This window comes from Oerskovia merdavium, assembly GCF_014836755.1.
Classification (GTDB): domain Bacteria; phylum Actinomycetota; class Actinomycetes; order Actinomycetales; family Cellulomonadaceae; genus Oerskovia; species Oerskovia merdavium.
In genome coordinates, this window is record NZ_JACSQF010000004.1 from 1 (window position 1) to 54,543 (window position 54,543).

55 protein-coding genes (1 of these 55 only partly in view) are annotated in these 54,543 nt (G+C 73.7%); 27 read left to right on the forward strand and 28 right to left on the reverse strand.

All coding sequences use genetic code 11. From position 1 onward, the window contains the following. Positions 1–492: 492 nt before the first annotated feature. Positions 493–1,617 carry a helix-turn-helix transcriptional regulator gene (locus tag H9641_RS04870; RefSeq protein WP_191801553.1) on the reverse strand — a complete coding sequence of 375 codons (1,125 nt, stop codon included), beginning with the start codon at positions 1,615–1,617 and terminating at the stop codon, positions 493–495. An 85-nt stretch (positions 1,618–1,702) separates the two neighbouring features. Here H9641_RS04870 and H9641_RS04875 point away from each other — a divergent pair, with 85 nt between their 5' ends. Then, the gene (locus H9641_RS04875; protein ID WP_191801555.1) at positions 1,703–2,800 is read left to right on the forward strand and encodes an ATP-binding cassette domain-containing protein; all 1,098 of its coding nucleotides are present in this window, start codon (positions 1,703–1,705) and stop codon (positions 2,798–2,800) included. After that, entirely contained in the window at positions 2,797–3,690 is an 894-nt protein-coding gene (locus H9641_RS04880) for an ABC transporter permease (RefSeq protein WP_191801557.1), read from the forward strand. The genes H9641_RS04875 and H9641_RS04880 overlap by 4 nt, the downstream gene beginning before the upstream one ends. A gap of 112 nt (positions 3,691–3,802) precedes the next feature. Here the strand turns inward: H9641_RS04880 and H9641_RS04885 are convergent, their stop codons facing one another. Both H9641_RS04885 and H9641_RS04890 read right to left on the reverse strand, forming a co-directional pair. Further along, a complete protein-coding gene (locus H9641_RS04885) occupies positions 3,803–5,356 on the reverse strand; it encodes a restriction system modified-DNA reader domain-containing protein (RefSeq protein ID WP_191801559.1) in 1,554 nt (517 codons plus the stop codon). Between the two features lie 147 nt (positions 5,357–5,503). Beyond that, positions 5,504–5,803 carry an MTH1187 family thiamine-binding protein gene (locus H9641_RS04890; RefSeq protein WP_068627689.1) on the reverse strand — a complete coding sequence of 100 codons (300 nt, stop codon included), beginning with the start codon at positions 5,801–5,803 and terminating at the stop codon, positions 5,504–5,506. A 103-nt stretch (positions 5,804–5,906) separates the two neighbouring features. Between H9641_RS04890 and H9641_RS04895 the strand changes: the two genes are divergently transcribed. Together H9641_RS04895 and H9641_RS04900 are read left to right on the forward strand one after the other, a co-directional pair. Continuing rightward, entirely contained in the window at positions 5,907–6,521 is a 615-nt protein-coding gene (locus tag H9641_RS04895; RefSeq protein WP_191801561.1) for an SRPBCC family protein, read from the forward strand. 57 nt (positions 6,522–6,578) lie between these two features. After that, positions 6,579–7,361, forward strand: a complete 783-nt coding sequence (locus tag H9641_RS04900) for a deoxyribonuclease IV (protein WP_191801563.1) — start codon at positions 6,579–6,581, stop codon at positions 7,359–7,361. Between the two features lie 117 nt (positions 7,362–7,478). Here the strand turns inward: H9641_RS04900 and H9641_RS04905 are convergent, their stop codons facing one another. The 4 genes from H9641_RS04905 to H9641_RS20620 form a co-directional block, all read right to left on the reverse strand. Further along, positions 7,479–10,157 (reverse strand): phosphoenolpyruvate carboxylase, encoded by a 2,679-nt coding sequence (locus tag H9641_RS04905; protein ID WP_191801565.1) that lies wholly within the window; start codon positions 10,155–10,157, stop codon positions 7,479–7,481. A 221-nt stretch (positions 10,158–10,378) separates the two neighbouring features. Further along, positions 10,379–11,179: a bifunctional hydroxymethylpyrimidine kinase/phosphomethylpyrimidine kinase gene (thiD, locus tag H9641_RS04910; RefSeq protein ID WP_191801566.1), complete on the reverse strand. Its 801-nt coding sequence runs from the start codon at positions 11,177–11,179 to the stop codon at positions 10,379–10,381. Positions 11,180–11,253: 74 nt separating this feature from the next. Further along, positions 11,254–12,039, reverse strand: coding sequence for a response regulator (locus tag H9641_RS04915; RefSeq protein WP_191801567.1), 786 nt, complete (start codon positions 12,037–12,039; stop codon positions 11,254–11,256). After that, a complete protein-coding gene (locus tag H9641_RS20620; protein WP_191801568.1) occupies positions 12,036–13,220 on the reverse strand; it encodes a sensor histidine kinase in 1,185 nt (394 codons plus the stop codon). The genes H9641_RS04915 and H9641_RS20620 overlap by 4 nt, the downstream gene beginning before the upstream one ends. 297 nt (positions 13,221–13,517) lie before the next feature. On the opposite strand from H9641_RS20620, the gene H9641_RS04925 reads away from it, so the two are divergent. Continuing rightward, on the forward strand, positions 13,518–14,222 hold the full coding sequence (locus H9641_RS04925; RefSeq protein ID WP_191801569.1) for a M15 family metallopeptidase: 705 nt from the start codon (positions 13,518–13,520) through the stop codon (positions 14,220–14,222). Between the two features lie 31 nt (positions 14,223–14,253). On the opposite strand, the gene H9641_RS04930 is transcribed toward H9641_RS04925, so the two are convergent. Beyond that, on the reverse strand, positions 14,254–15,627 hold the full coding sequence (locus tag H9641_RS04930) for an ion channel protein (RefSeq protein WP_191801570.1): 1,374 nt from the start codon (positions 15,625–15,627) through the stop codon (positions 14,254–14,256). A gap of 9 nt (positions 15,628–15,636) precedes the next feature. Here H9641_RS04930 and H9641_RS04935 point away from each other — a divergent pair, with 9 nt between their 5' ends. Together H9641_RS04935 and H9641_RS04940 are read left to right on the forward strand one after the other, a co-directional pair. Further along, positions 15,637–16,107: a hypothetical protein gene (locus tag H9641_RS04935; RefSeq protein WP_191801571.1), complete on the forward strand. Its 471-nt coding sequence runs from the start codon at positions 15,637–15,639 to the stop codon at positions 16,105–16,107. Next, on the forward strand, positions 16,104–17,099 hold the full coding sequence (locus tag H9641_RS04940; RefSeq protein ID WP_191801572.1) for a hypothetical protein: 996 nt from the start codon (positions 16,104–16,106) through the stop codon (positions 17,097–17,099). Before H9641_RS04935 ends, H9641_RS04940 begins: the two co-directional genes overlap by 4 nt. A gap of 57 nt (positions 17,100–17,156) precedes the next feature. Here the strand turns inward: H9641_RS04940 and H9641_RS04945 are convergent, their stop codons facing one another. From H9641_RS04945 to H9641_RS04960, 4 genes are all read right to left on the reverse strand, one after another. After that, positions 17,157–17,663: a DoxX family membrane protein gene (locus H9641_RS04945; protein WP_191801573.1), complete on the reverse strand. Its 507-nt coding sequence runs from the start codon at positions 17,661–17,663 to the stop codon at positions 17,157–17,159. A gap of 121 nt (positions 17,664–17,784) precedes the next feature. Then, a complete protein-coding gene (locus tag H9641_RS04950) occupies positions 17,785–18,408 on the reverse strand; it encodes an FMN reductase (protein ID WP_191801574.1) in 624 nt (207 codons plus the stop codon). 166 nt (positions 18,409–18,574) lie between these two features. Beyond that, entirely contained in the window at positions 18,575–19,789 is a 1,215-nt protein-coding gene (locus tag H9641_RS04955) for an LLM class flavin-dependent oxidoreductase (protein WP_191801575.1), read from the reverse strand. Between the two features lie 101 nt (positions 19,790–19,890). Next, positions 19,891–20,226 carry a YnfA family protein gene (locus H9641_RS04960; RefSeq protein WP_191801576.1) on the reverse strand — a complete coding sequence of 112 codons (336 nt, stop codon included), beginning with the start codon at positions 20,224–20,226 and terminating at the stop codon, positions 19,891–19,893. A 524-nt stretch (positions 20,227–20,750) separates the two neighbouring features. Between H9641_RS04960 and H9641_RS04965 the strand changes: the two genes are divergently transcribed. Beyond that, positions 20,751–21,116, forward strand: coding sequence for a hypothetical protein (locus H9641_RS04965; RefSeq protein ID WP_191801577.1), 366 nt, complete (start codon positions 20,751–20,753; stop codon positions 21,114–21,116). 20 nt (positions 21,117–21,136) lie between these two features. Here the strand turns inward: H9641_RS04965 and H9641_RS04970 are convergent, their stop codons facing one another. Beyond that, a complete protein-coding gene (locus H9641_RS04970; RefSeq protein ID WP_191801579.1) occupies positions 21,137–22,324 on the reverse strand; it encodes an SLC13 family permease in 1,188 nt (395 codons plus the stop codon). Between the two features lie 141 nt (positions 22,325–22,465). Here H9641_RS04970 and H9641_RS04975 point away from each other — a divergent pair, with 141 nt between their 5' ends. From H9641_RS04975 to H9641_RS04990, 4 genes are all read left to right on the forward strand, one after another. Then, the gene (locus H9641_RS04975) at positions 22,466–23,467 is read left to right on the forward strand and encodes an NAD-dependent epimerase/dehydratase family protein (RefSeq protein WP_191801581.1); all 1,002 of its coding nucleotides are present in this window, start codon (positions 22,466–22,468) and stop codon (positions 23,465–23,467) included. Positions 23,468–23,570: 103 nt separating this feature from the next. After that, positions 23,571–24,710: an ABC transporter permease gene (locus tag H9641_RS04980; protein WP_191801583.1), complete on the forward strand. Its 1,140-nt coding sequence runs from the start codon at positions 23,571–23,573 to the stop codon at positions 24,708–24,710. Further along, positions 24,707–25,417 (forward strand): ABC transporter ATP-binding protein, encoded by a 711-nt coding sequence (locus tag H9641_RS04985; protein ID WP_191801585.1) that lies wholly within the window; start codon positions 24,707–24,709, stop codon positions 25,415–25,417. Before H9641_RS04980 ends, H9641_RS04985 begins: the two co-directional genes overlap by 4 nt. Before the next feature lie 51 nt (positions 25,418–25,468). Next, positions 25,469–26,077 (forward strand): TetR/AcrR family transcriptional regulator, encoded by a 609-nt coding sequence (locus H9641_RS04990; RefSeq protein ID WP_191801587.1) that lies wholly within the window; start codon positions 25,469–25,471, stop codon positions 26,075–26,077. Here H9641_RS04990 and H9641_RS04995 read toward each other — a convergent pair. Beyond that, on the reverse strand, positions 26,062–26,544 hold the full coding sequence (locus tag H9641_RS04995) for an Lrp/AsnC family transcriptional regulator (RefSeq protein WP_191801589.1): 483 nt from the start codon (positions 26,542–26,544) through the stop codon (positions 26,062–26,064). The genes H9641_RS04990 and H9641_RS04995 overlap by 16 nt on opposite strands. 190 nt (positions 26,545–26,734) lie before the next feature. On the opposite strand from H9641_RS04995, the gene H9641_RS20625 reads away from it, so the two are divergent. From H9641_RS20625 to H9641_RS05010, 3 genes are all read left to right on the forward strand, one after another. Continuing rightward, positions 26,735–28,024, forward strand: coding sequence for an NAD(P)/FAD-dependent oxidoreductase (locus H9641_RS20625; RefSeq protein WP_191801591.1), 1,290 nt, complete (start codon positions 26,735–26,737; stop codon positions 28,022–28,024). Beyond that, the gene (locus H9641_RS20885) at positions 28,021–28,197 is read left to right on the forward strand and encodes an FAD-dependent oxidoreductase (RefSeq protein WP_191801593.1); all 177 of its coding nucleotides are present in this window, start codon (positions 28,021–28,023) and stop codon (positions 28,195–28,197) included. Before H9641_RS20625 ends, H9641_RS20885 begins: the two co-directional genes overlap by 4 nt. A gap of 275 nt (positions 28,198–28,472) precedes the next feature. Then, positions 28,473–30,527, forward strand: coding sequence for a hypothetical protein (locus tag H9641_RS05010; protein WP_191801595.1), 2,055 nt, complete (start codon positions 28,473–28,475; stop codon positions 30,525–30,527). A gap of 49 nt (positions 30,528–30,576) precedes the next feature. Here the strand turns inward: H9641_RS05010 and H9641_RS05015 are convergent, their stop codons facing one another. After that, positions 30,577–30,984, reverse strand: coding sequence for a MerR family transcriptional regulator (locus tag H9641_RS05015; protein ID WP_191801597.1), 408 nt, complete (start codon positions 30,982–30,984; stop codon positions 30,577–30,579). 66 nt (positions 30,985–31,050) lie between these two features. Here H9641_RS05015 and H9641_RS05020 point away from each other — a divergent pair, with 66 nt between their 5' ends. Beyond that, positions 31,051–32,409, forward strand: coding sequence for an MFS transporter (locus H9641_RS05020; protein ID WP_191801599.1), 1,359 nt, complete (start codon positions 31,051–31,053; stop codon positions 32,407–32,409). A 71-nt stretch (positions 32,410–32,480) separates the two neighbouring features. Here the strand turns inward: H9641_RS05020 and H9641_RS05025 are convergent, their stop codons facing one another. Continuing rightward, a complete protein-coding gene (locus tag H9641_RS05025; protein WP_191801601.1) occupies positions 32,481–33,320 on the reverse strand; it encodes an aldo/keto reductase in 840 nt (279 codons plus the stop codon). A 34-nt stretch (positions 33,321–33,354) separates the two neighbouring features. Next, a complete protein-coding gene (locus H9641_RS05030; RefSeq protein ID WP_191801603.1) occupies positions 33,355–34,635 on the reverse strand; it encodes an MFS transporter in 1,281 nt (426 codons plus the stop codon). Between the two features lie 160 nt (positions 34,636–34,795). Between H9641_RS05030 and H9641_RS05035 the strand changes: the two genes are divergently transcribed. From H9641_RS05035 to H9641_RS05055, 5 genes are all read left to right on the forward strand, one after another. Beyond that, positions 34,796–35,278, forward strand: coding sequence for a MarR family winged helix-turn-helix transcriptional regulator (locus H9641_RS05035; protein WP_191801605.1), 483 nt, complete (start codon positions 34,796–34,798; stop codon positions 35,276–35,278). Between the two features lie 58 nt (positions 35,279–35,336). Further along, positions 35,337–36,413: an RDD family protein gene (locus H9641_RS05040; protein WP_191801606.1), complete on the forward strand. Its 1,077-nt coding sequence runs from the start codon at positions 35,337–35,339 to the stop codon at positions 36,411–36,413. A gap of 80 nt (positions 36,414–36,493) precedes the next feature. Next, positions 36,494–36,943 (forward strand): VOC family protein, encoded by a 450-nt coding sequence (locus H9641_RS05045; protein ID WP_191801607.1) that lies wholly within the window; start codon positions 36,494–36,496, stop codon positions 36,941–36,943. After that, positions 36,940–37,911 carry an FUSC family protein gene (locus tag H9641_RS05050; RefSeq protein ID WP_191801608.1) on the forward strand — a complete coding sequence of 324 codons (972 nt, stop codon included), beginning with the start codon at positions 36,940–36,942 and terminating at the stop codon, positions 37,909–37,911. Before H9641_RS05045 ends, H9641_RS05050 begins: the two co-directional genes overlap by 4 nt. A gap of 85 nt (positions 37,912–37,996) precedes the next feature. Then, positions 37,997–38,968 carry an FUSC family protein gene (locus H9641_RS05055; RefSeq protein WP_191801609.1) on the forward strand — a complete coding sequence of 324 codons (972 nt, stop codon included), beginning with the start codon at positions 37,997–37,999 and terminating at the stop codon, positions 38,966–38,968. Positions 38,969–39,019: 51 nt separating this feature from the next. On the opposite strand, the gene H9641_RS05060 is transcribed toward H9641_RS05055, so the two are convergent. Next, a complete protein-coding gene (locus tag H9641_RS05060; protein WP_318244385.1) occupies positions 39,020–39,874 on the reverse strand; it encodes a UbiA family prenyltransferase in 855 nt (284 codons plus the stop codon). A gap of 64 nt (positions 39,875–39,938) precedes the next feature. On the opposite strand from H9641_RS05060, the gene H9641_RS05065 reads away from it, so the two are divergent. The 3 genes from H9641_RS05065 to H9641_RS05075 all read left to right on the forward strand — a co-directional run bounded on the left by H9641_RS05065 (position 39,939) and on the right by H9641_RS05075 (position 43,034). After that, complete coding sequence (locus tag H9641_RS05065; RefSeq protein WP_191801610.1) at positions 39,939–41,114, forward strand: type III polyketide synthase; 1,176 nt, start codon at positions 39,939–39,941, stop codon at positions 41,112–41,114. Continuing rightward, entirely contained in the window at positions 41,114–41,662 is a 549-nt protein-coding gene (locus H9641_RS05070) for an isoprenylcysteine carboxyl methyltransferase family protein (protein ID WP_191801611.1), read from the forward strand. The genes H9641_RS05065 and H9641_RS05070 overlap by 1 nt, the downstream gene beginning before the upstream one ends. Before the next feature lie 91 nt (positions 41,663–41,753). Next, the gene (locus H9641_RS05075; RefSeq protein WP_191801612.1) at positions 41,754–43,034 is read left to right on the forward strand and encodes an FAD-dependent monooxygenase; all 1,281 of its coding nucleotides are present in this window, start codon (positions 41,754–41,756) and stop codon (positions 43,032–43,034) included. Here the strand turns inward: H9641_RS05075 and H9641_RS05080 are convergent. The 8 genes from H9641_RS05080 to H9641_RS05115 form a co-directional block, all read right to left on the reverse strand. Then, positions 43,001–43,423 (reverse strand): hypothetical protein, encoded by a 423-nt coding sequence (locus H9641_RS05080; protein WP_191801613.1) that lies wholly within the window; start codon positions 43,421–43,423, stop codon positions 43,001–43,003. The genes H9641_RS05075 and H9641_RS05080 overlap by 34 nt on opposite strands. Before the next feature lie 113 nt (positions 43,424–43,536). Further along, positions 43,537–43,854, reverse strand: a complete 318-nt coding sequence (locus tag H9641_RS05085) for a cupin domain-containing protein (RefSeq protein ID WP_191801615.1) — start codon at positions 43,852–43,854, stop codon at positions 43,537–43,539. Positions 43,855–44,008: 154 nt separating this feature from the next. After that, positions 44,009–44,257 (reverse strand): helix-turn-helix domain-containing protein, encoded by a 249-nt coding sequence (locus tag H9641_RS05090; RefSeq protein WP_191801617.1) that lies wholly within the window; start codon positions 44,255–44,257, stop codon positions 44,009–44,011. A 166-nt stretch (positions 44,258–44,423) separates the two neighbouring features. After that, a complete protein-coding gene (locus H9641_RS05095) occupies positions 44,424–45,089 on the reverse strand; it encodes a response regulator (protein ID WP_191801619.1) in 666 nt (221 codons plus the stop codon). Continuing rightward, positions 45,086–46,192: a sensor histidine kinase gene (locus H9641_RS05100; RefSeq protein ID WP_191801621.1), complete on the reverse strand. Its 1,107-nt coding sequence runs from the start codon at positions 46,190–46,192 to the stop codon at positions 45,086–45,088. Before H9641_RS05100 ends, H9641_RS05095 begins: the two co-directional genes overlap by 4 nt. Before the next feature lie 173 nt (positions 46,193–46,365). Next, on the reverse strand, positions 46,366–48,387 hold the full coding sequence (locus H9641_RS05105; RefSeq protein ID WP_191801623.1) for a hypothetical protein: 2,022 nt from the start codon (positions 48,385–48,387) through the stop codon (positions 46,366–46,368). Positions 48,388–48,542: 155 nt separating this feature from the next. After that, positions 48,543–49,742 carry an MFS transporter gene (locus H9641_RS05110; protein WP_191801625.1) on the reverse strand — a complete coding sequence of 400 codons (1,200 nt, stop codon included), beginning with the start codon at positions 49,740–49,742 and terminating at the stop codon, positions 48,543–48,545. Between the two features lie 60 nt (positions 49,743–49,802). Next, positions 49,803–50,453: a GntR family transcriptional regulator gene (locus tag H9641_RS05115; protein WP_191801627.1), complete on the reverse strand. Its 651-nt coding sequence runs from the start codon at positions 50,451–50,453 to the stop codon at positions 49,803–49,805. Between the two features lie 144 nt (positions 50,454–50,597). Here H9641_RS05115 and H9641_RS05120 point away from each other — a divergent pair, with 144 nt between their 5' ends. After that, positions 50,598–51,020, forward strand: a complete 423-nt coding sequence (locus H9641_RS05120; RefSeq protein WP_191801629.1) for a hypothetical protein — start codon at positions 50,598–50,600, stop codon at positions 51,018–51,020. A gap of 161 nt (positions 51,021–51,181) precedes the next feature. Here H9641_RS05120 and H9641_RS05125 read toward each other — a convergent pair whose 3' ends face one another. Both H9641_RS05125 and H9641_RS05130 read right to left on the reverse strand, forming a co-directional pair. Further along, positions 51,182–53,086: a cation:proton antiporter gene (locus H9641_RS05125; RefSeq protein ID WP_191801631.1), complete on the reverse strand. Its 1,905-nt coding sequence runs from the start codon at positions 53,084–53,086 to the stop codon at positions 51,182–51,184. A gap of 62 nt (positions 53,087–53,148) precedes the next feature. Beyond that, positions 53,149–53,766: a TetR/AcrR family transcriptional regulator gene (locus H9641_RS05130; RefSeq protein ID WP_191801633.1), complete on the reverse strand. Its 618-nt coding sequence runs from the start codon at positions 53,764–53,766 to the stop codon at positions 53,149–53,151. A 147-nt stretch (positions 53,767–53,913) separates the two neighbouring features. On the opposite strand from H9641_RS05130, the gene H9641_RS05135 reads away from it, so the two are divergent. Continuing rightward, a complete protein-coding gene (locus tag H9641_RS05135; protein WP_191801635.1) occupies positions 53,914–54,300 on the forward strand; it encodes a DUF1304 domain-containing protein in 387 nt (128 codons plus the stop codon). A gap of 122 nt (positions 54,301–54,422) precedes the next feature. Continuing rightward, positions 54,423–54,543 carry the 5' end (the start) of an NADP-dependent oxidoreductase gene (locus tag H9641_RS05140; protein WP_191801636.1) on the forward strand. Its footprint extends 884 nt past the window's final position, so the window shows 121 of its 1,005 coding nt (coding positions 1–121); the start codon lies at positions 54,423–54,425; the stop codon falls past the right edge of the window.

Sequence of the window (54,543 nt, forward strand, 5' to 3'; positions counted from 1 at the left end):
GCACACTGTTGAGTTCTCAAGCAACCGACACGCACCGACTCCAACCCGTTTCCAGGCCTTCACTCGGGGCAACTTCTTAAACCTACCAGACCGGCTTCTTCGTTTCAAACCCGGCCGAACCGGGTCGAAACTGGAAGATCGGCACCGTCGTCCGTCCTGGAGGCGCGAGGCGACCAGTTCAAGATCTCGGATTCCAACCCCGGGAACAGCCACTTCGCGGCGGCTCCGAGGAGCTTCGCAGTGGTGTCTGTTTCTCCCTGCCGGGCTGACTTCGAGAACATTACGGGGACGTGAACCCCCAGGTCAACCTGGCCGGAGGTGACCCCGGTCACCGCTGCTCCGGACCGTCCGCGCACCTCGCCCCGCGGACTCCTGCGCGCCCGCCACCGCCCGCCGGCACGGGCGCTGGCACCGCACGCTTCCGCACCTGCGGACTCCCGCGCACGCTCGTCCGCCCCGACGCCCCGCCGTTCCACCAGCGCCGAGCCACGCTCACCGGTTCTCGAGCGCTCCCCGGTACCGCTCTCCCAGCTCACGCACCGCGTCGCGCAGCTCCTGGGGGCCGACCACCTCGAACGGCACGTCGAACATCCCGACCCACGCCGCGAGGCCGCGCCAGGACCACGAGCCGGCGACCAGACGGGACCTGTCCGGACCGATCGCCTCGACCACGCCCTGGTCCCCGACCCACGGCGCCAGCGCGTCTGCCCGTGCGTGCAGCACCACCTCGCCCTCGACGGGCCACCGGGGGCGCGAGAAGACGTGCGCGACGTACGTGGCGACGTCGGGCTCCTTCCCTCTTCCCTGCCTGTCGCGCCCGCGCGCCCCACCTGCCTGCGCGCCCGCGCCTGGACCGTCCCCGCTCCCCCGGCCGTCCTCCTCGCCCGCCGCGCCCCGCGCGCCGCTCCGGACCGAGCCCGCACCGACCGGCACGGCCGGCAGCGCCCGGTGCGCGAACCGGGGCCCTGTCGGGCTCCTCGGCGTCATGCGGTCGACGCGGAACGTGCGCCAGTCCTCGCGCTCGAGGTCCCACGCGACGAGGTACCAGCGTCCTCCCCACGTCACGAGGTGGTGGGGCTCGGCCCGCCGCGGGGGCCGGAAGGCCGCCTCGCCCGAGCCGAGCAGGGGCGAGGACCCGCCGTCGTAGTCGAAGCGCAGCACCTCGCGCGCCCGCACCGCGCTCCCCACCGCGACCAGCACGGCCTGGTCCACGACCGGCCGCGCCTCGTCCCGCGCAGACCGGACCGCGGTCACCTCGAGCGCGTCGATGCGTCCGCGCAGCCGCGCGGGCATGACCTGGCGGATGGTCGCGAGCGCACGGCGCGCAGGTTCCTCGATCCCGCCCACGTGGGTCGTCTGGAGGGCGACCGCGACCGCGACCGCCTGCTCGTCGTCGAACAGCAGGGGCGGGAGCTCAGCGCCCGCGTCGAGGCGGTACCCGCCGTCGGGCCCCTTGGTCGCGCGTACGGGGTAGCCGAGCTCGCGCAACCGGTCGACGTCGCGCCGCACGGTGCGCGGGCTGACGCGCAAGCGGTCGGCGAGGGCCTCCCCGGGCCAGTCCCGCCGGGCCTGGAGCAGGGAGAGCAGGGCGAGGAGCCGGGCCGATGTCTCGAGCATGCTCCCAGCGTCGCACGAGGTAGCGGACAGAACCTGACCGCTACCCCCGACAGGGTGGAGTCATCACCCACTCCTGGAGGACACCGTGATCCACACCCGCTCCCTCACGAAGGACTTCGTCGTGAGCCGCCACGAGACCGTGCACGCCGTGCGCGGGATCTCGCTCGACATCGAGCCGGGCGAGCTCGTCGCCGTCCTGGGCCCCAACGGGGCCGGCAAGACCACGACCCTGCGCATGCTCACGACGCTCATCGCGCCCACCGCGGGCAGCGCGACCGTCGCGGGGTACGACGTCGTCGCGCACCCCGCGCAGGTCCGTCACCACATCGGGTACGTCGGGCAGGGCAACGCCGCGGGCCACAACCAGCGCGCCGTCGACGAGCTCGTGACGCAGGGCGTCGTCTACGGCCTCGACCGTCGGTCCGCGCGGCGCCGCGCCGACGAGCTGTTCGAGGCGCTCGACCTGACCTCGCTGCGCACGCGCAAGGTCGCGGACCTCTCGGGCGGGCAGCGTCGGCGCCTCGACGTCGCGATGGGCCTGGTCCACGCGCCCTCGCTCCTGTTCCTCGACGAGCCCTCGACCGGGCTCGACCCGCACAACCGCGCCAACCTGTGGGAGCACGTCCTGCGCATGCGCGCCGATGCGCTCGCGTCGACGGGCGAGCCCATGACGATCGTCCTGACGACGCACTACCTCGACGAGGCCGACACCATGGCCGAGCGCGTCGTGGTCGTCGACCACGGCGAGGTCATCGCGGACGACACCGCGGAAGCGCTCAAGACGGACCTCGCCGGGGACCGCGTCGTCCTCGAGACCGCCGGGCCCGACGACGGCGCTCGCCTCGCACAGCTCGTCTCCCGGGCCGACGGCGTCCGGGAGGTCGGGACCGACGAGGCCTCGACCGGCGGCACGCAGGTCACCGCGCGCGTCACGGACGGCCCCGCGCTGCTCCCCGCGCTGCTGCGCGCGGCCGACCACGCGGGCGTCCCGGTCGCCACGGCCCAGGTCCACCGCCCGACGCTCGACGACGTGTTCCTCGCCCTGACGGGACGCAGCCTGCGCGAGTCGGGCGCAGCGGACAAGGACGGCGCCTCGGGCGCCGGCGACAGCTCCGGCGCCGCTGACCACGCCACCGCACGGACCACGGAGGGCGCCGCGCTCTCCGGGAAGGACGCAGCATGAGCACCGTCGACACCACCACCTCCGCCCCCGGCCGTGGGGCGCCCACGGGCACGCGCCACGGCACCGGCCCGACGGCTGGACGTCCCGGCACCCGCCCCGGGGGCCCGGTCGCGCGCCTGGCCCGGGACACGAGCATCGTCCTGGTCCGCGAGCTGCGCCCGTTGCTCCACGACCCGTTCTCGGTCGTGTTCGGCCTGGTGCAGCCGCTCGTGTTCCTCGCGCTGTTCGGCCCCCTGCTCGTCGGCACGCTCAGCGGGCAGGACGGGGGTGCGGCCGGGACGCTGGGCGGCAACGTCTGGCAGTGGTTCGTGCCCTCGATCCTCGTGATGACCACGCTGTTCGGCACCTCGACCACGGGCGCCAACCTCCAGCAGGAGCTCAACACCGGGGCGCACGAGCGCATGCTCGTCTCCCCGTTGTCCCGCCCGTCGCTGCTCGTGGGGCGCGCGCTCAAGGAGATGGTGCCGATCGCGGCGCAGTCGGTCGTGGTCGTGCTCGTGATGCTGCCGTTCGGGTTCGAGCTCTACCCCGTCGGCGCGGTGCTCGGGCTGCTCATGCTCGCGGTCTTCGGCGTCGGCATCGGGTCGCTCAGCTACGCCCTGGCCCTCGCGGTCCGCAAGCAGGAGTGGATGTTCTGGCTCGTGCAGCAGACGCTGCTCTTCCCGCTCATGATCCTGTCCGGGATGCTGCTGCCCCTCGAGACCGGGCCGGGGTGGATGCGCGCCGCTGCCCACCTCAACCCCCTGACCTACCTGGTCGACGCCGAGCGCTCGCTGTTCGCGGGCGACCTGACCTCGTCGGCCGCCGCCTGGGGATGGGTGGCCGCGGTGGTGACCGCCGCCGTCGGGCTGGCCGTGGGGATCCGGACCATGGTGCGCAGCACGGACTGACGCCGCACCAGGTTCCCGGGACGGAGAAGGGGTGGCACGCCCGCGGGCGTGCCACCCCTTCCCGTTCGTCGGCGGCCTCAGCGGCGTCGCGCCGGCCTGCCGCGTCCAGGCGTCAGGCGTACTGCTCGCGGAACGCGTCCGTGAGCGTGGGCCCGCCGTCGCCCAGGCGCCACACGCTCCACCCGTCGGCCGTCGCGGTCCCCGACACCGCGACCGCTGCCGCGTCCGGGTGACGGAAGCGGGCGCCGTCGGTCAGCTCGATGAATCCGTCCGGGTACAGGACCGCCTCGAAGCGCTGCCCGCGGCGCGGGCGCGACCAGACGAGCGCGACCGGCGTGCCGAAGGACCGCGCGAGCGCGTGGAGGTCGGGGTCGTCGTCCGGGTCGTCGTCGAGAGCCGGCGCGGGCGGAGGCGGCGGGGAGGGCACGAGGCCCTGCCCGAGCGGGTCGATCGTGCTCAGGGCGTCGACCACGGGGACGTTCGCGGGCGGCTGGTAGGACAGCGGGTCGTACGCGGGCTCCTCGGCCTGGAAGGACTCGCGCGTCAGCACCGACTCGCGCGTCCGGATCGACTCGCGCGTCCGGATGGACTCCCGGGTCAGGATCGAGGACCGGCTGGGCGTGCGCGACGAGAGGGCGTCGTCGGGCGGGCTCGAGTACGCCGACGACGACGAGTAGCGGCCCTGCTCCGACGCCTCGTCGCCCGGAGGGCTCGCCAGCAGCGGGACGGGCGGGACGGTGGGCGGCTCGGGGAGGACGGTCGGAAGGCTCGGCACCGGGCCGGGGACGACCGGCGGGACGCTCAGCTCGAGGTCCGCAGGGACCGGAGCGGCGGGCACGGGCGCGGGGAGCACCGGGTCGAGGACGGGCTCGAGGCGCCCCGTCTCGGCCATCGACCCCGCGGACGAGCCGTAGAGAGTCTCCGCGACGTCGAGCTCGGTGCCGCGCCGACGGTCCGCGCGCGAGCGCTGCGTGACGATCGGCAGCTTGCCGGTCAGCGCGCGGCCCACCGCGACGCCCTCCGCGAAGTCGGCCGTGGCGGCCGCGGACCGGGTCCCGACCGCAGGACGCGCCGGCGCCGCCGGAACCGTCGAGCGCGACCTGCGCTCGGGGACCAGGGGCGAGACGTCGACGAACCGGCGGCCGTCCGCGCCGTGCATGACCCCGAGCTTGAGGACCGAGACAGACGACCCGGGCTGGCGCAGGAAGTCGAGGGCGTCCACGATCCCCTCCTCCGCGCTCGAGCAGATGACGATCAGGCGGGCCCCGGTGGCGCGCGACGTGGCTTGCGAGCGGGTCAGCGGGACGTTGTCGTAGAACGTCGAGACGTCCTGCTGGAAGCGCCCCGCACCCCCGGCGTAGCGGCTCGCGAGCTCGGCGCGCGTGAGCTGGCCGGCCCGGCCCGCATGGTTCATGGCCCGGGTGAGCGTCTCCTCGGTCAGCTCGGCGACGACCTCGATGACCACGGGCAGCCCGGCCGCGTCGAGTGCCAGGAGATGCGGCTCGTCGACCGACGAGCCCTGCCGCACGGGGAAGATCTGCTCACCGAGCAGGCCGTCCAGGTGACCGTCGACCACGCGCTGCGCGACCGTGCCGAACCCCCCGCCCGCCGGCTGCGACGGGCGGACGAGAACTGGACGCTCGGCGTCCACCTCGAAGAGGGGCATCGTGGTCTCCTGCGACTTGTGACACGGCTCGTAACGCAGCCTCGAACACTGCCGGGGACGGCGGCGTTGCCGCATAGCCTACGACGCCCATGGGTGCACGCCGTAAACGCCCGTTTCACCCTGTGGGATGCCGGTGGCGCACGGTGCTCAGTCGCGCGCGAGGCGCTCCTCGACGCGCTCGACCTTGCCCGTCAGCTCCCCCGTGTGACCTGGGCGGATGTCCGCCTTGAGGACGAGGGAGACCCGGTGCCCGCCCGCACCGACCGCCTCCGTCGCGCGCTTGACGACGTCCATGACTTCATCCCATTCACCCTCGATCTCGGTGAACATCGACGTCGTCCTGTTGGGCAGCCCCGAGGCACGGACGATGCGGACTGCCTCGGCGACGGAGTCCGTGACGGACTCGCCGGCACCGAGCGGGGCGACGGAGAAAGCGAAGATGGCCATGCGTCCATCATGCCGCGTCCCTGCGGATCACCGGGCGGGCCCGCGCGGCACACGCGCGCCGTCATCTTCTGCCGGGCTCCGGGGCGCGCCGTAGCGTGGTCGCATGGTCACCAGACGCAGCACGCAGACGGTCGGGGACGACGCGGTCGTGGCCGCGACGGGACAGCCCCGGGCAGCATGGTTCGAGCTCCTCGACGCGCAGGGCGCGACCGGGTGGACGCACACCCGGATCGCCACCTGGCTCGTCGAGGAGCAGGGGGTCGACGCGTGGTGGGCGCAGTCGCTCACGGTCGCGTACGAGCAGGAGCGCGGGATGCGCGAGCCGGGTCAGCGTGCCGACGGCACGTTCGACGTCTCGGTCACCAGGACCGTGGACGCGACGCCCGCTGCGGTCTACGCCCTCGTGTCCGACGACGCCGCTCGCGCCGCGTGGTTGGGTCCCGCCCTGGCGGAGGTCGGGGTCGCGGGCGACCTGGACGTCGTCGGGCGGACGATCGACCGGTCCGTCCGGCTGCGCTGGCCCACCGAGGCCGTGGGCGGGGCGACCGGCCGCGCACGCCGGGTGCTCCTGACCTTCGACGCGACGAGCCCGGGCGTGGCGGGCGGGTCCCGGACCCGGGTGGGGGTGAGCTACTCGGGGGTGCCGACGCTCGACGAGGTCGCGCCGCTCAAGGAGTTCTGGAAGCGCCGGCTCGACGCGCTCGCGGCGCTGGTCTGACGCTCCGGCACGGGCTCGCCGCGCCGGGCGTCCCGCCCTGCACGTAGCGTGGGCCCCATGCGTATCGGAGCACACGTCGACCAGGCCGACGCCGTCAACCAGGCACGAGCGATCGGCGCCGACCAGGTCCAGGTCTTCCTGGGCGACCCGCAGGGCTGGAAGGGCGCCGAGTTCACGTACCCCGGTGGCGCCGAGGCCCTGCGCACAGACGCCGCGGCCGCGGACCTCGACGTCTACGTGCACGCCCCGTACGTCATCAACGTCGCGAGCACCAACAACCGCATCCGCATCCCGAGCCGCAAGTCGCTCCAGAAGATCGTCGACGGAGCGGCAGAGATCGGCGCCAAGGGCGTGATCGTGCACGGCGGCCACGTGACCGCGGCCGACGACGTCGCGGTCGGCTACGACAACTGGCGCAAGGCGATCGACGCGCTCGACGCCAAGGTCCCTGTGCTGATCGAGAACACCGCGGGCGGGGCCAAGTCGATGGCCCGGACGATCGAGAGCATCGGGCGGCTGTGGGACGCGATCGGGGCTGCGGAGGGCGGCGACCAGGTCGGGTTCACGCTCGACACGTGCCACGCCTGGGCGGGCGGGATCGACCTGAGCACCGCCGCGGACCAGGTGCGCGCCGTGACCGGGCGGATCGACCTGGTGCACGCGAACGACAGCCGGGACACGTTCGACTCGGGGGCCGACCGCCACGCGCACTTCGGCGACGGGCTCATCCCGCCCGACGAGCTGGTCGCGGTCGTCGCCTCGGCCGGGGCGCCCGTCATCTGCGAGACGCACGGCGACATGGGCCCGGACATCGCCTGGCTGCGCTCGCGGCTGGGCTGAGAGGCCCGACGGCGCAGCTCACCGCGGGCGTCCGGGGGCGGTGGGCGTCGGCCGAGCATGCGGAGGGCGTCCGTCCTCGGGTCGAGGACGGACGACCAGCGCATGTCCGACGAGAGGTCAGCCCGTGTTCTGCAGGCCGGCCGCGACGCCGTTGACCGTGAGCAGCAGCAGGTGCTGCAGACCGTCCTTGTACTGGCCCTCGGCGCCCGAGCGCAGGCCGCGCAGCGCACGCAGCTGGAGCAGCGAGAGCGCGTCGACGTACGGGCTGCGGAGCTGGACCGCGCGGCCCAGGACACGGCGACCGGCCAACGGCCACTCGCTCCCCGAGATCTTCAGGACCCACTCGCGCGTCAGGCGCAGCTCATCGAGGATCTTCGCGGCCAGGTCGTCACGGTCGCCGAGCGCGAGGTAGCGCTCCGCGATCCGCTCGTCGGCCTTGGCGAGCGACATCTCGACGTTGTCGATGAGCGTCGCGAACAGCGGCCAGTCGCGGTGCGCCTCGCGCAGCCGCTCGAGGTCGCCGAACTCGCGGAGCGAGGTGCCCAGGCCGTACCAGCCGGCCAGGTTGATGCGGGCCTGCGACCACGAGAAGACCCACGGGATGGCGCGCAGGTCCTCGAGCGACTCGACCGACAGGCCGCGGCGGGCCGGGCGCGAGCCGATCGGCAGCAGGCCGACCTCCTCGAGCGGGGTGACCTCGGAGAACCACTGCGGGAACCCCTCGCTGCGGACGAGCGCGTGGAAGTGCTCGCGCGACGACGAGTCGAGCGCGGCGGCCACGTCGGCGAAGCGCGCGGTGGCCTCGGCGTTGCGGCGCTCGACCGACGGAGCGGAGGCGAGCAGCGTCGCGGCCGCCACCTGCTCGATGTGCCGGGCGGCGATGGTCGCGTCGCCGTAGCGGGCCGTGATGACCTCGCCCTGCTCGGTCAGCTTGAACCGGCCGTCGACCGAGCCCGGGGGCTGGGCCAGGACCGCGCGGTTCGCGGGGCCGCCGCCGCGCCCGAGCGCGCCACCACGGCCGTGGAACAGCGTCAGGTTGATCTCGTGGCGCTGCGCCCACTCGGCGATGCGGCTCTGCGCGGAGTGCAGCGCGAGCGTGGCCGAGACCGGGCCGACGTCCTTCGAGGAGTCCGAGTAGCCGAGCATGACCTCGACCTTGCGGCCGTTCTCCGCGAGCCGGCGCTGGACCTGGGGCAGCTCGAGCGAGGCCTCGAGGATCTCGACGCTCGCCTCGAGGTCGGCGAAGGTCTCGAACAGCGGGATCGCGTCGATCACGGGCGCGTCGTCGGCGCCCTCGAACGCGTGCTCGGCGAGCTGGTAGACCGCGGCCAGGTGCTCGGGCTTCTGCGTGAACGAGACGATGTAGCGGCGCGCGGCACGGATGCCGTAGCGCTGCTGGATCGAGCCGATCGCGCGGTAGGTGTCGAGGACCTCGCGCGTGCGGTCGGACAGCTGGCCGTGCACGCCGTGCTCCGCGATCTCCGCGAGGGCGGCCTCGTGGACCTGCGAGTGCTGACGGACCTCGAGCTCGGCCAGGTGGAACCCGAAGGTCTGGACCTGCCACACGAGCTGCTGCAGGTCGCCGTAGGCAGCGCGGGGCGCACCTGCCGCGATGAGCGAGTCCTGGACGACCTTGAGGTCCGCCTCGAGCTGCTCGGGCGTCTGGTACGCGAGGTCCGCGTCGCGCAGGCGCGTCGCCGCGACGCGGCGGGCCACGACGAGCATGACTGCGCGGTGCGGCTCGGACGGCGACTCGGACGCCGCCTCGGCCGTGATGGCCTCGGAGAGCTGACGCTGCTTCTGCCACAGCGAGCGCAGGCCGTCGGACGCGGGCGTGCCCTGCTCGTCGAGCGTGAGCGTGCGCCCGATCCGCTGGGCCGCCTGCTCGAGGGCCCGGAGCGCGTGGTCGGCCGCGATGGCCGCGGCCTGGCGCGTGGTCTCGGCGGTCACGTTCGGGTTGCCGTCGCGGTCGCCGCCGATCCAGGTGCCCAGGCGCACGAACGGTGCGGCGAGCGGGCGGTCGTGGCCCGCCTTGTCGGCCAGGAGCCAGTCGTCGAGGCGGCGGTAGACGGTGGGGAACACCGAGAAGAGGGTCGCGTCGAACACGCTCATCGCGGTGCGGACCTCGTCGAGCGGGGTCGGCTTCGCGGCGCGGATCGGGGACGTGCGCCACAGGCCGTCGATCTCGGCGAGGAGCTTGCGCTCGTTCTCGGCGAGCGACGCGCCGCCGGCCGGCAGGCCGTCGCGCTCGGTCAGCAGCGCGGACAGGCGCCGGATCGAGGCGGACACGGCCCGACGGCGGGCCTCGGTCGGGTGGGCCGTCAGGACCGGGCGGAACTCGAGCCGCTGGAGCCGGGCGAGCGCCTCGGCGTGACCGACCTCGTCCGCGAGCTGCGTGAAGGCCTCGGGCAGCGTGTCGTCGACCACGGACGGGGCCAGCTCGGCCTCGCGGTCGTGCAGGACGCGCACCCGGTGGTGCTCCTCGGCGAGGTTCGCCAGGTGGAAGTAGACCGTGAACGCGCGGGCGACCTGCTCGGCGCGCTCGTGGCTGAAGCTCTCGACGAGGCGTTCGGCCTCCTCGAGCGCGGCGTCGGCGTGCTCGCCGTACGCGCGGATCGAGAGCTCGCGCAGGTGCTCGACGTCGTCGAGCAGCGCGGGGTCCCCCGTCTCCGTCAGGACCGTGCCGAGCAGTCGGCCGAGGAGGCGGACGTCGTCACGCAGCGGCGCCGGGACCTCGTGCCGGGCGCCCGTGCGGCCGTTGCCGTCGGTGGATTCGGGGGGAAGGTTGTCGCTCACAGGTCGGAAGCCTAAGTGCTCCGGGTCCCGGCGCGTCCATGCGTCTGCCTGGTGGTCGGTCCGGGTCGGCCCGCGAGGGGCTCCCGGACCGCGAGAGCGCGCCCCGGGGAGCGGTCGGTTCCCCGGGCAGCACGACGCCCGGGCGAGGAGACCTCGCCCGGGCGCGTGACGTCGTCGGGCCGGGCGCGACCACCCTGGCGCCGCACCCCTCCCGTGCCGTGTCAGTCCGTGTACGCGCCCTGCCACACCGTGTCGAACGGCGCGTGCGAGCTCACGCGCGCCTCGATCGCCTCGGTGACCAGCTGCTTCGCGACGCCCACCGCGCGCTCGACGTCGTTGCCCTTGGCGAGCTCCGCGGTGATCGCCGCGGCGAACGTGCAGCCCGCACCGCTCACGCGCTCCTCGCCCACCTTGGGGACGGAGAAGACCGTGATCTCCTGGCCGTCGAACAGGACGTCGACCGCGTCCGGGCCCGGCAGCTCGACGCCGCCCTTGACGACCACGAAGTCCGGGCCCAGCGCGTGGATGCGCTCGGCGGCCTCGACCAGGTCGTCGACCGACTCGATCGTGTCCATGCCCGACAGGATCTTGGCCTCGAACACGTTGGGGGTGATGACCGTGGCGAACGGCAGGATCTTCTCGCGCAGCGCGGTGTCGGTGTCGAGGGCCGCGCCCGGCTCCTGGCCCTTGCAGATCAGGACCGGGTCGAGGACCACGTGGTGCCAGCGCTGGCTCGCGAGCGACTCGGCCACGACGTCGATCGTCGCGGGCGTGCCGAGCATGCCGATCTTCACGACGTCGAGGTCGTACGTGCTGGTCGCGGCCTCGAACTGGTCCGCGATGACCTGCGGCTCGACCGGGACGAACCGGTGGCCCCAGTCGTTCTGGGGGTCGAACGACACGATGCACGTCAGGGTCCCGACGCCGTAGACGCCCAGCTCCTGGAACGTCTTGAGGTCGGCCTGGATACCGGCTCCCCCGGTGGCTTCCGATCCGGCGATGACGTACGCGAGGTTGACCATGGTGCTGCCTGTGTCCTTCGAGGAAGAGTGGTGGGACCGGGGCCGAGCCCCCGGGAAAGCCTACGCCGCGCGGCTCACCGACCCGGGCGGACCAGCTCCGCCTCGTACGCGAGGATCACGAGCTGGACGCGGTTCGTGAGCCCCACCTTGGTCAGGAGCGAGCGCACGTGGCTCTTGACGGTCGCCTCGGAGAGGAAGAGCTCGTCCCCGATCTCCTTGTTGGACAGGCCGCGCGCGACGGCCAGCAGGACCTCGCGCTCGCGCGGGGTCGCGAGCTCGAGCCCCGACCCAACGCCGGGGGCGCTCGCGACGCCCGAGCCCGCGTGCCAGTCGGAGAGCTCGACGTACCGCTCGATGATCCTGCGCGTGACACCGGGGTCGAGCAGGCTGTCGCCCGCCCGCACGCGGTGGACCGCGCTCACGAGCGACTCGGGGTCGGCGTCCTTGAGCAGGAACCCCGCAGCCCCGGCCCGCAGCGCGCCGTAGACGTACTCGTCGTCGTCGAACGTCGTCAGGACGAGCGTGCGCACGCCCGCGAGCGCCGGGTCGGCGGAGATCTGGGCCGCCGCGTCGATCCCGTTGAGGTGGGGCATGCGCACGTCCATGAGGACGACGTCGGGCAGCAGGGCGCGGGCCATGCGGACGCCCTGGACGCCGTCGGCGGCCTCGCCCACGACCGTGATGTCGGGCTCGTTGTCGAGGATCATGCGCAGGCCCAGGCGGATGGTCGCCTGGTCGTCGACCACGACGACGCGCACGGGCTCGGTGAACGGCCGGCTCTCCGCGACGACGTGCAGGGTGGCGGGGGCCGGTGGGCGCCGGTCCTCCGGGTGGGGGAACGGGACGGGACTGTGGCTCATGGGGTCTCCCGGGGCAGGACGGCCTGGACGCGCCAGCCGCCGCTCTGGTCGGGTCCTGCGGACAGCGTGCCGCCGCAGGACAGGGCTCGTTCGCGCATGTTCAGCAGGCCGTTGCCGCCGTGCAGGTCGGGGTTGTCGGGCAGGGGTGGCCCGGGGTCGCGGACCGCGACGCGCACGTACCCGGGCGTCGCGACGATCTCGAGGCGCAGGCGCGGGGCGAGCGAGTGCAGCAGCACGTTCGTCAGGCCCTCCTGGGCGATGCGCACGACGGCGAGGCTCACCTCGGGCCGCAGGTCGCCCAGGTCGTCGGGCAGGTCGAGCTCGACCTCCCGGCCGGCCTCGGTCAGGCGGGCGGCCGCGGCCCGGACGTCGTCGAGCGCGGGGGCGGGGGCGAGCTCGAGCGCCTCCCCGGTCTCGCGGCGCAGCACGTGCACGACCGACCGCATCGAGGTCAGCGCCTTCTTGCCCTCCTCGGCGATCCAGGTGACCGCCTCGGCCGGTGCCTGGGGCTGGTTGGGCGCGACGCGGTCCGCGGCCTGCGCCCGGACGACGATCGCGGACATGTGGTGCGCGACGACGTCGTGCAGCTCGCGGGCGATGCGCGTGCGCTCGGCGTGCACCGCCTGCTGGGCCAGAGCACCCTGCAGGGCCGTGAGCTCCTCGTTGCGCTCGCGCAGGGCCTCGCCCGTCACGGCGATGCGCCGGACCATCCACCCGAGCGCCACGGCCGCGAGCGCCAGGGAGACCGTGGTGAGGATTCCCGAGGGCGACGACATGCTCATGAGATCCCAGTAGCCGTACCCATGCAGGCTGCTCATGTGCAGCGACCAGCCCGACAGGACGACACCGAGCGCCGCGAGCGGAGGGGGTACCGCTCCCTCGCGGGTCGCGCCGAAGCCCGCCACGAGGAGCGGGACGAGATGGAACTGGTTGCTCAGGGCGTCGTCCTGGAACAGGGGGTAGAACGCCGCGGTGACCCAGAAGACCCCACCGGGCGCGACGCGCCTCAGGGCCAGCGTCAGGACGAGCCAGGCGCCGGTCCACCAGTACGACCGGATGTCCCGGGGCATCCAGTAGTCCCCCTGGTACATGAACCAGACTCCGCCGAACCAGACCAGCCCGACCGCGAGCGCGACGAGGAGGTCCTGGGCCCGCTCGGGCGCACGGCGGGTGGGCTGCACGCTCCCACCGTATCCAGGACCGCCCCGGGGCGAGTCCGCCCTGGGGCTGGTGTCCGACGACGTCGCGTCCGCCCCGGGGACGAACGCACCCGGGTGCGACGCGCCCTGCGGACAGGGCGAGGACGGCCCCGGGGGGCGATGCCCCGGACAGGGCCGCGCGGCGAGGGTCGAGACATGACCTTCGACGTCCCTCCTCCGCCCCCTGTCGGTTCCCTGCCGGTCGGCCCGGCCGCTGCTGCACCGTCGGGTGCAGCTCCCACGAGCGCTGTGCCGTCACCCCCTCCGCCGACGAGCCCCGTGCCCCCACCCCCGCCGCCGAGCTTCGACTCGCTCGTGCCTGGCCCGGGCGCCGCGGGCCCACGACCTGCGCGACGGGGCAGGCCGCGAGCCCGGTCCGGTCGGGCGTGGCCGTCCGGTCGCTCGTCCGCGGGCTCGGCTCGTCGACCCCGGAGCCCCGCGGACCGCGTCTACGCCGCGGTCGTCGTCGCCGCGCTCGTCGCGTGCGGGGTCTCGGCGTACCGGCTGCTGGCCCCCGACACCCCGTCGTCCGGGGCCGTCTCCGGGGCCGGCCGTGGCGCGGGAGCGGCCCCGGACGCGACCGGCTCGGCGGCCGAGGCACCCGCGACCGGGCTCGACCCCGAGCTGGTCCGCCGGTTCGAGCAGGCGCAGGCGCTCGCGGCCGAGGACGGGATCGAGCTGACGCTCGTCTCGGGGTGGCGGTCGGCCGATGAGCAGGCCCAGGTGGTCGAGGACGTGGTCCGCAAGCGCGGCTCGCTCGAGGAGGCCAAGAGGTGGGTCCTGCCGCCCGAGGCCTCGGCGCACGTGGCGGGCACGGCGATCGACGTCGGGGCGACCGACGGCTCGCTCTGGCTCGGCGAGCACGGCGCGGAGCTGGGCCTGTGCCGGACCTACGCGAACGAGATGTGGCACTTCGAGGCCGTCATCGAACCCGGCGGGACGTGCCCCGAGATGCACGAGGACTCGCGCGTGGGGTGGGAGTGAGGTCGGGGGCGCCCCCTGGGACGCGGTCCGGCTAGGGCGTCCCGGTCCGCGGTCCCGGCACGGGGCCGTCAGCTGAGGGGTGGCCCGTCGGGGTCGGGGGCTCCTCCGACGGGTCGGGAGCAGCCAGCATCTCGGGAGCGCTGCGCACCAGGAGCCACACGGGCAGGATCGCGATGCACAGCAGCGGCAGGACGCCCACGTCGCCCACGACCGCGACCGCGACGAACAGCGCGACCCACCCGTCGCGTCCCACGGCCAGCACGACCCCGAGCACCCCGCTCGCGATCGACAGTCCGAGCGGGATCCCCGGCAGCGCGGCGTTGACGGTGACGCCGGCCGCGACCCCGATGAACACCGCGGGGAAGATCCGCCCTCCCCGGAAGCCTGCGGCCGCGGCGACCACGAGCGCGACGAGCTTGATCGCGAAGATGAGCACGAGGTTCCACGTCGAGAAGTCGGCACGCTGCTGGACGAGCTCGAACGACTGCTCCGACCCCTTGAACAGCGTGAGCGGCCCGCCGATCGCCCCCAGGACGCCCAGCACCACGCCGCCGAGCGTCACGTAGAGCACGGGGTTGCGCATCGAGTGGAAGAAGCGGTGCACGTGCGGGAACGCGAGGACCCCGAGCAGCGCCAGGCCCGCCGCGGCGGTCGCGATCAGGAGGGAAGTCCCCACGTCGCCGATGTCCGGGATGCCGAGGTCGGGCAGGTCCATCGCGGCGAACGGGCGGCCGATCGCGTCCATGGTGATGGCGCCCGCACCGGCCGAGACGAGCGGCAGGAACAACCGGTCGAACAGCGGGCCCCCGCTGCGGAAGCCCGCGACGACCCCCGTGAACACGAGCGCGGCCGCGACCGGGGTGCCGAACAGCGCGCCGATCGTCGCGGACGCCGCGAGCATCACGACGAGGTCCGTGGGGACCTTGGGCCACAGCCGCGCGACGACGGCCACGAGCAGCGCGGTGTTGATCGCGATGATCGGGTTCTCCGGGCCCAGGCTCACGCCGCCGGCCAGCCCCAGGACCGTGACGATCACGAGGCTCGGCAGGACGTGCAGCGGCAGCGGGGGCGCGATGAGCTCGGTCGTCGCCGAGTCCCGGCCCCCGTGCCCCGGCACGAGCCACACGACCAGGCCCACGAGCAGCCCCGCGCCGGTCAGCATCGCGAAGATCCACCAGCGCGCGTCGGGGTCCACGCCCAGCGCGCCCGGCAGGTCCGTCCACAGGACGTCCTCGACCGCTGCGGACGCCTGGTCGAGCGCCCACAGCACGACCGCCGCGACGATCCCGATCAGCACGGCCGGGAGCGAGAGCTCGAGCAGCGTGCGCAGCGCGGGGGCGTCCGGCGGGCTGGGGGCGGGCGTCGGTGGAGGCGTGGCTGACGCGTCGTCGTGCCGGTCGGGCATGCGCCCAGCGTGGCACGCAGGGCGCGAGCGCGCCCGGGGAGGGCAGCCGCGCCCGCCTCCCCGTCGACCGGCCAGCGCCGCGCACGCCTCGTGACCTACGGGCTCGTCCTCGCTCTCCTGCTCACCGCCGCCGTCGAGGCCGAGCTGTGGCCGTTCACGGCGTACCGGCTCTTCAGCGAGGTGCGCACGGGCACGACGGTGAGCCTCGACCTCGTGGCCGCGACCACCGAGGGGGACGTGGTCGTGCGGCCGGCCGACCGCGACGCCCCCCTCGCCACCACGACCCGCCAGTACCAGGACCTTGCGGGCGCCGCGCCCGACCGGCGTCAGGAGATGGTGACGGCCTGGCTGGGGCTGGCCGGGATCGACCCCCGGACCGTGCGCTCGGTGCGGCTCGAGCGCACCGTGCGGACCCTGCCCGCGGGGGCCGACCAGTGGGTCGAGCGGTCCCGCGAGACGGTCCTGGACGTCACACCGTGAGCGGTGCCGCCGGGTCGTCGCTGCGCCGGACCGCGCTCGCCGTCGACCGGGCGCTGCTCGCCCCCGGCCCGGCGCACCGGCTGCTCGAGGTCCGCACGCTGCTCGCGCTCGTGATCGGTCTGCGTCTGGCCACGCGCGACTGGACCGCGATCGCCCGCCGCCCCGCGGCGCTCACCGACCACGGCAACGTCATGGGCTGGCTGGCCCTGACCCCGCCCGCGTGGCTGCTCGTCGCGGTCCAGGTCGCGGGGCTCACGGGCGTCGCGCTCGTCGTCGCGCACCGCAGGGGGCGTGCCGGGTTCGTGCTCGCGTGGTGCACCTACACCGCGCTCACCGCCCTGTGGGGCAGCTCGGGCAAGGTGCTGCACAACGACGTCCTGACCGTCACGGTCGCGGTCGCGCTGCTGCTCGCCGCCGATCCACCACGCCCCGCGCGCACCGCGCTGCGTGGCTCGGCCTGGGGATGGCCGCCGCGGGCTGCCCTCGCGACCCTCGCCACGGTGTACTTCCTGACCGGAGCGCAGAAGCTGCGGCACAGCGGCCCCGAGTGGGTCTTCAGCGACAACATGTCCTGGGTGCTGCGCCAGGGAGCGGGCGGGTCCCCGTTCGGCGCCCGGTGGGTCCAGACCATCGCGGACCAGCCCGTGCTCACGCAGGCCCTCGCGGGCGGGGCGCTCGCGCTCGAGCTCACGGCTCCCCTGTGGCTCGCGATCCGGGTCACGCGGATCCCGTTCGTGCTCGCGGTCGCCGCGATGCACGGCAGCATCTGGGTGTTCCTCGGGCTGGACTACTCGGCGTGGGTCCTGACGGCGGCCGCGGTCGCGGTTCCCCTCGCGCTGCGGCCCGACCAGCGGCTGCTCGGTGGTGTGCTCAGCCCTGGCAGGGGCACGGGTCGGCGCCTCGGGACGGGGGCCGGGGGTGCCGGCGCCCCCGTGCCCGACGGGGCGCCCGGCGACGAGGAGCGGCGGACGGGGGTCACGGTGGGTCAGTGACTCCCGTCCGCCGCTCCTCGTGCTGCGTCCGGTGGTGCTCGTCTGCCGGTGGGTCGCTCAGCTCGTGCGACGCAGCCGGGCGCCGAGCGCGTAGGCCCCGACGACCGTCGCGGCGGCGACCAGGACGACGTCCTTGAGCACGTACTGGCCCAGGAGCGTCATGCCCGAGCCGAACAGCTCGTCGAAGAACAGGACCGTCGGGGCGAGGATGCCCACGAACGCGCCGGCCAGGACCACGAGGCCCGCGCGGAGCAGGTACCCCGTGACGAGCGTGATCCCGATGAAGCACTCGACGACCGCCGTGCCGACCACGGCGACCGAGCCGTGGACCAGTCCGAGGGTCAGGGTGTCGATCGTGCGTTCGGCGACGACCTCGGCCGGGCTGGCCCCGGGGAAGAACTTCAGGATCCCGAACCCGAGGAAGACCAGCCCGAGCGAGACGCGCAGCGCCGGGACGGACCAGCGGGTCAGGAGGCGAGCGAGGGCGTCGACGGCGTCGCTCAGGTGGGTGGAGACGGAGCCTCGGCGGGAGATCGCCGGGCCGTCGACGGAGAGGGTGGACATGGACGTGCCTTTCTGGATGTGGTGGGTTGTCGGCGCCTCGTCGTCGGGCGCACATCCAGAAGGAGACCGCGGACCGGGTGAGTGATGCGGGTCACGCCGCGTTTTCACCCGGTCGGCGCGGCTACTGGCCGAACATCTGAGCGAACGAGGGCACGCCGTCGAACATGCCCGTCGTGGTGCGCGGGTCGCGGGCCGCGACCGTGCCCGCGAGCTCCTTGGCCGCCCTGCGGATGCGGGCCGGGAGCGGACCCGCGCCGTCCGTGCTGTCGCCCTCGGCGGCCCAGTCGTCCGTGGCCGCGAACACCGACGTCGTCGCGACGTCCGCGTGCAGGTACGTGAACAACGGGCGCATCGAGTACTCGACGGCCAGCGAGTGGCGCGACGTGCCGCCCGTCGCGCCCAGCAGCACGGGCATGCCCTGGAGCGAGTCCTTGTCGAGGATGTCGACGAAGGACTTGAAGAGCCCCGAGTAGGTGGTCGTGAACAGCGGGGTGACCAGGACGAGCGCGTCGGCGCCCGTGACCTTCTCGATCACCTCGGCGAGGTCGCCGCTCGCGAAGCCCGTGAGCATCGCGTCGGTGATGGCGTGGGCGACATCACGCAGCTCGACCGTCGTGACCTCGGCGGTCACGCCCAGGTCGCCGAGCTCGGCCACCGTGGCGGCGGACAGGCGGTCGGCGAGCAGGCGGGTCGAGGACGGCTGGCCGAGGCCGGCGGAGATCGCGACGATCTGGCGAGCGGTCATGAGGTGGTGCTCCTGGTTCGTGAGTGTTCTTCGAGTGTGCCGCACGGTGCGTGCGGCGGGCGGTGCGTGGCGCTCTCGTGGCCTGCCGGGTGGTGCTGGGGTCCGGGCCGCCCCTGGCCACAAGGGCGGCCCGGTCGCCCGGGGTCTCCCCCGGGCGGGCGTCCGGTCAGAGACCGAACGCGGAGCCCTTGCGGGCGGTGTCCGCGGTGCCCTCGACAGCCTCGGCGGCTGCGATGTCGTCTTCTGCGGTCTTGCCCGTCCAGTGGTCAGCGGCCGCGACGACCTGCTCCGCGATCTTGCCCTCGGCGCGGGCCTTCGCGACGCGCTGGGCGTGGCTCGGCGGGTCGCTCGGGACGTGGGCGGGACGCTTGGCCTCCATCTCCTTGCGGAGCACGGGGACGACCTCGCCGGCCAGCAGGTCGATCTGCTCGAGGACCGTCTTGAGCGGCAGGCCCGCGTGGTCCATGAGGAAGAGCTGGCGCTGGTAGTCGCCGACGTGCTCGCGCATGGCGCCGTAGCGGTCGATGACCTCCTGCGGGCTGCCCACGGTCAACGGGGTCTGCGCGCTGAAGTCCTCGAGCGACGGGCCGTGCCCGTAGACGGGCGCGTTGTCGAAGTAGGGCCGGAACTCGCGCACCGCGTCCTGCGAGTTCTTGCGCATGAAGACCTGGCCGCCGAGCCCGACGATCGCCTGGTCCGCCTGGCCGTGCCCGTAGTGCTCGAAGCGCTGGCGGTAGTACCGGACCATCTGCTGGGTGTGGCCGATGGGCCAGAAGATGTTGTTGTGGAAGAAGCCGTCACCGTAGTAGGCGGCCTGCTCGGCGATCTCCGGGGTGCGGATCGAGCCGTGCCACACGAAGGGCGCGACGCCGTCGAGCGGGCGCGGCGTGGCCGTGAAGCCCTGGAGCGGCGTGCGGTACTTGCCCTGCCAGTCCACGACCTCCTCCTCCCAGAGGCGGCGCAGCAGCGCGTAGTTCTCGATCGCGAGGTTGACGCCCTCGCGGATGTCCTTGCCGAACCACGGGTAGACGGGTCCGGTGTTTCCGCGGCCCATCATGAGGTCCATGCGGCCGTCCGAGATGACCTGGAGCATCGCGTAGTCCTCGGCGATCTTCACCGGGTCGTTCGTGGTGATGAGCGTCGTGGAGGTCGACAGGATGATGTTCTTCGTCTGCCCGGCGAGGTAGCCGAGCATCGTCGTGGGGGACGACGGGACGAACGGGGGGTTGTGGTGCTCACCCGTGGCGAACACGTCGAGACCTGCCTCGTCCGCGTGCTTGGCGATGGTGAGCATGGACCGCACGCGCTCGGTGTCGTTGGGCGTGCGACCGGTGACGGGGTCGGTGGTGACGTCGCCGACGGTGAAGATGCCGAACTGCATGGGGGTTGCTCCCTCGACCTACAAGTTGATGCATTTGCATGTACTTGGAGGAGAACCGGGAGGGTGCCGAGGTTATTCCCCGCGCCAGGGAGTGGCGTGGGTCACGCCGGACGCGGCGCGTACATGATGACCGCGACCCCCACGAGGCACAGCAGCGCGCCGGCCACGTCCCAGCGGTCGGGCCGGAAGCCGTCGACCGCCATGCCCCACACGAGCGACCCCGCGACGAACACTCCCCCGTACGCCGCGAGGATCCGCCCGAAGCTCGCGTCCGGCTGGAGCGTCGCGAAGAACCCGTAGAGCCCGAGCGCGACGATCCCCGCCCCGATCCACACCCACCCCTTGTGCTCGCGGACTCCCTGCCAGACCAGCCACGCACCACCGATCTCGAAGAGCGCGGCAGCGCCGAAGAGCAGGATCGAGCGCAGGACGGTCACGGGGTCTCCTCGGGGTCGCGCGGGCAGCGGGGCGAGCGGAGCTCGGCAGCGCACCACATCTTCGCGCACAGTCCCCTCACAGGCTCCGGGACCAGACTGGCGAGAGGCCACAGCCCCGAGGACCGGAGACCCGATGCCCGACGCCACGCACCCCACCGCCCAGCCGGGTGGCGCACACAGCGCGACGGAAGCGCGCCTCGCGCCGCCCGGGTCCGTCGATACGCCCGCCGGGACGCCGCACGTGACCGTCCGGCGCGCGCGCTTCGTCGACGTGCCCGGCGTCGCCCGGCTGCTCACGGCCGACCACCCCGTGGTCGACCTCGACGGCGACGGCCGTCCCGACGCTCCCGTCGACCCCGAGCAGCTCTCGTCCGCGACGCGCCTGGTCCTGAGCCACGGGATCCTCGAGCAGGGCGAGATCTGGGTCGCCGAGGACACCGACGGCCTCCGGGCCGCGACCGTGTGGCTGCCCCCCCGAGGTCCCCGCCTTCGAGGACGAGCTCCGCGAGGTCCTGGTCCGCGAGGTGGGCGTCGACCCGCTCGACGAGCCGGCCGACGACGAGCCGGTCCGTGCCGCGACCCGCCAGGCGCTGGGCGTCGCGCAGTCCGCGATCGCCGACGCGCTCGACGCCGTGCGCCCGCGCCTCGTCCTCGTCGCGGCGGCCGTGGCCCCCGACGTCGAGGGCGCGGACCGGACGGACACGCTGCGCCGCCTCGTCGACGCGCCCGCGAGCGCCCAGCACTCCCTCGACGGGCTCCCCGTGGACGGGCCCTTGTTCACGGCGATCGTCGACCCGGCGCGCGTCGAGGGGATGCGGGCGATCGGGTTCGTCGAGCACCGCAGCGTCGGGCTCGAGCACGGGACGCTGTGGATCGGCGTGCGGGCCTGAGGGCTCGCCCGCGGGTGGGCCTACGCGACCGCCGCGACCGCGAGCGCCCCGGTGACCACGGCCAGGGGCGCGAGGACCAGTCCCTGGCGCACGAGCGGCCACCAGCCGACCTCGCGGAAGCCCATCCAGTGGCGTGAGCACTGGACCCACCAGAGCACGGTCGCGACCGAGGCCCACGGCGTGATCAATGGGCCGGCGTTCACCCCGACGAGGAGCGCCGCGAGCCGCGCGGGGTCGCCCGCGGCCGCGGGCTCGAGCGCGAGGTAGGCGGGCAGGTTGTTGACCGCGTTGGCCGCGACGGCGCCCGCTCCGGCGACCTGGAGCAGGTCCCCGGTCCTGTTCCCGGTCCCCGCGAACCGGGCGAGCAGGTCGCCGAGGCCGTGGACCTGCCACGCCTCGACCGCCACGAAGAGCGACGCGACGACCAGCACGGTCCGCCACGGCACGAGCTCTCCGACGGGGGCCACGAGGTCGCGCCGTCGAGCGAGCGTCACGGCCAGCAGCAGCACGGCCCCGGCCAGCGCGACGAGCGCCACGGGCAGCCCGACGGCGAAGCACACCCCGAGCGCGACCGTCACCAGCGCGGCCAGCGGCAGGAGCACGGGGTCCCGCTCCGTGGCGGGCGCCGCCGCGTCGAACGTCCCGCGCAGGTCCCGGTGGTGGGCCACGAACAGGTAGAGGACCGTCACGGCGATCACGACCAGGGCGGGCAGCCACATGGTCGCGGTGTACGAGGTCCCGGGCTCGAGCCTCGCGAAGCGGTGGGCCGCGAGCAGGTTCGTCAGGTTGGAGACGGGCAGCAGCAGCGACGCGGTGTTGGCGAGCGCGAGGACCGTGAGCGCGAAGGGCAGAGGCCTGCTCCCCGTCCGTCGTGCGAGGGTCAGGACCACGGGCGTGACGAGCACGGCCGTGGTGTCGAGCGAGAGCACGATCGTGCACACGCACGCGAGCAGGACCACGAGGCCCCACAGGCGCAGCCGGCTCCCGCGGGCGAGCCGGACCGCCCAGGAGGCTGCGGCGTCGAACAGGCCTGCGGCCGCGCACATCTCGGCGACGACGGTGATCGCCACGAGGAACAGCAGGATCGGCCCGACCCGCTCGGCCAGCTCCCCGGCCGCGTCGAGCAGGAGCCACCCGACCGCGACGACGATCCCGGCCAGCACGACCGCGACCGACCACAGCGGCACCTTCACCCGACGACCGGCCATCCGACTCTTCCCTCCCGGCGCCCCGTCTCGTCCCGCGCACCGCTACCCGACGAGCGGCTGGGTCACTATCGCACGCGCCGCGCCGTCTGCCACGGGCGTCGCGGGCTTTCGCACCCGCCTCGCAGCGGGCAGAGTCGGGGTATGACGGACGGGACGCGGTTGCTGGTGCTGGGCGGGACGGAGTTCGTGGGTCGGGCGGTCGTCGACGACGCCCTGGCCCGCGGCTGGGACGTGACCCTGTTCCACCGGGGCACGCGCGACGCCCCGCCCGGGGTGCGGGACCTGCGCGGCGACCGCTCCGCCGTCGGGGGCCTGGACGCCCTGGCCGCGGGCGAGTGGGACGTCGCGGTCGACACGTGGTCGTGGGCGCCGAGCGCGGTGCGCGACGCTGCGCGCCTGCTCGACGACCGCGTGGGCCGGTACGTGTACGTGTCGAGCCGGTCGGTCTACACGTACCCGACGGGCGCGGGCCTCGCCGAGGACGCCCCCGTCGTGGAGGCCTCGCCCGACGACGGCGCCGACGTCGACTACGCGCGCGCCAAGCGCGGCGGCGAGCTGGCCGTCGAGGAGTCGTTCGGGCACCGCGCGATCCTCGCGCGGGCGGGCCTGATCCTGGGGCCGTGGGAGAACGTCGGGCGCCTGCCGTGGTGGTTGCAGCGCGTCGCGCGCGGCGGACCCGTGCTCGCTCCCGGGCCGCGCGAGCTGCCCCTGCAGTACGTGGACGCGCGCGACCTGGCGGCGTTCGTGCTCGACGCGACCGAGCAGGGCCTGAGCGGGCCGTTCAACGTCGTGAGCCCCAGCGGGCACGCGACCATGGGCGAGCTGCTCGACGCGTGCGTGGCTGCGACCGGCTCGGACGCCGAGCTGCGCTGGACCGCTCCCGACGTGATCGAGGCCGCGGGCATCGCGCCCTGGACCGAGCTGCCCGTCTGGCTCCCCCCGGGCGAGCTGCACGACACGCTGCACCGCGGCGACGTGTCCCGCGCGGTCGCGGCTGGCCTGCGCAACCGGCCCGTCGAGGAGACGGTCGCGGACACGTGGGCATGGTTGCAGTCCCAGCCCGACGGCGGAGCCCCCCAGCGCGCGGACCGCCCCCGGGTGGGGCTCGACCCGGACAAGGAGGCGCGGGCGCTCGCGCTCTGACGGCCCCGGGGCGAGAGGCCCGGGACGGCACAAGTTGCCGACGCGACGTTGGTATCCTTACCGACAAGGCGTCGGCAACCCGTGCCGGCCCGGAAGGAGCACCATGTTTCTCGCGTGGCGCGAGCTGTCGTTCGCGCGCTCACGATTCGCCCTGATGGGGGGTGTCGTCGCGCTCGTGTCCGTGCTCGTCGTCCTCCTGTCGGGCCTGTCCTCGGGACTCGTCAACGACGGCGTGTCCGGCCTCAAGAAGCTGCCCGTCGCGGCCTTCGCATTCGGCGCGGACACCTCCGTCGACTCCGCGTTCTCCCGCAGCACGGTCGACCGCGAGCAGGCCGAGCACTGGGCCGCCCGCGACGACGTCGCCGACGCAGCACTGTTCGGCAACCAGCTCGTCAACGCCGAGGGTCCCGGCGGCGAGGCCGTCGACCTGGCCCTCTTCGGCGTCGAGCCGGGGTCGTTCGTCGCGCCGTCCACGGCCGACGTGGCCACCGGGGAGATCCTCGGGGACCCGCACGGGATCGTCGTCAGCGAGACGGTGGCCGACCTGGGCCTCGGCATCGGGGACACCGTGACGATCGAACGGCTGGGCACCGAGCTCACGATCGTCGGCGTGCTCGACGGGCAGCACACGTTCGGGCACGTCGACGTCGCCTACGTACCGCTGACGACCTGGCAGGAGATCCACGCCGGCGCGACCGACGCCGCCGAGGTGCGTCCCGAGGCGTACGACGAGGCGACCGCCGTCGCGCTCGCCCCCGCCGACGGCACCGAGATCGACCTCGCGGGCGGCGACGCCGCCGCGGGCACCACGGCCGTCTCGCTCACCGAGTCCTTCGACGGATCGCCGGGCTACGCGGCCGAGACGCTCACGCTCAACCTCATCCAGGTCTTCCTCTACGCGATCTCGGCCCTCGTCGTCGGTGCGTTCTTCACGGTCTGGACCATCCAGCGCAAGCACGAGATCGCCGTGGCCCGCGCCATGGGCGCCTCGACGTCGTACCTCGTGCGCGACGCCCTCGGCCAGGCGGCGGTGCTCCTCGTGGTGTCCACCGCGGTGGGCATGGTCGCGGGCGTGGGCTTCGGCGCGCTGCTCACCTCGACCCCCATGCCGTTCGCCCTCGAGGCCGGGCCCCTCGCGCTCGCCGCGGTGCTGCTCGTCGGTCTGGGTCTCGCGGGCGCCGCCGCCTCGGTCGGTCGCATCGCCCACGTCGATCCCCTGACGGCTCTCGGAGGCCAACGATGACGCACCCCACCCAGCAGATCGCAGACACGTCCGCGCCGACCGGCGCCGGGCTCGTGCTCGACGACGTCTCCCTCACGCTCGGCGACGGCGACTCGACCGTCACGGCCCTCGACCACGTGCACCTCACCGTCGCACCGGGCGAGCTGCTCGCCGTGCTCGGCCCCTCGGGGGCCGGCAAGTCGAGCCTCCTCGCGGTCGCCGGGGCACTGACCCGGCCGACCTCGGGGACGGTCCGCATCGACGGCGCCGACATCTCGGCCCTGCCCTCGTCCGGCCAGGCCGCGCTACGACGCGAGCGGATCGGCTTCGTGTTCCAGTCCGGCAATCTCCTGCCCGCGCTGACCGCGCTCGACCAGCTCCGGTTCGCGCTCCACGTCTCGGGCGGGAAGGACCGGGGGCGCGACCCCCAGACCCTGCTCGAGCAGGTGGGCATGGGGCACAAGGCCGGCCGACGACCGCACGAGCTGTCCGGCGGAGAGCGACAGCGCGTGGGGATCGCCCGCGCCCTGGTCACCGCGCCCGCGCTGCTCCTCGTCGACGAGCCCACGGCGGCCCTCGACCGTGCGCGCAGCCACGAGGTGGTCCGGCTGCTCGCAGCAGAGACCCACGAGCACGGCGTCGCGACCGTCATGGTGACCCACGACCACGACGTGCTCGAGCACTGCGACCGCGTCGTCCACATGGAGGATGGGAGACTGAGCGCTTGATCCACGCTTCCCTGCCCCGGGCGGGGCAGGGAAGCCACCGTGAGGAGAGCCGTGCCCCGCATCAGCGCCCCGACCGTCGCCGAGCACCGTGCGGCGCAGATGCGCGTGCTCCTCGATGCCGCCCGGTCGCTCCTCGCCGAGACGGGCCGACCGCCGACGTTCGCGGCGCTCGCCGAACGTGCGGGTCTGGCCCGCCCCAGCCTGTACCAGTACTTCCGGTCGGCGGACGACCTGCTGCTCGCCATGGTCGAGGACGTCTTCCCCCGGTGGTCCGCCACGGTCGCACGAGCCATGGACGCGGCTCCCGACGACCGCGACCGCGTCGTCGCCTACGTCCGCGCGAACCTCGAGCTCGTCGCCCAGGGCGAGCACGCCCTCGCGACGGCCCTCGCGACCATCGGTCCGACGAACGCCGTGATGGAAGGTTCTCGCGCCATGCACGACGAGCTCGTGCGGCCGCTGGGTGACGCGCTGCAGGCGCTCGGGGCCCGGGACGCCGCCCGCTCGGCCGAGCTGGTCAACGCGGTGGTGAACTCCGCCTCACGCATGATCGAGTTCGGCACCCCCCTCGACGACGTGTGGAGCAGCGTCGAGGAGCTCGTCGCACCGTTCCTCGACCGTCTGGCCGACGAACGAGGCGACGCTCAGGGCTTGAGGTAGTCGAAGATCAGCGTCGTGCTCGTGCCCGCGACCTCGGGGCGCACGCTCAGCGTGCTCGCGACCAGGTCGCGCAGCGCGGCCGAGTCCCGCACCGCGACGTGCACCATGAAGTCGCGGTCCCCCGTCACGAAGTAGATGCCCTCGACGTTCGGCAGGCCCGCGAGGTAGTCGCGGAACGCCGTGAGCCCCGAGCGGGCGTGCGAGTGCAGGCGGATCGCGATGAGCGCCTGGAGGCTGCGCCCCATGGCCGCGGGGTCCACCTCGGTGCGGAACCCCTGGATGACCCCGCGCTCCTGGAGCGAGCGGATGCGCGTGTGGCACGTCGACGGCGCGATCCCCACGGCGTCCGCGACGGCCTTGTTCGTGGCCCGCGCGTCGGCCTCGAGGAGCGCGAGGATGCGGCGGTCGGTCTCGTCGAGGACCACGGCCTGGACGTGGGCCGCCCCGGCCCGAACGTCGTTCGGCATGCTCGCCCTTTCGTCCTGCTCGGCAGAAGGATGTTCGTGGAGCGGGCCAATTGCCGAAGATCAGGCTGCTCGCCTTGAACCCTACCGAAGATCCCTCCAACATTGGAGGTGAGGCGCAACCCGTCTCCCACGACCCGGCCTCAGCATCCTCGAGGCCGGGTCGAATTCGTCCCAGGGCAAAGGAGCCCCGATGGCCACCCCGTCTCGCACCACCCCCACCGGTTCACGCGCTCCCCGCACGGCAGTCGTCGTCGGGGCAGGCATGGTGGGTCTCGCGACCGCCTGGCACCTGCAGGAGCGCGGTGTCGAGGTCACGGTCCTCGACCGCGAGGGCGTCGCCGCAGGCTCGTCGTGGGGCAACGCCGGCTGGCTCACGCCCGGCATGGCCATGCCGCTCGCCGACCCCACGCTGTGGACCTACGCCCCCAAGGCGCTGCTCGACCCGGCAGCGCCCCTGCACGTCCCGGCACGGCTCGACCCGCGCCTGTGGTCGTTCCTCGCCCGGTTCGCGGCGCACGCGAACAGGCGCGCGTGGGACCGCGCCATGGCGGCACTCACCCCGATCGACCGGCTCGCGCTCGACGCGTTCGACGAGCTCAGCGCGCACGGCGTCGCCGCGCGCTCGACCCCCGGGCCGTTCGTCATCGGGTTCGAGGACGAGAGGCAGGCCGCGCCGTTCCTCCACGAGATCGCCCAGGTCGAGGCTGCCGGGCAGGTGGTCCCGCTGCGACGCATCGACCAGCCCGACGGCGCAGCTCACCGCTCCGGTCCGTCGCACCCGGACGCGGGTCTGGGCACCGGCGCGGGCGATGCCGTCGGGCACGCCACCCCCGCGACACGGCCAGGCGGGGGCCGAGAACCTGGGGCGAGCGGCGCCGTCGAGCACGCCTCCGCCTCGACGTCCCCGGACGCGAGCCGAGCACCCGGAGCGAGCGGCGCCGTCGGACGTCCTGCGCAGCTCACCGACCGCGTGCGCGCGGTCTACGCCCTCGAGGGCCAGCGGTTCATCGAGCCCGGGCCGTTCGTCGGCGCGCTGGGCGACGCGGTCCGTGCGCGCGGCGGGCGCATCGTGACCGGTGCGACCGTCATCGGGCTGCGCGCCCAGGAGGGGCGTGGCGTGCAGGTGCTCGTGGACGGGCAGGACCCCGTGGCCGCCGACGTCGCGGTCCTCGCGACCGGTGCCTGGCTGCCCGGGCTCGCGCGACCGCTCGGCGTGCGCACGCTCGTCCAGGCCGGGCGCGGCTACTCGTTCACGGTCAAGACCGACCTGCCCGTCGAGCAACCCATCTACCTGCCGTCCCGCCGCGTGGCGTGCACGCCGTACCAGGGGCGGTTCCGCATCGCGGGGACCATGGAGTTCCGCGGTCCGGACGAGCCGTTCCAGCCACGGCGCATCGAGGCGATCCTCGCGTCGGTGCGCGACCTGTTCCAGGGAGTCGACCTCGACGACCGGGCGAGTGGGTCGGGTCCCGGCCCGTGACCCCCGACGGGCTGCCGCTGGTCGGGGCGACCCGGGCGCCCGGCGTGTACGTCGCGGGCGGGCACGGGATGTGGGGCATCGTGCTCGGCCCCGCGACCGGGAAGCTGCTCGCCGAGCAGATCGTGACGGGGACGGTGCCGCAGGAGATCAGGGCGTTCGACCCGCTGCGGTGAGGTGGCGTGGGCGTGGACGTCCGGCCGGGGGGCCACCCGGTAACCGGGCCACCCGGCCACCCGGCCACCCGGCCACCGAGAAGTGAGTAGATGCCCCTGGATCGCCCGGATCTGGGGCATCTACTCACTTCTCGGCGAGAGCGCCGGCTAATTTCACCCGCTCGCGCGCCTGCGTCCTGCCACGTCCATGGTCCGGCCGACCTCTCTCCTCTCAGGGGCAGGGCCAGCAGGTCCGCCGGGCGACGGCTCGGCGCAACCACGACGAGGTGGCCGACATGCGCGCTCGATCAGCTCTTCCGCTCTTCTCCGCCCTCGCCCTCGCCCTCAGCACCTTGCTCCCGCTCGGCGCGAGCGCCCAGACAGCCGTCGACGAGTCGCCGCCGCCCTCGTGCCAGGAGGTGATCGAGCTGGCGACCTCCCATCGTCCGAGCGCAGCGCTCGTCGCCGCGGCCCAGGTCGAGGCCGCAGGTGAGACTGCCTGCGACGCCACGGTCCTGGCCGAGGCCGAGGGGTCGGTCGCCGAGGCCGCGGTGCTCCTGCGTCGGGCACAGGGGCTGGACACAGAGGCCGGCCGCGTCGCCACCGACACCGAGGCGGCAGCCGAGCTCCGCAGCGCGGCCGACACCTCCTACGCCCAGGCGCTCGCGCTCGACCTGGGGCTGACTGCAGCGTTCGACGGACTGACGTCGGACCCGGGCTCCGAGGCCCCACCGGCCGAGGCCGCAGTGGCCGCCGCCCGGCTCGTCGACCTGGGCCACCGCGCCGAGGCCCGTGAGCTGCTCCTCACGGCGGTCGAGGAGGGCAAGGTGGACCCGAAGAAGCTCGACCAGGCCCTGCAGGACCTGCTGGCCCCGAGCCCTCCGGAGACCGTCGTGGACTGGTGGGACGAGGACGGCAGGACGTGGCTCACGGTCGTGGCCTGGTGCCTTGCAGGGCTCGCACTGATCTACCTCGTGCTGTGGACGTGGGTCCGTCGCCCGCCCTACCGGATCGACCCCGCGACCCAGGCAGTGACCGCGGGGAAGGCCGACGACGTCGCCCAGGCATGGGCCGAGATGCTCCCGCGCCGGCTCGACGACCTTGCCGAGTCGACACCTGCCATGCGGATCTCGACGGGCCCGGACACCGACCTCACGCTCCCCGACATCGACGGGATGCCGTCGGGCTTCAAGGCCGTCGTGGAGTTCTGGACGTGGTTCCGACGTCTGCGCGTGCGGCACGTCTCGGCCCTCCTGCACGACGAGGGCGGGAAGGTCGGTGTGACGGTGTCGATCAGGAAGCGGTCCGGCAGGCTCCTCGAGACCCGGACGCTCCGCCCCCTGGACGACACCGCCCCCGTCGAGCGGGCGACGTACCTCGGCCTGCTGCCTCAGGCCGCCGTCTGGATCGCGTTCCAGACCACCGTGAAGCGCCACCGGGTCGCCGTGCTCGGGACGAGGTCCGAGGTCGCGGTCCTCCGTTTCGCCGACTCCGCCGCGCTCCTCGCCGCCGGCGACAAGGGGGCGGCCCGCCAGGCTCTGCTCCGGGCGCGCGCCGCAGATCCCCAGATGCTCGCGGCCCGGCTCAACCTCGCGGTCCTCGACCTCCGGAGGGAGGGCGACGATCCGGCCGCCGCCCCGCAGGACTGGCAGGTGCGACTCGAGGCGCTCCACGGCGTCGAGCAGGCAGCGTCGGCACGGCTCGACGAGCTCTTCGGCTATGCCCCGCACGTCCTCCCGGCCGCACGCGACCGGTGGCTGAGGGAGGCGGTCCGGTGCCGCGCGACCATCATGCGAGCCTGCTACAACCGGGCGATCAGCAGCCTCAACTGGTCGGCCGCTGGTGGTACGGGCGAGATGCGGCACGACCTGGCAGCGGCGTTGGAGTCCACGAGGAAGGCGGCCGTCGACCTGCGCGAGAGCACTCCGCGGCGGGCGCGGTGGGACGCTATCCGACGGACCGCGCACAACGTCGAGCGCCACGCGGAGCTCATGCGCCGAGGGCATCTCGACCCTGGTCCGGCCGGGTTCCTGTCCGACGCCTCGCACCAGCTCACGACGATCGAGCCCGACTGGGGGGCCGCCTACCCGGACGTCCTCCCGGGCTGGGTCGACTACGGCATCGCCTGTGTCGCGGCAGCCGTGGTGCCGCCCGACCCGGGGGCGCCGACCAGGCAGGCCGCCGTCGCGCGCGTGCAGTCGTGGTTGGACCGCGCCTTCGCCAAGCAGCCCGGGCACTACGTCTCGGCCGCTCGACGCGACCCGTTCTTCGCGCACCTCGTGCCCGTCCCACCTGAACGGGCCACCGCCGGACCGCGACCGGCGCCGAGCGGTCCGACGACGGAGGCGTGAGCGAGAAGTGAGCTGATGCCCCTGAACCGGCCGGATCAGGGGCAGCTGCTCACTTCTCGGCGAGGGCGGCCGGCCCTCGCACCACGTCCGCCGGCGCCGCATCGACCCTGATGGCCTCGAGGTAGTCCGCGATCGCGTCGCGGTTCCTCGTGAGGGTGTCGATGCGCTCGGTCATCCGGGCCAGCTCGGTCTCGAGCAGCGCGATCTTGTCCGGGAAGGCGTTCTGCAGGTGGATCTCACGGGGCTGGTTGAGGCAGGGCAGCAGCTCGGCGATGATCCGCGTCGGGAAGCCCACCTCCAGCAGGCCCCGGATCTGGAGCACCCGGTCGACGAGGTGCTCGCCGTACTCGCGGTAGCCGTTCTCCTCGCGCTGCGGGGTCAGGAGCCCCTGCTCCTCGTAGTACCGCAGCAGGCGTGTGGCCGTGCCGGTGCGGCGGGACAGCTCGCCGATGCGCATGTGATGCACCCCTCTCGCGGGTCGGGCTTGACCTTCACACCCATGTCAGACATTCATGCTAACCCTATGACCACGTGCACCACTCCGACCGAGTCGTCGACCGACGCTCCCCCGACGTCCACCGCGTCCGTCTCGCCCGGTGCGCTCGCCACGCCGGCGGGTCCCCCGACGTCCGCAGCGCCCCCTGCGCCCCGGACGACCACGCTCCCCGACCGGACCGACGCGCCCGCGGACGCTCCGCCGTCGGGCACTCGCTTCCCCCTGCTGCCCCTGCTCGCCCTGGCCGCGACCGGGTTCGTCACGCTCCTCACCGAGGTGCTGCCCGCGGGCGTGCTGCCCGCGCTGGGCGCCGACCTCGGCGTGTCCGCGAGCGCCGCCGGGCAGACCGTCACGGTCTTCGCGATCGGGGCGATCGTCGCCGCGATCCCGCTCAGCCGGGCCACGGCCCGCTGGCCCCGGCGCCGCCTGCTGCTCACGACGATCGCCGGGCCCGTGGTCGCGAACACCGTCACGGCCGTGTCGTCGAGCTATGCGCTGACGCTCGGCGCGCGCTTCGCGGCCGGGCTCGTCGCCGGGCTGACCTGGGCCCTGCTCGCCGGGTACGCACGGCGCCTCGCCGCGCCGGAGCAGGCGGGGCGGGCGCTCGCGATCGCGATGGGCGGGGCGCCGCTCGCGCTGGCCCTCGGCGTCCCGGCCGGGACCGCGCTGGGCGCGACCGTCGGGTGGCGCTGGGCGTTCGGCGCCATGACGATCCTCAGCCTCGGGCTGGCGGCGTGGGTGCGCTGGGGCGTGCGGGACTTCCCGGGCGAGCCGCGCGGGACGCAGGTGCCGATCGGGCGGGCGCTGCGGCTGCCCGGCGTCGCGCCGGTCGTGGTCGTGACGGGCCTGACGGTCCTGGCCTACAACGTGTTCTCGACCTACGTCGCGGTGTTCCTCGAGGACGTCGGGCTCGGCGCGCAGACCGGGGTGCTGCTCGCGGTGCTCGGCGCGACGTCGTTCGCGAGCCTCGTCGTGATCGGCGCCCTGATCGACACGCACCTGCGCGTCATGACGGTCCTCGCCGCGACCCTCCTGGGGGTCGCGGGCCTGACTCTCGCGGTCGCGGCGGACTCCCCCGTCGCGGTCTACGCCGCGGTCGCCGCGCTGGGCTTCGCGTTCGGCGGCAGCGGGACCCTGTTCCAGACCGCGCTCGCGCGAGCCGCAGGTCCTGCCGCGGACGTGGCGCAGTCCGCGTTCGTCACCTCGTGGAACGGGGCGCTCGCGCTGGGCGGGATCGTGGGCGGCGTGGTGCTGGGTGCGGGCGGGTCCGGTGCGCTGCCGTGGGCGACGCTCGCGCTCGCGGTGCCGGTCGTGGGGATCGTGCTGGGGGCGCGGCGGCACGCGTTCCCGGGTGGAACGGGCCCTGTGCGGCCTGCCGAGAAGTGAGTAGATGCCCCTGATCCGCGCGGATCAGGGGCATCTACTCACTTCTCGGCGGCGCGGGCGGCAGCAGCAGCTCAGCCGTTGAACGCGTCCGGGTCCGGCCCGATCCGGCCGTCGGTCCGGTCGAGCCCGTCGATCGCCGCGACCTGCTCGGCCGGCAGCTCGAAGCCCAGCACGTCGAGGTTCGCCGCGATGCGCTCGGGCGTGACCGACTTGGGGATCGCGACGGTCCCGGCCTGCAGGTGCCAGCGGAGCACGACCTGCGCGGGCGTCACGCCGTGCGCGTCGGCGATCGCCCCCAGGACCGGGTCGCCCAGCACCGTGCCCTGGCCCAGCGGGCTCCACGCCTCGGTCACGATCCCGAGCTCGCGGTGGCGCTCGCGCAGGGCGCGCTGCGCGAACGCCGGGTGCAGCTCGACCTGGTTCACGGCCGGTGTCACACCCGTGGCCGCGATGATCGCGTCGAGGTGCGCGGGCTGGAAGTTCGAGACCCCGATCTCGCCGACGAGCCCGGCCTCTTGCAGCGCGACGAGCCCCTCCCACGCCTCGACGTACCGGCCCAGGCCCGGCGCGGGCCAGTGGATCAGGTACAGGTCGAGACGGTCGAGCCCGAGCAGCTCGAGGCTCTTCTCGTACGCGGGGCGCACGGCCTCGCGCGACAGCGAGTCGATCCACAGCTTGCTCGTCACGAAGACCTCGTCACGGGGCAGGCCCGACGCCGCGATGCCCGCGCCGACGCCCGCCTCGTTGCCGTAGACCGCGGCGGTGTCGATGCTGCGGTAGCCCGCGTCCAGGGCGAGCGAGACGGCCTGGGCGGTCTCGCCGTCGGGCACCTGGAAGACGCCGAAGCCGAGCTGCGGGATGCTCGTCCCGCCGCGCAGTGCGACCGCGGGGACGGTGGTGGTGCTGGTCATGGTTTCTCCTGAGGGGTGGTGGTGGGGCAGCGGGTCAGGCCGCGGGGACGGTGGTGAGCGGGGCCGGGGCGGGCGTCACGGCCGTGCGCCGCTCCTGGAGCGTCGCGACGCCCAGCGCCACGACCGCGAGCAGCGTGAGCGCAGCGCCCGCCCACAGGGGCGAGGTGAAGCCGAGCCCGGCCGCGATGGCCAGGCCGCCGATCCACGCGCCCAGCGCGTTGCCCACGTTGAACGCGGCGATGTTGGCGCCGGACGCCATGGTCGGGGCGGCCTGCGCGTGGCCCATGATGCGCATCTGGAGGCCGGGGACGGTCGCGAACCCGAACGCCCCCATGAGGAACAGCGACACCAGGGTCATGACCTGGCTCGTCGCGGTGAGCGCGAAGACCGCGAGGATCACGGTCAGCACGGCGAGGATCACGAGGAGGCTCGTGGTCAGGTACCGGTCCGCGGCCTTGCCGCCCAGGAAGTTGCCGACGAACAGCCCCACCCCGAACAGCACGAGCAGCCAGGGCACGCTCGTGGTCGCGAACCCACCGACCTCTGTGACCGTGAAGGCGATGTAGGTGAACGCACCGAACATGCCGCCGAACCCGAGCACGGTCACGAGGATGGACCACCAGACCTGCGGGTTGCGGAAGGCTGCGAGCTCGGTCCGCAGGGACGGGGTGCCCGACGGCGTCGCTCCCGCCAGGAGGACGGGGTCGCCCTCCGCGGGGGGCGTCGAGGAGGTGCGGGCTGCCGCAGCGCCGTGCGCGCCGGACGCCCGGCGCGTGGACGGCACGAGCAGCAGGATCCCGACGAGCGCGACGACGCCGATGGCCGTGATGGCCCAGAACGTGGAGCGCCAGCCGTACTGCTGGCCCAGGAACGTGCCGAACGGCACGCCCAGGACGTTGGCGGTCGTGAGGCCCGCGAACATCATCGCGATGGCGCCCGCACGCTTGGAGGGGGCGACCATGTCGGCCGCGACGACCGCGCCGATCCCGAAGAAGGCGCCGTGGCACAGCGCCGCGAGGATGCGTCCGGCGAGCAGCAGCTCGTAGGTGGGGGCGAGGGCCGAGACCAGGTTCCCGGCGATGAACAGGATCATGAGGCTGCCGAGGACCGTCTTGCGGTCGAGACGGATCACGGCGGCCGTGAGGCCGATCGCGCCGACGGCGACCGCGAGCGCGTAGCCCGAGATGAGGTAGCCGGCGACGGCCTCGGTCACGCCGAACTCTGCCGCGACCTCCGGCAGGAGTCCCATGATGACGAACTCGGTGAGCCCGATCCCGAAGCCCCCGACGGCGAGGGCGAGAAGACCCAGCGGCATGCGCTGCTCCTTGTCTGTGTCAGGCACCGCGCGCCGCAGCGTGTGTGCAACAACCGGCGCGTGCAGTAGTTGCAGGCGCCTCCTAAATAGTTGCACGCGCCGGTAGTTCACACAAGCGGTATAGTTGAGAGCGACGTCACGACAGGCACAGGAGGCACGCATGGGCATCGGGGACGACGCGGTCGAGATCCGCTCGCAGGGCTGGCGCACGCTCGCCGCGCTGCACGGCATCCTCGACGCCGCGCTCGAGCGAGCGCTCCAGGCCGGCCACGGGCTCTCGGTCGTCGAGTACACCGTGCTCGACGCGCTCTCGCGCCAGGACGGCTGGCACATGCGCATGCAGCAGCTCGCGCGCGCCGCGGCCCTGAGCAGCAGCGCCACGACCCGCCTGGTCAACCGCCTCGAGGACCGCGGCCTGCTCACGCGCATCCTCTGCCAGGACGACCGCCGCGGCATCTACACCGAGCTCACCCCGCAGGGCGAGCAGCTCCTGCGCCAGGCCAGGCCCACTCACGACGCGGCCCTCGAGGAGGCGCTCGACGAGGCCTGCCAGGTCGAGGAGCTCGCGCCCCTCGTCGCGGCCCTGCACGAGCTGCCGGTCGAGGCGTCGGCGAGCACAGCCACCGTGGGCGCGACGGCCTGACCCGCGGGGCCCGGCCGGCCGCCTGACAATCCCCCGCCGATCTGGGACCCTCGTCCCCATGGGGGACATCGCGACGACGCCGGCACCGCACCACGACGTGGACGGCTTCTCGACGCTCGACCCCGCGGACGCCCCGCCGTTCGGGCCGTACGCACGGTGGTCGCGGCGGGTCGTGGCGTTCCTGCTCGACAACGCGATCCTGGCCGGGCTCATGTTCGTCGCCGTCGGCCCCGGCCTCGCACCGAGCATGCTCCCGGGTCTCGACAACGTCGGAGGCCTCGGCTCCGCGGTCGACGACCTCCGCTGGTCCGAGAGTGCGTGGATGCTCGGCGCGGTGATCGCGATGACGGTGTTCCAGGCCTACACCGGCGCGACGCCCGGCAAGCGGGCGGTGGGAATCGTCGTCGTCAACCGCGACTCGGGGCGACCGGTCGGGCTCGTGACGACGGTCCTGCGCTGGCTCGCGCACTTCCTCGACGCGATCTTCTGCATCGGCTACCTCCGTCCGCTCTGGGACGAGCAGCGGCGCACGTTCGCCGACAGCCTCCTGTCGACGGTCGTCGTGCAGTCCCGCTCCCCCGCGCCGCACCCCTGGATCGTTCCCCTCGTGCGACCAGGGCGACCTGGCGCGCAGGTCGTCACCGCGAGCGCAGCCGTCCTGTGCACCGCGGGAGCACTGTTCGCGGTGGGCCCCACCTCGTCCATGAGCGGCAACTTCGCGTCGTCGGCCATGTGCACCTCCTGGGACCCGGCGACGCGCCCCGGCGTGCCGCAGCTGAGCGAGGCGACCTTCACCTCGACCGGCACGGGCACCATCTCCCGCTGGGGCGTGACCCACGTCCTGCCGCCCACGGGCGAAGGGTCGGAGATCACCCTCGACTGGGACGGCCCCCTCCCCCTCGACGCCGACGTGTCGCTCGAGGCCGTCCTCACGAGCCCGGACGGCAGCCGCCTCGAGTACTCGACGCCTCTCGACACCGGCGCCACAGGCTTCGGTGCGGATCCGACGAGCCCAGGAACGATCGAGATCCCCGCGAACGACCTCCGGGGCATCGACGCGGGGTGGAGCTGGAGCGCGCAGATGCGCGTCGACGGTGTCGCGATCCCGGGCTGTGGCGGCCGCGTGCCCTTCTGACCCTCGCGCCTCCACCGGTCGCCCTGCGCCGTCACCGCTTCGCCGAGCCGAACCCCCCGGCCCGCCCTAGGGTGTGGGCCATGAGCCCCCTCGCCCTGTTCGAGGTCTCCCTCGACTGCCCTGTCCCCCGCGACCTCGCGGAGTTCTACCGCCGCCTGCTCGGCTGGGAGTACGTGCCGGGCCACGAGACGTCGGACCCGGACGGCGACGAGTGGCTCGCGATCGTGCCGCCCGGCCCCGGCCCACGGCTTGCTTTCCAGCGGTCCGACGCCGAGGTCCCGCCCTGGCGGACGGGTGCGCGGGTCCACTTCGACGTCGCGGTCCCGGACCTGGACGCGGGCCACGCGCTCGCGGTCGCGGCCGGTGCCCGGCCGCTGACCGGGACCCCCGCCGAGGAGGGCCACGCCGACGACCCGTTCCGCGTCTACGCGGACCCTGTGGGGCACCCGTTCTGCCTGACACTGGTCGCGGCGCCCCCGCCTGCTGCTCCGACCGCGCCCGTTGCAGCAGCCGAGGAGGCGACGCGATGAACGCCAAGAAGATCGGCCTGGTCCTGCTGCTCGTGGCGCCCATGGTCGCGCTCATGCTCTCGCCGTGGAAGCACGACGGCACGCTCGTCTACCTGGGGATGCTGCCCGCGGGAGTGGGCCTGCTCGTGGGCCGGGGCCCCGCGCTCGTGGCCGGGCCGCTCACGGCGGTCTGCATGGCGATCGGCGTCTCGCTGAGCGACTGGCCCCTCACGGGGGCCCTCTTCATGGCGGCCCTCGGGGCGTGCGTGGGCCTGTCCGCGGTCAAGGGGTGGCACGGGATCGGCGGTTTCGTCGGCCCGCAGACGGCGTTCGCCCTCATCGGCGGACCGCTCGTCGCCCTGCCCTCGGGCACGGTCGGCGCCTCGGCGTCGGCCGGGGCGCTCTGGGCCATGGCCGGCTGGGTCGCGTTCGGCGGGCTGTGGACCGCGATCATCGGCGGGTTCCTCACGCGGGGCATGCACCTGCCGGGTCCCAAGCCCGTCCCGCAACGCGCCGCGACGTACTTCGCGGTCGCGCTCGCGATCCTCACGGGCGTGGCGACCTACGTCGCGATGGGCTGGATCGACTCGCCGAACTCCTGGTGGTTGCTGCTCACGCTGTTCGTGATCGTCCAGCCGTACTTCGCGGCCACGCTCTCGCGCACGGCCGCGCGGGTCGGCGGGACGCTCGCCGGCGCGGTGCTCGCCGGGCTGGTCGCTCACCTGCTCAGCGGTTCGCCCGGCGTCCTGTCCGCCGTGGCGCTCCTGCTCACGGGAGCGGCCGCGTGGGCGTACCTCAAGCGCCCGTACTGGGTCTTCACGCTCTTCCTCACCCCCGCGGTGATCCTGCAGACCTCGGGCGGCAAGGACGTGCTCCTCTCGGCAGACCTCGAGCGCGCCCTCTTCACGGCCGCGGCGGCCGTGGTCGCGGTCGCAGTCCTCGCGGTGGGGCACGGGATCCTCTCGGCCCGCACACGCACCACGGCCTGACTGCCGTCACCGGGCGCACGGGTCACCACCCACCCGCCGTCGGCCAACGCGCGCCGTCCTTGCTCGTCCGCCCTACTGTGACCGTATGACCGCTCGGCGGATCGCCCTGGCGCTGGTGCTCGTCGCTCCGGCGGTCGGGCTGCTGCTCTCGCCGTGGCGCCCCGACGGCACGCTCGTCTACCTGGGGATGCTGCCTGCGGGGCTGGGTCTGCTGTTGAGCCGCCGGGCGGCACTGACCGCGAGCCTCCTGACCCCCGCGAGCATGCTGGCGGCCACCGCTCTGCGGGACCTTCCGCTCGGCGCGGCCCTCTTCATGCTGGTGCTCGGCGCCGCGGTCGGCCTGTCCGCGGCGGTCGGGTGGCACGGGATCGGGAGCCTGGTCGGTCCGCTGGCAGCGTTCGCCCTGCTCGGGACCCCCCTCGTGGCCCTGCCGTCCGGCACGGTGAGCGCGGTGAGCTCGCCTGCGGCGATCGCCACGATGACGGGGCTCGTCACGTTCGGCGGCCTGTGGACGACGTTCGTGGGTGGTGTCCTCGCGCGCAACGTCCGGGGGATCGGTCCTCGCCCCGTCCCGCGCCCGGCGTCGGCGTACTTCGGCCTGACCCTGGGGATCCTGGCCGGTCTCATCACCTACACGGTCGACGACTGGACCGACGCCCGGAACCGGTGGTGGCTGCTGCTCACGGTCTTCGTGATGATCCAGCCGTACTTCACCGGGACGCTCCGGCGCGCGGGCGCCCGCGTGGTCGACGTCCTGGCCGGCACGGTCCTCGCCGCGATCGTCGCGCACACGCTCGACGAGCTCCCCGTGGTGCTCGTCGTGGTCGCGCTCGCCCTGACGGGGTTCGCGGTGCGTGCTCTGCTGCGGAGCCCGTTCTGGGTCGTGCCGCTCCTCCTGACGCCCGCGGTGGTGCTCCTGACGTCGGGCGGCGAGGACGTCCTGGTCGCGGCGGACGTCGAGCACGCCGCGTTCATCGTGGCTGCCTCGTTGGCGACGGTCCCGATCCTCGTGATGGGCCGGCGCATCATGGCCGTCGCTCCGCTGGTCCCCACCTGACGGGCACGCCGTCGGTGGACGCCGGGAACGCGGCCGGCCCGACGGCGCCGCTCACCCCGCCAGCGCGACGTCCGGTCCCGCGAGGACCAGCAGGACCGCGCACACCGCCGCGACAGCCATGCTCAGCGCGAACGGCAGACGGCTCGTGGTCCGTCGCACGGCCACCACGCCCGCGGACACCGCGAGCACGACCGCGACCGCTCCGGCCACCCACGCGACCGCGGTCGGCGGTCCGGGCGGCCCGAGCACCACGACCCCGACCGCCGTGACGAGCACCGCCGGCGCCAGCACGCTGGCCCCCGTCCGACCGAGCCGGTGCGGCAGCCCCCGGACCCCGGTCGCCCGGTCGTCCTCGAGGTCGGGCAGCGTGTTCGCGACGTGCGCCCCGACGCCCAGGAGCGCGGTCGCGGTCATGGCCCAGGGGGCGGCGACCCGTTCGCCGGGCGAGGCGAGCACCACGAACAGCGGCAGGAGCCCGAACGAGACCGCGTACGGAGCCCAGGACCACACGGTCGACTTGAGCCACGCGTTGTAGGACCACGCGCTCGCGACGGCCACGAGGTGCACCAGGCCCGCGACGAGCCCGGTCGCGAGCGACAGCACCACGCACGCCGCCGCCGCGGCGAGCGCGGCCGCGTGCACCTGCCGCACCGAGACCAGCCCCGCGACGACGGGCTTGTCCGCCCGATCGACAGCCAGGTCGCGGCGCGCGTCGAGCCAGTCGTTGGACCACCCGACCGAGAGCTGTCCGGACAGGACCGCGGCGGTGACGAGCGCCGTCGTGCCTGCGCCCGACCCGACCCCCACGGCGAAGAAGCCCGCGAGGACCGTGACCACGACCGTAGGTCCCGCGTGGCTCGCGAGCGCGAGCCCCCGCAGCGTCGTCGCCGCTGCTCGCGTCTTCACGATGCCTCCACCCGCCCGACGCTAGCAACGCGCGGGCCGCGCGTCCCCGTGACACGATGCGGGAATGTCGCGGTTGCTCGCGGTCGCACCGGTCCTGCCGGGGCCCGCGCACCCTCAGAGCGAGATCACGGACACGATCGGGCCCCTGCTGACCCGCTCGCCCGCGACCCGCGCCGTCCTCCGCAGGCTCCACGCCGCGTCCGGCGTCGAGACCCGCCACACGGCCCTGCGCCTCGACGAGTACGCGGGGCTCACGTCGTTCGGCGAGGCCAACGACCACTTCATCCGGGTCGGCACCGACCTCGCCGAGGAGGCGTGCCGGACCGCGCTCGACGACGCGGGCATCGACCCCGGCGAGGTCGACTTCCTGCTCTTCACCTCTGTCACCGGGATCGCAGCGCCCTCGATCGACGCACAGCTCGTGACCCGCCTGGGGCTGCGGACCGACGTCAAGCGGCTGCCGTCGTTCGGGCTCGGCTGCGTCGCGGGGGCCGCGGGGATCGCGCGCGTGCACGACTACCTGACGGGCCACCCGCAGGACGTGGCCCTGCTCGTGTCGGTCGAGCTGTGCTCGCTCACGCTCCAGCACGGTGACGACTCCATGGCGAACCTCGTCTCGACCGGGCTGTTCGGCGACGGCGCGACGGCCGTGGTCATGGTCGGGGACGCGCACCCGGCGGGCCGCCCGCCCACGCTGCCCGACGGCGCCACGCCAGATCCGGGGGCACGTGGCACCCGGGCGGAGCGTGCCTCGGCGGCACGAACCCCGCCCCGGGGCGTCGAGGTCGTCGACACCCGCAGCCGCCTCTACCCCGAGACCGCCGACCACCTAGGCTGGACGATCCGCGACAGCGGGTTCGGGATCGTGCTGTCCGCGGGCCTGCCCGAGGTCATCGCGGCCCACCTCGCGGGCGACGTGAAGTCGCTGCTCGTCGAGCACGACCTGACGACCGAGGACATCGGGACCTGGGTCGTGCACGCGGGCGGGCCGCGCATCCTCGACGTCGTGCGCGACTCGCTGGGGCTCGACGAGGCCGACCTGAGGCACAGCAGGGAGTCGCTCGCCGCCGTCGGGAACCTGTCCTCCTCCTCGGTGCTGCACGTGCTCGCCGCGACCCTCGCGGCACGCGACGCCTCGCCGAGCGGCGGCGCGGGGCCGCACGGTGTCCTCATGGCGTTCGGCCCCGGGGTCTCGGCCGAGCTCGTGCTCCTGCGCCGGACCCCGTCGCTGGAGGGTTGATGCTCGCCTTCTTCTACGTCGTGCTCGGGGCGACCGCGCTCGAACGCCTCGCCGAGCTCGTGGTCTCGGCGCGCAACGCCAGATGGTCGTTCGCGCGCGGGGGCGTCGAGACCGGCCGGGGCCACTTCCCCGCGATGGTCGCCCTGCACACGGGCCTGCTCGTCGCGTGCGTGGTCGAGGTCAACGTCGCGGACCGGCCGTTCCTCCCGTGGGTCGGGTGGCCCGCGTTCGCGCTCGTGCTCGCGAGCCAGGCGCTGCGCTGGTGGTGCATCGCGTCGCTCGGGCCGCGCTGGAACACGCGCGTCATCGTCGTCCCCGGGCTGCCGTGGGTCGACCGCGGCCCGTACCGCTGGATCGCCCGGCACCCCGGGCAGCGCTGGTTCCGGCACCCCAACTACCTCGCGGTCGTCGTCGAGGGCTTCGCGCTCCCGCTCGTCCACTCGTGCTGGACCACCGCGCTCGTGTTCACGGTGCTCAACGCCGTGCTGCTGCTGCGGTTCCGGCTCCCGGCCGAGGAGCGCGCGCTCGACGCGCTGCCGCACACGTGAGGACCAGCACCCATGAGACGAGCTGTCGCGAGGTGGGCACGAGCCGACGGGGCGACGACCGGCCCGGGTGCACCATGAGCGCGGACGCAGCATGACCGACACCGACGTCCTGATCGTGGGCGGCGGCCCGATCGGTCTCGCCGCCGCGATCGAGGCACGGCTCGCGGGATACGACGTCGTCGTGGTCGAGCCCCGCGAGGGCCCCGTCGACAAGGCGTGCGGCGAAGGCCTCATGCCCGGCGCGCTGCTGGCCCTCCAGGCCCTCGACGTCGACCCCGACGGACACGTCCTGCGCGGCATCAGCTACCGCGACGCCCACCGCCACGCCGACCACCTCTTCACGGACGGGCCGGGCCGGGGCGTGCGCCGCACCACGCTGCACGCCGCGCTCGCCGAGCGCGCGGCCGCCCTGGGCGCCACGACGGTCCGCGGCCGGGTCGAGCAGATCGAGGAGGGGGCGGGGTCGGTGACCGCGGCCGGGATCAGCGCACGCTGGCTCCTGGGCTGCGACGGGCTGCACTCGACCGTCCGGCGCCTCGCGGGGCTCGAGGTGGGCGCCGACGCCCACGCGCACGAGTCGCTCCTGGCGCGCGCGCACCACGACGCTGCAGGTGCCGAGGCGCGGGACACGGGCTCGCTCGCCGCCGGTGCGGCGGTGCCGGCCTCCGGCAGCGCTGGCCCGGTCGCTCCGCGTGACTCGGACCCGGCCACTCCGCGTGCCGCCGCTCTACCCACCCCGCGTGCCGCTGCTCTCCCAACTCCGCGTGCCGCAGCCATACCCACCGAGCTCGGCGGCACCGCCCCACCCGTCCGCCCCGGGCCCGACCCGCGGCGCCGCTTCGGCCTGCGCCGCCACTTCCGCGTGCCCGCGTGGACGGACCTGGTCGAGGTCCACTGGGGGGACCGCGTCGAGGCGTACGTGACGCCCGTGGCGCCGGACGTCGTCGGGATCGCGATGCTCGGCCCCACCGGGACGCACTTCGACGAGGCCCTCGCGGGGTTCGCCGAGCTGAGCGAGCGCCTGCGGGACGCCGAGCCGCTGGGCCCGGTCCGCGGGGCGGGCCCGCTCAGGCAACGGTCCCGACGGCGCAGCACCGGCCGGGTGCGCCTCGTCGGGGACGCCTCGGGATACGTAGACGCCCTGACGGGCGAAGGGCTGCGGGTCGGGCTCGCGCAGGCGAGCGCCGCCGTCGGGCACCTGGACGACCCCGACGCGTACGAACGCGACTGGACCCGCGTGACGCGCGACTACCGCGTGCTGACCTCGGGGCTCGTCGCCTGGGCGACCTCGCCCGCGCGGCGAGCGATCGTGCCGCTCGCAGCGCACGCGCCGTGGCTCTACGGGAGGGTCGTGGAACGGCTGGCGCGGTGACCGGGGCCGTCGGGACCCTGCCGGACGTCCTGTCGTGTGCCGTCACGCGCGACCTCTCGCGCGACCATGTACTCGGTTGCCCACACGCCGACCGCAGCGAGGGCGACCACCCAGGTCTCGGTGAACCGGAACGCCAGGTACACAGCCACCAGGAAGAGCAGCAGCGCGGCCACCCAGACCCCGGTCCGCGACGGGGCGTCGGCGGCGCCGGCGCCGTGCTCTCCCCGACGACGGACCACCGCACCGAACGTGAGGAGCCCACCGGGCACCCCGGCCAGAGCCATCACGAGGACCAGGAACGGGACGTCGAGAAGCGCGCCCGCGACGACACCCCCGACGGACATGACGAAGGCCGAGTACCACGAGAGCCGTCGGACCTTCTCGGTCATCCGCTGCATGCCCGCGAGCGCCCGGTCCTGGTCGATGGTTGCCCCCTGGTCATGGTGCCGTCGAGCCAGCAGAGCGACGGGTCGAGGCTCCTTCGCCCTCCGACGTGGTGACCCTACTCCTTGAGCTCGAAGAAGATCGCGTGGGTCGCCGTCGACCCCGTGTTCTCGCCCACGTGCACCTGGCCCGGGAGCCAGCGCGTCTCACCAGGTTCGAGCGAGACCTCCATGACGCGGTCCCCCGCGGAGATGCGGCGCTCGAACCCGCTCAGGGTGTACATGACGCTGTCGGGGTGGTGGTGCGGGTGCGTCCGGGTCCCCGGCACGTCGCGGTACTCCAGCACCCGCACCCGCTCGTTCTCGAAGATCGTCCGGTAGTGGTCCGGGTCGGTCACGGTCGGGTCGTCCGGCGCGGTGCTCTGGTCGTGTCCCATGCTCGCCTCGGAAGGTCGAGGCCCGCCGTCGGCAGGCGCTCCCTCGAGCATCCCACCGCGGGCGCCCGTCGCACGCCGAGCGGCACGCAGGGCCTCGACGGCGCCACGCCGCGTGACGTCCGCGCAGGACGCGGGACCGGTCAGCGGTCAGCGGTCAGCGGTCAGAGACGCCGTTCGCCCGCGCCCACGCGACCGCCTCGGAGCGGGTCGAGACGCCGAGCTTGCGATAGATGCTGCGCAGCTGCGACTTGACCGTGTTGCGCGTGACGAACAGACGCGCGGCGACCTGTTCGAGGGTCGCGTCCTCCGACAGGTTCGCGAGGACGACGAGCTCGCGCCGCGACAGCGCGACGTCCTCCTCGACCTGTGGTGGCTCGGGTGACACTCGCTCGGTGATGGACATGAATTCCTCCGCTCCGCCGGCCGCCCGCAAGTCCACGTCACGGTCGAGCCAGTGCTGTCTATATGGGAAGAGACAGCCGGATCCGGGATCATGACGCGACTTTCCGTCATCTCGTCAGGAGAGCGCTCCGAGGAGGGGCGGACGTCCGCACGAGGCACGAGGGAGGTCAGGTGGTGGCCGGGTCGTCGGGCAGGCCGGCGTCGTGACCGAGGATCGCCGCCTGCGTCCGGTTCGACACCCCCAGCTTGACCATGGCGTGCGTCAGGTGGGTCTTGACCGTCGGCTCGGCCATGAACAGGGCCCGCGCGATCTCGGCGTTGGACAGCCCCGTCGCGACCATCCCGACGACGTCCCGCTCCCGTTCGCTGAGCGTGCCCACCTTGGTCCGCGCCGCCGCCTGCCGGGTGCTCATGGCCGGGCCGAGCGAGTCCAGGAGGTGCCGAGTCACGGCCGGGGAGAGCATGGCCTCCCCGGCAGCGGCCGCACGGATCCCCTGGTGGACCTCGCTCACCGTGCTGTCCTTGAGCAGGTAGCCCGCGGCCCCGGCTCGCAGCGCCGGGACCACGTACTCGTCGTACTGGAAGTTCGTCAGGATGACGACCTGGACCTCGGGCGACGACCGTCGGATCTCGCGCGTCGCCTCGATGCCGTTCATGACGGGCATCTGCATGTCCATGAGCACGACGTCGGGACGGTGCGCGAGCACGACCTCGACACCCTGGCGACCGTTCTCCGCGGTCCCGACGACGTCGAGGTCGTCCGCCGCGTCGACCAGGCTCACGATGCCCTCACGGAACAGGCGTTCGTCGTCGACGACCACGACCCGGATCATGAGGCCTCCTTCGGTAGCCGTGCCTCCACGTGAAACCCGCCGTCGGGCGTCGGGCCGATCGTGGAGGTCCCCCCGACGAGGGCGACCCGCTCGCGGATCCCCTGCAGCCCGTGCCCGCCGCTGGGCAGGTCGACCTCGGGGATGGCCGACGGCCCGTTCGCCACCGCGACCCGCAGCACGTCCCCCTCCTGGTGGATGCCCACGGTCGTGTCGGCGCCGGGAGCGTGCCGGACAGCGTTGGTCAAGGCCTCGCCCACGATGCGCACGGCCGTCCGCTCCGCCACGCCCGGGGGCTCTCCGGGCACGACGTCGGCTTCCACCTCGACCGGCTGCCCCACGGCCCGCGCCTCCGCGACCAGGACGGCGACGTCCCGGAACGACGGCTGCTCGATCACCGCCGGGCTCCCGTCGCGTCCGAGCAGGTGCAGCATGCTCCGCATCTCCTCGAGCGCCTCGCGCGCCGTGTCTCGGATCCGGTCCACGTCCTCGCGGACCTGCGGATCACCGACCCGGGTCTCCAGCAGGTTGCTCTGCAGCACGACGTAGCTGATCCGGTGGGCGACGACGTCGTGCATCTCCCGGGCGAGCCGCTCACGCTCGGTGGTCCGCACCTGGGCCGCGAGCTGCTCTGCCGCTGCGGCGCTGCGGTCCCTGAGCGCGGCCGCCGCGACCCGCTCGGCGCGGCGGCTTCGACCGGCCAGCCACGGCCCCACCAGCAGGAGGACGAGGACAGCGGCCACCGCGAGGTCAGACCGGCCGAACGCCAGCGGGGCGGCCGGGAGCACCAGGACTGCTCCCGCGACGACCCAGGCCCTCCCCCGTCGGGGCGTGAGCCGCTCTCCCGCGTCGAAGGCAGCGAGGATCGTGGCCGGGACCGGAGAGACCCACGACAGGAGAGCGGCGCCGACGACCGCGGGTCCCGTGAGCGCGGGCCACAGGAGCAGGGATGCCCCGACGAGCTGGGCGACGAGCTCGACCCACAGCGGCGCACCCTGGGCGCCGACCACCGAGCGCGAGACCGCGACGGAGACGCCCGCGAGCGCAGCGAAGCCAGCGACCGCGGCGTCGCGCCGCGAGATCGACCCCCGAGCGGGCACCCGCATGCTGCCAGGCTAGCCACGAACGACCGGAGGGGCCGGTCGAGAAACCTTCGAGACCCTGTGGAGCGGCTGGGGCGTCACGCCCCGGGCCGGGACAGATCCGTCCGGTCGGCCGGCCAGCGGCAGGCCCCCCTCTCCTGATGGAGAGGGGGGCCCGCGCACCGCACGCCAGGAGGTCAGCGCTCACCCGTCCGTGCCCGACGACGGCCGGCGAGCACGAGGCCCGTACCGGTCAGGACGATGAAGGCTCCTGCGGCGGCCAGCATGCCGACGTCCGCACCGGTCGATGCGAGGTTCGCAGCGTCCGTCCGCTGGATCGCCGCGGCCACCGGCACGGTGTCCGTCAGGCCCAGGTTCGTCGGGTCGGTCGAGGAGACCGTCACGACCGTGCCGTCCGTGCCGACCGTGATCGGGTCGACGGCGTCGACGGGCGTCACCGGGTCCGTCGGGTCCGTCGGGTCCACCGGGTCCGTCGGGTCGTCCGGGACGACCGGCGCCTCGGGCTCGTCGACCAGGGAGATGCCGATCCAGTCCCAGGCGGTGGAGGGGCGGTCGAGCTCACCCAGGCCGATGAGCCAGTGCGGGAACTGCGCCGGCATCCACTGACCGTTCTCGTCGTAGGACCCCTCACCGTGGTTGTTGTGGTCGTTGCCCGTGTAGAAGTGCGGGCTGCCCTGCTCGGTCCCCTGGGCCGAGCCCCAGAGCTGGAACTGCGGGAGCGACGAGACGTCGAGCCCGGCCGGGACGCGGACGAAGACCCGCTGGCCCGGGGTCACGGAGGAGACCTGGTTGCCGTTCGCGTCGACCAGGACCACGCCTGCCGGGACGGCCGAGCCGTCCGCGGTGCGCAGCTCGACGTGGACGTCGCCGGTACCTCCGACGAGCGAGGCGGTGAAGCCGTAGTCGGTCGAGCCGTCGGTGTTCTTGACGTAGCCGTGCGAGACGAACCCGGGCTGCGGCATGACGACGTTCTCGCCGAGCCCCTGCTCGATGAGCCAGGCCGCGGTCTGCATCGTCGCCATCCGGTCGCTCAGGTAGCCCTGGTCCCAGGTGCGCGTCCAGTCCTGCTGGAAGGTCTCGTCAGGGTTCTCGGGGATCGGCTGCGCGGTGAACTGGTCGAGCGCCCTCTGGCTCAGAGTCACGTGGCCGGCGGCGTCGACGTCGAAGAACAGGCCCATGATGTCGTGGCCGGTCGAGAAGTACCAGACCGCGAACTGCGTCGCCTCGTAGGCGGTGTAGTCGGCGCGGCGGAGGTTCTGCTCCGCGACGGCCCGCTCGGCGTCGGCCAGGGTGATCCACCCGTTGTCGATGCTGTACTGGTAGTCGGCGATCGTGACGGTGTCGGGCACCGTCACCCCGGCCCGGTCGAACAGCCCCCGAGCGTCGGCACCGCGAGCGGCCAGGTCTGCCCCGCCCTTGTACCCGTTGACGAGCACGGTCTGCTGCGCCGAGGTGTTCTCCCAGTGGATGCCCTCGGCATCCGAGGAGACGGTCTCGTCGCCTGACCACACGTGGTACCAGTAGTTCGCGATGTCGCGGTCGTAGACCATGTGGATCGTGCCGTCGTCGTCCGTGAGCGAGTGGTGCAGGATGTGCAGCTGGGGCTGGCCGTTCCACCCCGTCCAGTCCCGACCCGAGGTGACGTCGCCACCCTCCAGGAAGTACCAGTAGTCGCACGAGAAGCCGTTGTGGTAGCTGTCCTCCCAGTGCGGGTGGTAGTCGGCGTCGGGGTAGACGGGCGTCGACTGCAGCGTGCCGAAGGCGGACTCTGCGGCCGGCGGGGTGCCGGTCGCGGGCTCGGGTGCGGCCTCGGTCGTCTCGTCCGTCGCCTGCTCGACGACGTCGCTCTCCGTCGTGGTCTCGGCGCCGGGGTCCGCGACAGGTGTCTCGGCGACGGGTTCGTCCTCCTCGACGGGGGCCCCGGGAGCCGGTGCCTCGGCGGCCGGGGTCTCTGCGGCCGCGGGTGCCTCGGGAGCCGGAGCGACCACCGGGTCGGCCGGCGTCGCGCTCTGCGTGCCGGGAACCGTGTCCGGTGCTCCCTGCTCGGCGGCGGGCTCCGTCGAGGGCCCGGGGTCGGTCGTGGTGGGGGTGCCGGCCTCGGGGACGTCGGTCCCGTCCGCGGCGAACGCGGCAGCTCCACCACCCAGCACGAGCGCGGCGGAGACAGCAGTGGTGGTGACGGTGCGAAGAACCTTCATGATCGTCGAGCTCCTACGTGGGGGGTGTGTGCGCTGATCGCGCCCTGACCCCTCTACGTTCTCGTCCGACGGGGGGTCGCCGACTCACCCCTTCGGATCGACCGCCCTCGTCCGAACGTCTCGTCGTCCGGGCGTGGCTTCCCGGCCACGAGGCCTCAGGCCGCTGTGAGACGCAGTCCCCGCGCGACCGCGAGCAGGCAGCCCGCGCACAGCACCGCGACGACGGCGAGGAGCACGGTGTACCCCGCGAGCGCCGTCGCACCGGCCAGGACCACGGGCAGCAGGAAGCCCACGTAGGACAGGCTGTAGTAGACGCCCGTGAGTCCCGCGAGGTCGGTCGGGGTCGCGATGGCCTGGACCTCGATCAGGCCCGCGACCACGCAGATCCCGTACGCGGCCCCCAGCGTCACCGCCGCGACGCCGCCGAGCACGGGCGACAGGACAGCGCCGTTGGTCGCGGCGAGGACCATGCCGACCAGCATCAGGACCATGCCGACGACGATCGCGCGCCCGCCCGTGCGGGCGTTGATCCCCTTGACGAACGGCTGGACCGCGGCGCCCGTGCCCAGCGTCAGGACCGTCAGCAGCGTCGCGTACGCGAGCGACAGGTCGCCGGTCTGGTCGGACACGAGCTGCGGCATGACCGCGTAGGCGATCCCGGCGGCCCCGAAGATCCATGGCGCGGCAGGCACCACGACCCGCACGAACCGGCGGTGGTGCGCGACGGGGACCCGCAGGTCGGCGAGGAGCGACGTCGTCGAGCGATGCCCCCCGATGGTCTCGGTCGCGGTTGCGAGCAGCGCGAGGGCGAGCACGCTCAGGACCACGTGACCCACGTAGGGCGTGATCGTGGGCCACGGCCCCCACTGGGCCAGCGCCCCCGATACCCCGGCCCCGACCCCGAACCCCAGGGTGAGCGAGAGGGACGGGCGCCGCGCACCCGCGGTCGCGTCGGCGACCAGGTCGAACGGCGCGCTCGACAGCTCCTTGACCCAGCTCGTGCCGACCGACATCGCGACGCCCACGCTCAGGCCCGCGAGGAGCCGGCCCAGGCAGATGACGAGCTCGCTGCCGAAGCCCAGCGCCAGCAGGACGCTGGCCCCGATCCCGCCCAGGACCCCGACGACGGCGAGCGGCTTGCGCCCGTACCTGTCGGACAGCGGGCCGGCGACGAGCAGGCCGGGCACGAGCCCCACGACGTACATGCCGAGGAACAGGTCGACCGTGACCACGGAGTAGTTCCCGAGGTCCTGGTACATGTGCAGGAGGGGCGTGAAGTGGTTGCCACCCCAGGCCATGACGACGAGGGCCGGTGCGACACGCAGCCAGCCGGGGAGCACGCGAAGGCGGTTCATGATCTTTCTCGAGGGACGACGAAACGGGTGGAACGGGTCGTGCGGGTGGTCGGCGGGACGTCAGCCGTAGTTGCCGCGCTGGACGTGCGCGCGCAGCGCGGCCTCGTAGGCGTCCGCGTCCCCGGCGCGGGCGAGCGCCGCGAGCTCGCGGTGGTCGGCCAGGAGGCGCGTGGGCGAGGTCGCGTCGCGTCGCACGGCGCGGTGCGTGAGGAGCTCGAGGCGCGGGCCGAGCTGCGTGAAGAGGTCCTCGATCACGTCGTTGTCCCCCGCCCGGATGACCCGGGAGTGGAACGCGAAGTCCGCCTGCGAGAACGCGAGCAGGTCGCCGTCGTGCTCGGCGACCACCTGCTGGGCGACGAGGTCGTCGAGGTCGCGCGCGACGCCGTCGGGCAGGGGGTGCCCACCCAGGGCGCGGATCGCGGACGACTCGAGCATGATCCTGACCGCCAGGAGGTCCGCGACCTCCTTGTCCGGGACCGAGGCGACCACCGCGCCGCGCTTGGGGAACAGCGTCAGCAGGCGGCACGTCTGGAGCTGGAGGAACGCCTCGCGGACCGGAGTGCGGCTGATGCCGAGCTCGTCGGCCACCTCGCCCTCCGTGAGGAGCGCCCCGGGCGCGATCTCCCCGGTGATGATCGAGGCGGACACCGCGGCGAACGCACGCTCGACCGCGCTGGGGGCCAGATCCTCGGGCTTCTTGCGGGGCGACATCTTTCGACGATAACACCTTAGATGCAAGGGAGCATCTAAGGTGCTCGTGCAACGGAGTGGTCACGGTCCGCGCGCCGGTTCGCCCACCCCGGCCACGACGCATAGCCTCGTCCGACCAGCCGACCCCACCGGACGGAGCCTTCCGTGCAGAAGACCGGCAACGACCCCGACGAGTTCCTCGCGAACGTCCCCGAACGATTCCGCGCCGACGCCCTCCAGCTCGACGCCGCGATCTCGGAGGTGATGGCGGGCCGGTCCCGGGTCCTGTGGGAAGGGGTCTTCTGGGGCGGGACCGACCAGAAGATCATCGGGTACGGCGACCTGCTCCAGGCCCGCCCCCGCGGCGGGAGCGTCGAGTGGTTCGCGGTCGGGCTCGCCGTCCAGCAGAACTACCTCAGCGTGTACGTCAACGCCGTCGAGGACGGGCAGTACGTCGCCCAGAAGTACGCCGAGACCCTGGGTCGCGCAAAGATCGGCAGCTCGAGCGTGGGGTTCAAGGCGCTCGCGGACATCGACCTCGAGGCGCTGCTGCGGCTCGTGCGGATCGCGCGCGACCAGACGGCGTAGTGCGGACCAGCCGGGCGCCAGGCGGGCACCAGCCGGGCCGCAGGCGGGCGCCAGCCGGGCCGCAGGCGGCCGAGAAGTGAGTAGATGCCCCCGGATCGCCGGATCCAGGGGCATCTACTCACTTCTCGGCAAGGCCAGGGAGTCGTTTCTCGCCCCAGGACCTAGCGCTCCGCGGCCGGCGCGTGCATCTCGACGCTGATCTGGCTCGCGTCGAGCACCTTGAGCGTCTCGTCCATGGCCCCCGAGCTGTAGGTGCCGTGGTCGCGCACGTGCAGCAGCTCCTCGCGCTGCGCAGCCAGCACAGCGAGCCGCAGCTCCCGGTACTGCCGGTGCTGCTCGTCGGCCTCGGTGGCCTCCCGGTCCACGAGGTCGTCGTGCGCGATCTCCTGCCGCACCCGCTCGATCGTCTCGGGCGCGTAGGGGGTCCCGTCGGGGCGGACGAGCCCCGGCGCGTCGATCACCTCGGAGGCGACCCGCGACAGCTCGCCCAGGAGCGCGAGCCGCTCGTCGCTCTCGGTCGAGGCGTCGACCGTCAGGTCGAGCTTGCGCACGACCCACGGGAGCGTCCCGCCCTGGACGAGCAGCGTCCCGGCCGCGACGAAGAACGCGATGAGGATGAGCAGCGCGCGGTGCGGGGTACCGCTCGGCAGCGACTGCGCCGCGGCCAGCGTCACGACGCCGCGCATGCCCGCCCACACGAGCAGGACGCCCTCGCGACGACCGAGCGGCTCCTGCGCGAGGTAGTCGATGTCCGCGATGCGGCGCGTGAGGAAGGTCTGGACCCGGGCCATCCGGGTCCGGAACCGCGGGTCGTCGAGCGAGGGCGCCTCGGCGCCCGGCCCGCCGCGCGTCGAGGACAGGCCGCCCGGGCCGCCCAGGCCGGGGACCATCGTGCCGTGGGGTCCGCCGCCCGGCCCGCCGGTGGCACCACCCACCCCGCGCCTACCCGGTCCGCCGCGTGCCCGACGCGTGCGCCATCCCTTGCCCTGGCCACGATCCTCGATCGAGGGCAGCTCGCCACGCTCGAGCTTCTCGGTCACGGCCGAGAGCTTCTCGCGGACCTCGGGGTTGCGCCGGTTGGAGCGCTTCATGAGCCACAGCAGCACCGCGACGAACACCGACCGCAGCGCGATCACCACGACCGCCGCCATGAGCGCGAGCCCCGCGGCCATCCACAGGCTGCCGTGCTCCTCGCGGACCTCCTCGACGAGCCCGAACACCTCGAGCCCCATGAGCAGGAACACCCCGCTCTCGAGCAGGAGCTCGACGGTCCGCCAGTTGGCCTTCTCGGCGATCCGGTCCTGCGGGCTCAGGTGCTTGGGCGCGCCGAGCCCGGTGACGATGCCGGCCGTGACGACCGCGACCAGGCCCGAGGCGCCGAGGTGCTCCGACGGCAGGAACGCGATGAACGGGACGACGAACGAGATGGCCGTGTTGGACGTCGCCTCACGCACGCGCGAGCGCAGCCACAGGTTGGCCTTGCCGACGACGAACCCGATCGCGACCGCGACCGCGACCGCGTAGACGAAGTCGCCCGCGACCTGCCCGACCGAGACGGTGGCGGCCGTGGCCGCGATGGCCGAGCGCAGCAGCACCAGGGCGGACGCGTCGTTGAGCAGGCTCTCGCCCTCGAGCACCGTCACGATGCGCGGCGACACCCCGGCCTTCTTGACGATCGACGTCGCGACCGCGTCGGTGGGGCTGATGATCGCCCCGAGCGCGATGCCCGTCGCGAGCCCGATCCCCGGGATGAACAGGTGGAACAGGAAGCCCAGGACAACCGCGCTGATGACCACGAGGACGACCGAGAGGCCGCTGATCGCCTTGAGATCTCGCCGGAAGTCCATCGCGGGCATGCTGACCGACGCCGAGTAGAGCAGCGGTGGCAGCACCCCGGCCAGGATCCACTCGGGGTCGACCTCGACGGCCGAGACCGCCGGCAGGAACGACACCGCGACGCCCAGCAGCACGAGGATCAACGGGGCGGCGACCCCCAGGCGCGGCGCGAGGGCGGTCACGCCGACCACCGCCAGGACGCCGGCGATCAGGTAGGGGGCGAACTCCATGGGCTTCTCGTCTCGCTCGGGGAATTACTTCCTATCAGACGAAGCTTCTTCGGCCGCCACCGCTACGCGTCGCGCGAAACCCACTCGGCGGCCTGGTCGCGTGCGGTGCGCAGCATCGCGGTGGCCTCGTCCTGGTTGACGCGGGCCAGCGCGAGGGCGCCCAGCAGCAGCGAGAGCAGCATGCGTGCCCGCTGCGCGACGACCTCGTCCGCGAGCGCCGGGGTCGCGGCGCGCAGGGCCCCGGAGAGGGCGTCGGTGAGCTCGGCCCGGTAGGCGTCGACCACGGCGCGCAGCGCCTCGTCGTGCCCGGCGGGGCCGGTCGCGCAGTCGACCAGGAGGCAGCCGCGCCGCGGGGAGTCCGCGGGAAGCTGCCCGACGGCGTCGGCCAGGCCGTCGAAGTAGGTCACCACGGCGGCGCCCGCCTCGGGCGGGGTGGCGCCCTCCTGGGCTGCGGTCACGAGGACGCGCAGGCGGGGGCGGATGACGGCGTCGAGGTAGTCGTCGACGGCGGCGTCGAAGAGCCCGCGCTTGGATCCGAACGCGTGGTAGAGGCTCGACCGGTTCAGCCCGGTGGCGCGCTCGAGGTCGGGGAGAGATGCTCCCTCCAGGCCCTGGTCCCAGAACACGTCCCGGGCAGCCTGCACCACCGTGGTGGTGTCGAACGACTGCGACCTGCCCACGTGAACCACCTCACTTTCCGCGCCTCGTATTGCACCGACCGGTACACAACTGTACCGTCGATTAATAGACCGACCAGTTCACAATACCGGTTCCGCCGGCAGCGGCAGGCACGAGAGCCCGCCCCCTCACCCTGAAGGACACCTCCCATGACCGCGACCGCACTGGTCTTCGCCGGGCTCGCCGCACTGATCCACGTCTACATCTTCGTGCTCGAGGCGGTGTCCTGGACGTCCCCCCGGACCCGTGCGACGTTCGGGACCACCGAGCAGGAGGCGCAGGCCACCAAGGAGCTCGCGTTCAACCAGGGCTTCTACAACCTGTTCCTCGCGGCCATCACCGTGATCGGGATCGTCGTGCTCGCGGCCGGGCACACCGGTGTCGGCGCGGCCCTCGTGCTGAGCGCGACCGGGTCGATGGTCCTCGCCGGGCTCGTGCTGATCGTGTCGTCGCCCGCGAAGGCGCGTGCCGCGCTCGTCCAGCTCGTCCCGCCCGCGATCGCGGTCGTGCTCCTCGTGATCACCCTGGTGTCCTGACCGCGGGCCGAGCCGCCGACCACCCCACCCCAGCCCCACCGACCGCCGCACCGGCCCACCCGGCCGGGCTGCGCCGTCGGGCATGCCCTCCAGAACCACGACCGAAGGACCGAGAGACCCTCATGACCTCCTCCACGCAGATCCAGCTCGTCGCCCGCCCCACCGGCTGGCCCACGCACGACGACTTCCGCACCGTCCAGGTCGAGCTCCCCGAGCTCGCCCCCGGCCAGGTGCGCGTCCGGA

What these genes read in the sequence shown, in the direction of transcription:
- H9641_RS04870 (WP_191801553.1), bottom strand. Translation starts at nt 1,617, where the DNA reads ATGCTCGAGACATCGGCCCGGCTCCTCGCCCTGCTCTCCCTGCTCCAG.
- H9641_RS04880 (WP_191801557.1), top strand. Translation starts at nt 2,797, where the DNA reads ATGAGCACCGTCGACACCACCACCTCCGCCCCCGGCCGTGGGGCGCCC.
- H9641_RS04885 (WP_191801559.1), bottom strand. Translation starts at nt 5,356, where the DNA reads ATGCCCCTCTTCGAGGTGGACGCCGAGCGTCCAGTTCTCGTCCGCCCG.
- H9641_RS04890 (WP_068627689.1), bottom strand. Translation starts at nt 5,803, where the DNA reads ATGGCCATCTTCGCTTTCTCCGTCGCCCCGCTCGGTGCCGGCGAGTCC.
- H9641_RS04895 (WP_191801561.1), top strand. Translation starts at nt 5,907, where the DNA reads ATGGTCACCAGACGCAGCACGCAGACGGTCGGGGACGACGCGGTCGTG.
- H9641_RS04900 (WP_191801563.1), top strand. Translation starts at nt 6,579, where the DNA reads ATGCGTATCGGAGCACACGTCGACCAGGCCGACGCCGTCAACCAGGCA.
- thiD (WP_191801566.1), bottom strand. Translation starts at nt 11,179, where the DNA reads ATGGTCAACCTCGCGTACGTCATCGCCGGATCGGAAGCCACCGGGGGA.
- H9641_RS04915 (WP_191801567.1), bottom strand. Translation starts at nt 12,039, where the DNA reads ATGAGCCACAGTCCCGTCCCGTTCCCCCACCCGGAGGACCGGCGCCCA.
- H9641_RS04930 (WP_191801570.1), bottom strand. Translation starts at nt 15,627, where the DNA reads ATGCCCGACCGGCACGACGACGCGTCAGCCACGCCTCCACCGACGCCC.
- H9641_RS04945 (WP_191801573.1), bottom strand. Translation starts at nt 17,663, where the DNA reads ATGTCCACCCTCTCCGTCGACGGCCCGGCGATCTCCCGCCGAGGCTCC.
- H9641_RS04950 (WP_191801574.1), bottom strand. Translation starts at nt 18,408, where the DNA reads ATGACCGCTCGCCAGATCGTCGCGATCTCCGCCGGCCTCGGCCAGCCG.
- H9641_RS04955 (WP_191801575.1), bottom strand. Translation starts at nt 19,789, where the DNA reads ATGCAGTTCGGCATCTTCACCGTCGGCGACGTCACCACCGACCCCGTC.
- H9641_RS04970 (WP_191801579.1), bottom strand. Translation starts at nt 22,324, where the DNA reads ATGGCCGGTCGTCGGGTGAAGGTGCCGCTGTGGTCGGTCGCGGTCGTG.
- H9641_RS04975 (WP_191801581.1), top strand. Translation starts at nt 22,466, where the DNA reads ATGACGGACGGGACGCGGTTGCTGGTGCTGGGCGGGACGGAGTTCGTG.
- H9641_RS04980 (WP_191801583.1), top strand. Translation starts at nt 23,571, where the DNA reads ATGTTTCTCGCGTGGCGCGAGCTGTCGTTCGCGCGCTCACGATTCGCC.
- H9641_RS04985 (WP_191801585.1), top strand. Translation starts at nt 24,707, where the DNA reads ATGACGCACCCCACCCAGCAGATCGCAGACACGTCCGCGCCGACCGGC.
- H9641_RS04995 (WP_191801589.1), bottom strand. Translation starts at nt 26,544, where the DNA reads ATGCCGAACGACGTTCGGGCCGGGGCGGCCCACGTCCAGGCCGTGGTC.
- H9641_RS20625 (WP_191801591.1), top strand. Translation starts at nt 26,735, where the DNA reads ATGGCCACCCCGTCTCGCACCACCCCCACCGGTTCACGCGCTCCCCGC.
- H9641_RS05010 (WP_191801595.1), top strand. Translation starts at nt 28,473, where the DNA reads ATGCGCGCTCGATCAGCTCTTCCGCTCTTCTCCGCCCTCGCCCTCGCC.
- H9641_RS05015 (WP_191801597.1), bottom strand. Translation starts at nt 30,984, where the DNA reads ATGCGCATCGGCGAGCTGTCCCGCCGCACCGGCACGGCCACACGCCTG.
- H9641_RS05020 (WP_191801599.1), top strand. Translation starts at nt 31,051, where the DNA reads ATGACCACGTGCACCACTCCGACCGAGTCGTCGACCGACGCTCCCCCG.
- H9641_RS05025 (WP_191801601.1), bottom strand. Translation starts at nt 33,320, where the DNA reads ATGACCAGCACCACCACCGTCCCCGCGGTCGCACTGCGCGGCGGGACG.
- H9641_RS05030 (WP_191801603.1), bottom strand. Translation starts at nt 34,635, where the DNA reads ATGCCGCTGGGTCTTCTCGCCCTCGCCGTCGGGGGCTTCGGGATCGGG.
- H9641_RS05035 (WP_191801605.1), top strand. Translation starts at nt 34,796, where the DNA reads ATGGGCATCGGGGACGACGCGGTCGAGATCCGCTCGCAGGGCTGGCGC.
- H9641_RS05040 (WP_191801606.1), top strand. Translation starts at nt 35,337, where the DNA reads ATGGGGGACATCGCGACGACGCCGGCACCGCACCACGACGTGGACGGC.
- H9641_RS05045 (WP_191801607.1), top strand. Translation starts at nt 36,494, where the DNA reads ATGAGCCCCCTCGCCCTGTTCGAGGTCTCCCTCGACTGCCCTGTCCCC.
- H9641_RS05050 (WP_191801608.1), top strand. Translation starts at nt 36,940, where the DNA reads ATGAACGCCAAGAAGATCGGCCTGGTCCTGCTGCTCGTGGCGCCCATG.
- H9641_RS05055 (WP_191801609.1), top strand. Translation starts at nt 37,997, where the DNA reads ATGACCGCTCGGCGGATCGCCCTGGCGCTGGTGCTCGTCGCTCCGGCG.
- H9641_RS05065 (WP_191801610.1), top strand. Translation starts at nt 39,939, where the DNA reads ATGTCGCGGTTGCTCGCGGTCGCACCGGTCCTGCCGGGGCCCGCGCAC.
- H9641_RS05070 (WP_191801611.1), top strand. Translation starts at nt 41,114, where the DNA reads ATGCTCGCCTTCTTCTACGTCGTGCTCGGGGCGACCGCGCTCGAACGC.
- H9641_RS05075 (WP_191801612.1), top strand. Translation starts at nt 41,754, where the DNA reads ATGACCGACACCGACGTCCTGATCGTGGGCGGCGGCCCGATCGGTCTC.
- H9641_RS05080 (WP_191801613.1), bottom strand. Translation starts at nt 43,423, where the DNA reads ATGACCGAGAAGGTCCGACGGCTCTCGTGGTACTCGGCCTTCGTCATG.
- H9641_RS05085 (WP_191801615.1), bottom strand. Translation starts at nt 43,854, where the DNA reads ATGGGACACGACCAGAGCACCGCGCCGGACGACCCGACCGTGACCGAC.
- H9641_RS05090 (WP_191801617.1), bottom strand. Translation starts at nt 44,257, where the DNA reads ATGTCCATCACCGAGCGAGTGTCACCCGAGCCACCACAGGTCGAGGAG.
- H9641_RS05095 (WP_191801619.1), bottom strand. Translation starts at nt 45,089, where the DNA reads ATGATCCGGGTCGTGGTCGTCGACGACGAACGCCTGTTCCGTGAGGGC.
- H9641_RS05100 (WP_191801621.1), bottom strand. Translation starts at nt 46,192, where the DNA reads ATGCGGGTGCCCGCTCGGGGGTCGATCTCGCGGCGCGACGCCGCGGTC.
- H9641_RS05105 (WP_191801623.1), bottom strand. Translation starts at nt 48,387, where the DNA reads ATGAAGGTTCTTCGCACCGTCACCACCACTGCTGTCTCCGCCGCGCTC.
- H9641_RS05110 (WP_191801625.1), bottom strand. Translation starts at nt 49,742, where the DNA reads ATGAACCGCCTTCGCGTGCTCCCCGGCTGGCTGCGTGTCGCACCGGCC.
- H9641_RS05115 (WP_191801627.1), bottom strand. Translation starts at nt 50,453, where the DNA reads ATGTCGCCCCGCAAGAAGCCCGAGGATCTGGCCCCCAGCGCGGTCGAG.
- H9641_RS05125 (WP_191801631.1), bottom strand. Translation starts at nt 53,086, where the DNA reads ATGGAGTTCGCCCCCTACCTGATCGCCGGCGTCCTGGCGGTGGTCGGC.
- H9641_RS05135 (WP_191801635.1), top strand. Translation starts at nt 53,914, where the DNA reads ATGACCGCGACCGCACTGGTCTTCGCCGGGCTCGCCGCACTGATCCAC.